Genomic DNA, 57,671 nt, shown 5'->3' with positions numbered 1-57,671 from the left:
CGGAGAATATCGTCCTCAGAGATTCTCTCCAGATGTTCCAGAGGAGTTCCCGGAATCGGCATCAGGGCGTTTAACGGAATGGAATCGATTCCAAGCTCCGCAAGGCTCACTGCCATATCGAGACGGTCCTCCCATGTCTCACCCATCCCGATGATGCCGCCGGAACATGCGCACATACCCTCTGCCTTGATCATCTTTAGGGTGTTGATCTTCATGTCGTATGTATGAGTCGTGCAGATGTTCGGGAAGTTTCTTCTGGATGTCTCGATGTTGTGGTGGTAGCTTGTGACACCTGCTTCATGGAGACGGTGAAGCTGTTCCGCGGTCACAAAGCCCATGGACGCGCAGAGGTCGATCTTGCATTCCTTTTTCATAGTCTCGTAGGCGTGGATCGCTTTATCGAACTCCTCCCCCGTCAATGCTCTTCCTGATGTAACGATGGAGAAACGGTCAACGCCCTCTTCCTCATGGACGTGACACATCTTTACGATCTCTTCTTCCGGAAGGAAATCATAGATCTCGCAGCTTGTGTGGTGGTGTGCAGACTGCGCGCAGTACTTGCAGTCCTCTGGACATCGTCCACTCCGTCCGTTGATGATGGAACAGAGATCAACCTTATCTCCCACACATGCCTTGCGGATCCGGTCTGCGCCCTCGCAGAGTTCCTTCAGATCGCATGTCAGAAAGAAATTTAAGTCATCCTCTCTTGTAATTCTTCTTCCGTCGATAATTTCCTGTGCCAGTGTCAGTGCGTCCATAGTATTCTCCTTATTTTTCTGATTTTTATGTGCAATCGCCGTTTTCGTCATCCGGGCTTTGATCTCTGGTCCTGGTCCGTCTTCCGGATTTTTTCTCTGAATTCTCATGTTACGATTGTAAACTTTTGCTCTACGTTATAGTTCACAATTATATAAAAAAACGCCGTGAAAGTCAACCATTTTCCGTTTATCAGTTAACTTTCAAGGTTTTATAATTTTAATACCACTACCAAAAAAGGTCCTTCGATACCGGAATTTATATTCCAGTGCCGAAGAACCTTTTTCATCAACTATTTTCCTGATCGTTCAATAAGCTTCCAATCTTATTTTAACTCGTCCGGGATCCACCATAATCCGTCGTTGTTCTCTTCCATGTACTGCATGAACTCGTCAGAATGATAAGCGTCCACAATTGCCTTTGCCCACTCTGCGTCCTTGTTCTCTTCCTTCACAACGACCTGAAGTACCAGGTGATCCTGGATATCCTCTGTTGCGAGGGCTGTGGACGGGTCGATGCCTGCGTTGTATACAACGCTGCCGGTAATTGCCACATAGTCAAAGTCCTGGATCGCTGCCGGGATCGTTAAGCTCTTCATCTCTGTGAACTCGATGTTATGCGGATTTTCAACAATGTCATCCTGGGTAACTGCGGACGGATCCACATCATCGGCAAGCTTGATCCAGCCGATCTTCTGAAGCATCAGATAGCATCTTGCGGTGTTGGAGGCATCGTTCGGAACTGCAACCTTCGCACCGTCCGGGATCTCATCAACAGATGTGTATTTTGCAGAATATACGCCAGCCGGTACAGTCGGGATCGGGCTGATCGGCACAAGATCCGCATTGTAGTTTGCGTTGAAGTTCTCAGCGTATGCGGTGTGCTGCTCCACGTTGACATCAACATCGCCGTCGTTTAATCCGATGTCAGCTGTCTGAAGATCAGAGAAGTCCACGCCCTTTACGGTGTATCCCTCTTTTTCAAGAATCGGAACGATGGCAGCCTCAAAGAGCTCTGTGTACGGCCCCTGGGATTTTCCGTAAACGATCTCTTTCTTGTCCTCCGTATCAACCGCTGCCGCTGTGCTGTCTGCACTCTCTGCAGCCTGTGCCGCTGTTGTATGCGCGGTGTCGCTCTTTCCGCATGCCGCAAGGCTTAACACTGCTGCTCCCATAAGTACTCCCGCAATTGCTTTTCTCATAATTTTTTCTCTCCTCTTATTTAAAATTTATTTATGCTGTCTTAATTTACCAGAAATCGTATTTCCGAGAATCTGTAAAAGCTGTACCAGAACCACCAGGATCACAACTGTGAGGATCATGAGTGGTGTGTTCATCTTTTCATAACCGTATGTCAATGCCAGATCTCCGACTCCGCCGCCACCGACATATCCGGCCATTGCAGACGCTCCAAGAAGTCCGATGGTTCCCGTTGTCAGTGCAAGCACCATGGAACCTAATGTCTCTGGAACCAGGAAATATCGGATGACCTGCCATGTTGTCGCGCCCATGGCCTCTGCCGCCTCCAGGATTCCCGGATCGATCTCAAGCAGGCTGTTCTCCATCAGCCTCGCAAGGTACGGACTTATATAAACTACTAACGGCACCAACGCTGCCGTACTTCCGATGGTCGTTCCGACAATAGCGCGGGTGATCGGCATGATCGTTACAAGAAGAATAACAAAGGGGATACTGCGCACCACGTTGATGTAGACGCTGACGATCATATATAACGGTCGGTTCTCCACCAATCCGCCTTTTCTGCAAAGCACCAGGATCAGTGCCAGGATCATTCCGATGATCGTTCCGATGAGAAGTGACCATCCAACCATGTAAAGAGTCTGTCCGCCGTTCAACAGCAGACGCTCCACCGTGACCTTAAAGATCTTTGTTTTCATGAGTTCTTCCATCTTACTCCACCTCCAGTCGTTCTCTTAAGACGCCGTTCTTGTCGATCTCCGCTTCCGCCTTATCGATGCTCTCATCATCGCCGATGAGCTGTAAGATGAAGACGCACATGACGCTGTCCTCCAGCTCCTGTACCGCCGCGCCGAGGATGTTGACCACGACACCCTTTGTCTTGCAGATATCGGAGATTACCGGGCGCTTCACGCTGGAACCGATAAATTTCAGACGGTCCACACGGAAGTTTTCTTTCTGTTCCTTCACGAGGCTTATGATGCTGTCCGGGATCTGGTCCCGGATAACCGTCTGGACGAACCGCTTTGTCACCGGCATCTTCGGGGATCCAAAGACCTCCAGAACGCTGCCGGATTCCACGATCTTTCCGCTCTCCATGACCGCTACCTTGTTGCAGATCATCTGGACGACCTGCATCTGATGGGTGATGAGAAGGATCGTGACACCCATTTTACGGTTGATCTTCTTTAAAAGCTTTAAAATCGATTCCGTTGTCTGCGGGTCCAGGGCGCTTGTAGCCTCGTCGCAGAGAAGAAGTTCCGGGTCGGTGGTCAGCGCTCTCGCGATTCCCACACGCTGTTTCTGTCCTCCGGAGAGCTGACTGATGTAGGTGTCTTTCTTGTCCTCCAGCTCAACGATCTTTAATACTTCCTTAACCTTCTTGTCGATCTCCACCTTCGGAGTCTTTGCAAGGATCAGCGGAAGCGCAATATTGTGGTACACCGTCTTGGATTCCAGCAGGTTGAACTGCTGGAATACCATTCCGATCTTTCTTCTCAGCGCCCGAAGTTCCGGCTTCTTCAATGTGGAAAGCTCCTTTCCACAGACAGTGACTTTTCCGCTGTCCGCCGTCTCAAGACCGTTTACCAGGCGGATCAGTGTGGACTTTCCGGCTCCGGAAAACCCTATGATACCGCAGATATCACCCTTTTCCACATGGATACTCACGTCGTCCAACGCGTGGACGGTTCCGTATTTTCCTGAAAAGGTTTTGCTTACATGTTCGATCTGGATCAATGTTTCTTCCTCCCCATCTGAGAAGCGCGATTTTAGGACTTCTCAAGTTTTCGCGGTCTCTATGATTCGCCGCGTAAATAAAAAGCCCGGAAGTGTAAACACTTCCGGGCGCATTTTCTGGCATTAACAGGAAACTATTTTCTGTATACAGGTACATGACCGCACAGCAAAGCTCCTGGCCGTAAAAAACGCCCGGAAATACACATACAACAGCAACAACACATATTGTTCATGTTATTTCTTCCCGCATTTCCCATACCTGTATCTCCTTTCCAACCGCCTGCTATCCTGCAGTCCAATGTTTCCTCATCGTCTGAACTCCCTGTTCGAATCCGATGGCGCTATAATAACCCCTATTTCCTAGTTTGTCAATATGATTTTATTTATTTTAAATCATATATTTAATTTTTTTAAATTTCTTGCATGATCGTTTTAAAATTTTCATATCACTGCTATTCCGAATCAACACGCTTCTCCCATGCCTATATATTTTCCCCGCGCTGCAAAATTCCTCATAGTTTCGAAAATTTTTATAATTTTATATACCAGACTACCTTGCTATCCCGCATATCCTGTGATACGATATCCACACAAAATCGTAAACTATTCAGTACCTTCATAGTTACGCGCAAAATTTATTCCAGATCAGCTTCGCTGACGGGATTTTGCCTTCCAGCCTATGTTTTCTTATGGTCAGCGCAGCAAGTGCGCAGACCTGCTGAACAGTTACACATAATCCTATAAAAGCATATTCTCTAAGTTTCTATCCGGACTACGATCCGTCTTTTCACATTTCGGAACTTCATTGCTTTTATATCCTTTACCTATTTTCAATCAATTTAAAAGCAGGAGAATCCGAGATGCATTGGAAAATGGCTGATCATGTTGTCCACTTTGCATGTTCTGACTCCTGCGCAAAGGAGGTATGAACTTGAGCACAATTCCAAGTGCGGACATCAGTGACAAAAAGTTCTTTTCCGGCGATGAGCGCTACGCTGACCTGATCAATGGACTCATCTGCCAGGGCAGACCGGTTGTCCGAAAAGAAGACCTGCAGGATCTGGACACCCAGACCGGGATCTGGAACGATCCGGCAATCCACAAATCAAAGAACCGACGACGTGTAAAGCTTCGTGATCTGGTTAAAAAAGCATCCTTTGGCGTAAATTTTCTTGTCATCGGTATTGAAAACCAGCAGACCATCGATTACTCACTGCCGCTTCGCTGTATGACCTATGAAGCCGGTGAATATGAGCGCCAGGCCGCAATGATACGCCGCGCAGTTCGAAATGCCGACATCAAACAGAATCCTGGAGAATATCTTTACAGTTTTTCCAAAGAGAGTCATCTCCATCCTTCAATCATCATCGTTCTCTACTATGGCGAGCTTCCCTGGGATGGATCCGTCGACCTTCACGGAATAATCGATTTTTCCGGGATTCCGGAAGAATTTCATCCTTTGATTCAGAATTACCGGATTCATCTTGTGGATGTCCGGCATTTACAGAATACCGATGTTTTTAAGACGGATATCAGGCAGGTATTTGATTTTATCCGGTATTCTGATGATAAGACGTATCTAAAAAAGTTGTTGAATACATCAGAATATCAAATGTTAGATAAAGATGCATATGAAATGATTGCCACTCATACGAGTATGTCGACTTTACTAGAACCCCGTATGATGCAGACAAGAGGAGGAAAGATAAATATGTGCAAAGCGATAGATATTTGGTTAGCAGAAAGGGAAGCAAAGGGTATATCCCAGGGTCTCTCCCAGGGCCTCTCTCAGGGCCTCTCTCAGGGCCTCTCTCAGGGTATATCCCAAGGCAATGATGAAACTAGCTATAAAATGCTCATGAAAATCATTGTCTCGCGCTTCGGCAAAAAGGCAGGAGAACTCGCCTCACCCACAATTAGATACCTCACCTCTGACGAGCGCATAGATCTCGTAGAAACGGCTGCCACCACAGATACCTTCGCCCATTTTCAAGACGCCCTGCGCCGCGCTACCACCGAAACACAACGATCCCCGCAATCGCCAGCGCCGCACCAATAAGCTTCCGCCACTCAAATGCTGCTTTCTCGACGCCGAAAAGCCCAAATACCTCAGCAATATAGGAGACTAATATCTGGGTCACAACAATGAGCAGCGTCGCCTTAGCCGGTCCCAGACCGTCCATGCTTTTTATCACGGTCCAGGTGATGAACGCGCCCATGACACCGCCGAGAAGCATATATTTCCGGTCGATGGAGAACATCCCCCAGATCTCCCCACGCCCGGTAAAAAAATAGAGAACCACACATGTCAGAAACGCCGTCAGCTGCACCCATCCTGCCGCCGCCCAGATACTGCTCTGCTTCGTCACCTCCGTATTAAAGATCCCCTGCAGGCTCATAAGCGCCCCAGAAAGCAATGCCACCAAAATTCCCCACATAAAAAACCTCCTGAAACCATGTTTCCCTTAGGATTCCATAGTCAGGAGGTTTTTATACGGCCTGACTATTCCATATTTTCTTCTGAATACGAACATATTTTTAATTTCTTTTTTATCTCCCAAAGGTAATATTGCGGCATCATTGACAGCACCGCACGCCTTGTAAGAATCATGCTTAATGCATAATTAGAGGTGGCTAACTTCATCAAATAAAATGATAACTCTGCCTTCTTTATCTGTCTAAATAAGAATGTGCTTTGGCACATTCTCGCACCTCGCGCGGTCGCTTGCGACTATCTACATCTTCGCGCGAGTGTGCAGCTTTGGCACGTCAGTGCCTTTTTATGTAACGGGGAATTCCTCGGAATTTCCTGTTACATAAAAATCCCCGGCTATACCCGCCGGGGACCCTGTTCGAAAAATCCTTTATTTATGCTCTTTCCCGAAAAATTCAGAAAATTTACCGATTCACCTTTCTCTCCGCCGCCATCGCCAGATGCTTCGCCAGTACAGCCGTCGTCACAGCTCCGACGCCGCCCGGGACCGGGGTCGCCGCGGAGGCTTTTTCTTCCAGACCTTCCCAGAGGACGTCGCCGCAGAGCTTTCCGTTCTCATCCACGTTGATTCCAACGTCGATCAGCACAGCTCCTTCCTTTAAGAAGGACGCGTCTAACATCTTCGCCTTACCTGCCGCCGCGACGAGAATGTCCGCTTCCCGGCAGACTGCCTTTAAGTCCTTCGTCTTTGTATGGCACACAGTCACCGTCGCGTTTTCCTTCAACATCAACATGGACAGCGGACGTCCAACGACCATGCTGCGTCCGACGATCACCGCGCGCTTTCCTTCCATTGGAATATCAAATGCCTTTAACACCTCAATGACCGCCTCAGCCGTACACGGAGCAAAACCGTCCTTCTCTCCTGCAAACACCTTCGCCGTATTCACTGCACAGATTCCGTCGAGGTCCTTCTCCGGCCGGATCATCTGCTCCGCATGTTTTTCATTGATATACTTCGGCAGCGGGCGAAATAACAGAATTCCGTCGATGGCCTCGTCATCATTGATCTTCTGGAACTCCGCAAAGAACTCCTCCTCTGTGATATCCGCCGGATACACATATGACTTTGTCTCCATTCCATATGCCGCAATACGTTTCATGACATTTCTCTCGTAGGAGAGATCATCCGGCCGCTCGCCAATGCGGACGATAGCCGCTGTCGGCACATATCCTCCTAATTTCCCGTTCATCGCGAGAACCTGTTCCTTGATTTTCGCAGAAACCTCTGCACCTTTTAATGTGATCATCCTCTTACCGCCTTTAATACAATCCCATAGATCCGGTCTGCCTGTTCCGTTCCCTTCCTTATAAGAAGCTCCGCCTGGCTGTTCATCTCCTCGGCATACTCTCGGTCCTTCATCATCTTCGTATTGATATACACGCTCATGACCGCTCCGAGAAGTGCTGACCGGATCCCCTGAATCCCGACACCCGCGTCACTCACCGCAAGCCGGCTTCCGTGGAGCGCCAGAAACTCGATATCGTCCATCACGCTGACCGCCCGCTCCATGACTTCCATCGGGACCTTCGCCGCAGCCTTCAGGCATTCTTCCATCCGCTCTTCCTTTTCCGTCTTCTCTTCCTTCGTCTCCGCCTTCATGCGGTAAACCTCCGAGAGTGGCTGAAACGCCTGCTCGTCCGCCTTCTCAAGCCGGATAAAATCCATTCTCGCCCCGCCAAGTCTCGCAAGGATCTTCTGGACATCTTCCTCATATATCGCAAACTTCTTCTTTCCCGAAGTCAGGTTCCCCACCATCTCACCGAGAGCCGTTCCGATGGCGCCGTAAACTGCCGCCGCACTTCCGCCCCCCGGAGTCGGTGCCTTGGATGCCAGGGCTTCCAGGTATTCGTTCCACTGTTCCATGAACACGTTTCCTTCCATATTTACTCTCTGCGCAGCTATCCCGGTCTTCTGATACTGCCATATCCTTCCATACAATATGGCAGGCGGCTGGCGCAGTCTTGAAACCTATTATCCATGATTTCACAGTGCTTGTCAATCCTGACTCTATATTTCCTACCATCTCTATATGATTTTCATTCTGACATCCGCCCTGATTTCATTTCTTGTCCGCCACTCTCTCCCTCTGCTTTTCCACCACCAGATCCTTTTTATTTTCCCCGCCGGGTAACTATTCAGTACCTTCATAGTTACGTGCAAAAATCCATTCCAGATCAGCTTCGCTGAGGGGATTTTTGCCTTCCAGCCTATGTTTTCTTACGGTCAGCGCAGCAAGTGCGCAGACCTACTGAACAGTTACCCCGCCTGCACATATCTTTCTCCTCCCGCCTCTCCCAATTTATGCATTGCTTATGTATAATATGCACTTTATTTCATAAAAATGCATTTTACGCTTGACATTATGCATATTCGGATGTATATTTATGAAGCATAAAGAAAACAACGTCTGAAACAGATCGGAGGATAACAATTATGAAAGAGAAAGTTATTTTAGCATATTCCGGCGGACTCGACACAACAGTTCTGATTCCGTGGTTAAAAGAAAATTATGATTACGATGTAGTCTGCGTCTGCATCGACGTAGGACAGGGAAATGAGTTAGATGGTCTGGAAGAGAGAGCAAAATACTGCGGAGCTTCCAAATTATATATCGAGCATGTTGTCGATGAATTCTGCGACGAGTACATCGCTCCGTGCGTAAAAGCAAACGCTACCTACGAGAACAAGTATCTCCTCGGTACCGCAATGGCCCGCCCGCTGATCGCGAAGATTCTTGTTGATATCGCGAAGAAGGAAGGCGCTGTTGCGATCTGCCACGGTGCTACCGGTAAAGGAAACGATCAGGTTCGTTTCGAGCTTGGCATCAAGGCCCTTGCCCCGGATATGAAGATCATCGCTCCGTGGAGAACCTGGAATATCCAGTCCCGTGAGGAAGAATTAGAGTACTGCGCAAAACATAACATCGATCTTCCATTCAAGAAGAACGACAGCTACAGCCGTGACCGCAACATCTGGCACATCAGCCATGAAGGTCTTGAGCTGGAAGATCCGGCACAGGCTCCGAACTACGATCATATGCTCGTACTCGGCGTAACACCGGAGAAGGCACCGGATGAAGAGACTGAGATCTCCATCTCCTTCGAGAAAGGATTCCCGGTTGCATTAAACGGCGAGAAGATGAAATTCTCCAAGATCCTCACAAAATTAAATGAGCTCGGCGGAAAGAACGGAATCGGCATCACCGATATCGTTGAGAACCGTATGGTCGGCATGAAGTCCCGTGGTGTTTATGAAACTCCTGGCGGAACGATCCTTCTCGAAGCTCACAAGCAGTTAGAGGAACTGATCTTAGACAAAGAGACATTAAAATATAAGAAGAACATCGACAACGAGTACGCTGATGTCGTTTACTCCGCAAAGTGGTTCAGCCCGTTACGGGAGGCATTACAGGCATTCGTTGAGTCCACTCAGGAATATGTGACCGGTGAGTGCAAGATGAAGCTCTACAAGGGCAACATCATCAAGCAGGGCACAACTTCCCCGTATTCCTTATACAACGAGAGCATCGCTTCCTTTACAACCGGTGATCTCTATGACCACCATGACGCTACCGGCTTCATCAATCTCTATGGACTCTCCACAAAGGTTCGCGCAATGAAGAAGGCAGAGGTCGAGAAGAACCAGAAATAATAACTCTCTTTCATAAAAAACTTAGGCTTGATCCCGGCAGGACATGTTCCCGCCGGGATCTTTTCTTCAGCTGTTCAGATTCTTTACATTTCTGTCATTTTTCTTTCATTCTCTTTACAAAGCCTCTTATATCTGACCGTATTCCTTCATTTTTTTTTGACAATTTGGTCACACTTTTTTGATTTAATATGGATCATAAAGAAAGAGAGAGATCCTTTGAAGCACCTGGATCTTTCGTTTTTTCTCTTATATTTTCGATATTAGAAAGGAAGACTTAAATTATTATGAAAAAGAAATTACTTCTTACCACTTGCATCGCAGGTATCATCGCACTGGCAACCGCATGCTCTTCCCAGAGCACAACTGCTGCAACAACCGCTGCTTCTACAACGGCTGAGACAACAGCGGCTGCTGTGAAGGAGAATACAACTGCTGCTGAAAAGGAGACAACTGCCGCTGAAAAAGCAGAAGGCAAGAAAGAGGCTGATTCCAAAGCTTCCGAAAACAGCAGTGAAAAAAGCGACGAATCAAAAGAGTCTACAATGACTGGTACCATCAGTGACATAAAAGATTTCATGTTCACGGTAAGTGCTGATGGAAAGGATTACGCGTTCACCTTCGAAGCCGATAAAAAACCGGAAGGTCTCTCCGAAGTCAAGGACGGCGATAAAGTTACTGTAACTTACACCGGAACGGTCAATGAAGTAGACGCTTTTGATGGAACCATTCTTTCCGTGGCAAAGGCTAAATAATATACACACGGGTGTGAAATGCGGCACCGCCAGGTCCCAAAAAAGGACCGGCGGTGCCGCGGCTAAAAGGCTGAAGGTAGTCAGCAGTTAGAATATTGACACACCACGATCTGGATCTTATCAAGCAATCGCTTAAGATTCTCATTTTCTTTCTGAAGTCTGGTGCAGCGCTCCCGGTACAGGTCCCGCTGCCTTTCAATGATACGGAAGTTATCGCAGATCTCTTTCATATCCTCGCTCTCTTCCCACGGCAGGTCAGAAAATTCTTTCCCTGCCGCTGGTTTCAGATTCTGCAGTATCTCCCCTGAACATATTTTCTTATTTGCTTCATCTGTTAATTTTTCTGCTGTTTTCATAATCTATCTCCACTGACGATCATCCACATTTTCTATCCTGTTTATTTCTGTTGTCCAGCCCTGCCCTTTTCATCCAAAACTGGAAAAGTTAAAATTTATCAAACAGCCTTCCTGGCTCTCACAATAAGATGCCAGATTGGAAGCAGATACAGGAACACCGCCGCCCCTATCGACACAAGCGGCGCCGACACAGACGCCAGCGGAACCGCACCCGCGATGGACCACGGAATGAGCGGAGCCGTAACGATTACCGAGTTTTCCATATCTATCGCAAACTTCTGCTGATCCGGCTCCAGATCCTTGCAGACCTGGTCCACCAGCATCGTTGCCAGTGTCTGGTTGCAGGCCACCATCCCCGCCACCATGGACGTCATAAGGATCGTACCAAATACGGTGATTTTTCTGCTCACCGAGCCCATCTTCGATTTTAAACCATTTAAAAGTCCGGTTTCCTCAAAGATACCCGAATAGGAGGACGAAATCGTGATGATCAGTGCCACCCGCACCATGGACATGATTCCGCCGCCGTCGATCATGGACGAGATTGATGGATCCGGAGATTGATAACCGTTGACCAGAATTTCAACGATCAGGAACAGGTCCGTGTGCTGCCAGAAAAGGCACACGCCGAGTGCCGTCATGATACTTGCCAGCATCGCCATCCGCACCTGTACCCGGAAAAGTGATAATACCATGATCACCACCGCGGGAAGAATTGGGATCAGTCCCAGATGGAATACGCCAGAAAAGCTCTCCGTCAGCGACAAATTTCCGGCTTCCGCCGCCGGAAATGCGATTCCGCAGACACCGTAAAAGGCACAGGTCAAAATTAGCGGCACGATGGCCGTCCTCACCATCAGACGGATATTGTCAAAAATATTTGTGTGGGTCAGCTCCGAGACCAGCAGCGCGCTGGTGGATACCGGCGAACACCTGTCCCCGAAGAACACGCCGGAGAGGATCGCGCCGCCTGCAAGGATCTCGTTACACCCCATTGCCTTTGCCATCGTCATACAGATCACACCCATGGTCGCTGCTGTACCAAATGCCGTTCCAGTCAGGACAGAAACCAGAGCATTTAAAAGAAATGCCATCAAAATCATTACCGACGGATTCATAAGCCCTGCGCAGTAGGAGACGATCGCCGGGATCGTTCCTGCCGCCCGCCAGAGCGCCGTCAGCATCCCGATGAGTAAAAACGTAATTAAAATATTTTTCGCCGTCTTGATTCCCTTCCAGGACATCCCGAAAATATCTCTGACCGTATAACCACGGTTCAAAGTGTACGCGAAAAAGATCAGATATCCAAGTGCCAACGCTGCCAGGATCGGGATTCCCGCAAGGATGCACCCGATCAGCGTCACCGCGAACACGACCAGAACAGCCGTCTCACTGGTTTGTACCTTCATAATGTTTACCTCTTCCCTGTTTTCTTTCGTGAACCATTCCCTCAGCCAGCCGTTCCCTGTTCAGATATCCTGATCCACCTTTATGATTCTAGTATACGCCTGGATTTTCCACTTGTCTAACTGTATTTTCCGATATATAATACAGCTAAAAAACTGTATATAAGTTACAGATTTCATTCTTTTACACGATTTTCCCAGTTCATTCTGGCTGTCCCGTATCCTTTATGATCAGCACAGCTGATTCGAGACTCTGCACGACACTTACAAGTCAAGCGGATATTCGCAATCCGCTTCGCTACTTGCTCATAACCCAATAACTGCTCCGCAGTTTATCAGAAGGAGCTTGCACTCCTCCTGATACAAGCAAGTCCCCACTGCTTATTGCTTTTCGCAATTGAAGCAGGGGACTTACTTGATTCGGTTAAACTTTCTTTTTATATTCCGGAGGTTTTATATGAACTTTCTTTCCATGGACTACTTTCTCATGACCGCCGAGAAGCGCAGCTTCACAAAAGCCGCCGATGCTCTCCATATCACCCAGCAGACCCTGAGCACCCACATCGCCAATCTGGAACAGGAGCTGGACTGCAAGCTCTTCGTCCGCCATGTTCCCCTGGAACTCACCTACGCCGGAGAGATCTTTTGCCAGTACGCCGCAGACTTCCAGAAAAAATACCGGGCAATGCAGCACGAATTTGCCGACCTGACTAAAAATGAGCAGGGCATCCTGCGTATCGGCATCTCTTTTACCCGCTGCCACGCGATCATGCCTGCGATCATCATGGAATACCAGCGCCGCTACCCGCATATGGAGATCCAGGTCATCGAAAATGCGAACACTGGACTACAAAAAGACCTGATAGAACATAAGATCGATCTCGCCATCGCGAAGTTCCCGGATTTTCTGCCAGGGATCACTCTGAGCGATTTCTATGAGGAGGAGGTCGTTCTTCTGCTTGCTGATTCTCTGTTTCATGAGGTCATTTCCGATGCCGCCCCAGCAGATGCCCTATTTTTACATCTTTCAAAGACTATCTGCTGCTCCGGCTCTGATTTCACTCATGGCACCGCTGGCACTGTCTCCTTTTCTGTTCAGGATCTCCCTGTACTGACAGATTCACAGCCAGAACCGTTAATGTTAAAAAGCCTGGAAGACTTCTCGATCTTCGAACACTGCCCATTCCTTCTAAACTACGCCACAGACATCGCCGGTCAGCTCGGAAGACACTTCATCACCATGGGCAACTTCAAACCGATCGTAAAGACCCAGTCCGACAATATGGGAATGCTTCTGGAGCTCTGCGCCGCCGGAAAAGGCGCCTGCATCTCCCCACTGAACCTTGCCATGAGCTCCCTCTCCCCTGAGCAGCGCAAAAAAATGCGGATCATCCATCTCGGACGATCCGCAAAATATAAGATCCGCTTCGGTTCTCTGGAACAGCCTTACCAATGGAAGGCGATCCGGAACTTTATGGATGCCGCGAACGCTGCACTCACAAGAACCGGCACAACCACCTAGCTTTCCGTTCTCTATCGCATGCGGTGTACCGTTTTTCAAATGAATAAAAATTTCTATCGCTTCTCCCAACTGAACACGATCAACCTGCCCGGGGCCTCTCACCCTGCCAGATAACACCAGACTGGCAGGGTCAGCATGGACATTAGCGTCGTCACAACCACGCATCTCGTTGCAAACAAGGCGTCACTGTCATATCTTGCCGCAAAAATCGCCGCCGTAGCTCCGGCAGGCATGCCGGTCATCAGAACGCTGATTCCCAGTGATGTGGCATCAAGTCCAAGTCCAACGACCAGTGCTGCTGCCGGGAGAATGATCAGACGGAATACAGAAAACATGGCTGTATCTTTATTAAAGATCGTTGTAATTTTTACATCCGCCAAAATCGTTCCCACGATCAGCATCGTGAGGGCGCTGTTGCAATCCCCAAGATACTTCACTGTCGCCGTGATGACGGCTGGAAGCTTCACCTGCGTCACCATGCAGATCAAGCCCAGATAAATTGCGACCAGACATGGATGTGTCAGCACGTTCTTCGCGACTTTCTTCTTATCCACCTTCTCATCCGCCACAAAATAAGATTTCAAAAAAGTCCCCCAATCGTCGGTCTTTATTACAGCCAACAACCGGGGAACTTCCAGGACTCTATTTTTCTTTACTATACAGCGCCTCTTATAAAAAGCGATTCCAAAACACAGCACCTCATCTTCGATCTTCTGGCTGATATAACCTCCAGACATCAGTATCTCCAGATGAGGAAAAGGTACTTTACTTTGCCCGTAAGAAAAAAGGACATGAAGGCGTAAAGGGAACTGTAACAGAAGATATGGAGCCTGATTTGTGCATCAGACTTCCTTATTTTAATTGACCAAATATCTTGTGATGGTTTTCCAATGCAAAAAGAACACCTGTAAAACAGACGTCGGCACTTTCTTCCGACTATATAGACGCAAAAATCCCCGCCCGGAAACCCGGACGGGGATCATCACCTGTTATAACACTACCGGCAAAATCACTCTGCCTACTTTAATATATTCATGTTTTTGGCGGGTGCTAAGGTCAAAACTCCTCCTGCAAGCAAGCTTGCATCGGACTTTAGACCTTTTCACCCTGGTATATACAATTCACGTAAATTATTTAGCTGCTGCAGCCTTTGCTTCTTTGATCTTCTCTGTCAGCATCGGAACGATCTTGTTTAAGTCGCCTACGATACCGTAGTCAGCTACATCGAAGATCGGAGCGGACTCATCTTTGTTGATCGCAATGATGATGTCAGACTCTTCCATACCAGCTACGTGCTGGATAGCACCGGAAATACCGATTGCGAAGTATACGTGCGGACGAACAGTCTTACCAGTCTGTCCTACCTGAAGATCTTTCGGCTTCCAGCCGGAATCTACAACTGCACGAGAGCAGCTTACTGTACCGCCAATAGCCTCAGCGAGGTCATCAAGCAGTTTGAAGTTCTCTGCGCTGCCAACTCCACGGCCACCGGAAACAAGGATCTTTGCATCCATGATATCAGCTACGTCGGATACTGCCTTAACGATCTCGAGAATCTCAACGTACTTGTTGTCCGGAGTGAAGCCCGGGTTGAATTCGATAATTTCAGCTTTTCTGCCAGCCTCACGGTCAAGCTTCTGCATAACGCCTGGACGTACTGTAGCCATCTGCGGACGGAATTCCGGGCAAGCGATTGTAGCGATCGTGTTGCCGCCGAATGCCGGACGGGTCATAAGGAGCTGACCATGTTTCTGCTCTTTACCCGGCATAGCTACGAGCGGGAAATCTCCGATATCGAGCTGTGTGCAGTCTGCTGTAAGACCTGTATGGATACGTGCGCAAACACGCGGGCCAAGGTCACGACCGATTGCTGTAGCACCGATTAAGAAGATGTCCGGCTTGAACTCGTTGATAACAGCTGTGATCGCATGAGTATACGGCTCAGTTCTGTAATCCTTTAATTCCGGATCGTCAACAACGATAACTTTGTCTGCACCGTACTCACCGAGTTCGTCTGCAAGACCTTTTACGTTGGAACCAACTAAAACTGCTGTTACAGTTGTTCCTAAATCTTTTGCCAGGTCTTTACCTTTACCGATCAGCTCCAGAGCGATGCTGCTGATCTGATTGTCTACCTGCTGTGCAAAGACATATACACCCTTATATTCTGCTAAATTCATCACTTTTCACCACACTTTTCTTTTTTTGAATTAAAGTACATGTTTCTCAGTAAGTTTCTCAACAATGTAATTTGCAGCTGCGGACGGATCAAGGTTTGTCTCCTTAACGCCTGCACCCTTTCTTACTTTGTCGGAAGCCTTAGCGATCTGAGTCGGGGATCCCTTAAGACCAAGGTTGGAATCAAGGACATCTTTCAGATCTTTTCTGCCCCAAACGGTGATCTCTTTCTTGTATGCATCGAAGATTCCGCCCGGAGTCATGTAACGCGGCTCATTTAATTCAGAAAGTGCTGTAATTAAGCACGGCATTTTAGCCTTTAACATCATGTATCTATCATCGAACTGACGCTTAACGATTACAGAATCGCCATCGATCTCGATGCCCTCAGCATAGCTGATTACCGGAAGACCAAGGTGCTCGGAGATCTGCGGACCTACCTGAGCTGTATCACCATCGATAGCCTGACGGCCTGTGATGATGAGGTCATAGTCAAGGTTTCTTAAAGCACCAGCGATTGTCTGGGATGTAGCCCATGTATCAGCACCGCCGAGAACACGGTCTGTAACAAGGATACCGTTATCAGCGCCCATAGCCATAGCCTCACGAAGAACTTCCTCAGCCTTCGGAAGACCCATTGTAACTACTGTAACTTCTGCACCATACTGATCTTTTAAGCGAAGAGCTGCCTCCAGACCAGCTTTATCATCCGGGTTCATGATTGTGAGCATAGCTGCTCTGTCAAGTGTTCCATCCGGTTTGAACTTTACGCCGCCCTTAGTATCCGGCACCTGTTTTACACAAACAACGATTTTCACTGTATTTCACTCCTTATTTTCATTTATAGTTATGATCTTCCAGCTGTTAAATTATTATTTTAACAGTGCGCCGGAGATAACCATTCTCTGAACTTCACTTGTTCCTTCGTAGATCTCGGTGATCTTAGCATCACGCATCATACGCTCTACGTCGTACTCTCTGATGTAACCATAACCACCATGGAGCTGAACAGCCTTTGTTGTTACTTCCATAGCAACCTCTGCTGCATACAGTTTAGCCATTGCTGCCTCTACGCCGTAGGACTTCTGAGTAGCCTTAGCCATTGCTGCACGGTAAACCATCATCTGAGCAGCTTTTACCTTTGTTGCCATATCAGCAAGCTGGAACTGTGTGTTCTGGAACTGACCGATTGTGCGGCCGAACTGCTTTCTCTCTTTTACGTAAGCAACTGTTCTGTCAAGGGCGCCCTCTGCAAGACCAAGAGCCTGAGCAGCGATACCGATACGTCCGCCGTCAAGAGTATGCATAGCAATCTTGAAGCCCTCACCCTTCTTACCTAAGAGGTTGTCCTTCGGGATGCGGCAGTCTGTGAAAATAAGTTCATATGTTGCAGATCCGCGGATACCCATCTTCTTCTCTTTTGTACCAAAAGTGAAGCCCGGTGTACCTTTCTCTACGATAAATGCGGAGATCTCTTTCTGCATTTTGCCACGTTTCTCAACTGTGCCTGTAACAGCGATAACGATGTATGTATCAGCATACTTACCGTTCGTGATGAAGCACTTGGAACCGTTTAATACCCACTCGTCGCCGTCTAAAACTGCTTTTGTCTGCTGACCCTGAGCGTCTGTACCAGCGCCCGGCTCAGTTAAACCGAATGCACCTAACTTCTCGCCTTTTGCAAGCGGAACAAGGAATTTCTGCTTCTGCTCTTCTGTTCCGAATGTCATGATCGGATCCATGCAAAGGGATGTATGTGCGGAAACGATAACGCCTGTAGTACCGCAAACTTTGGAAAGCTCCTCAACGCACATAGCGTATGTAAGCGGATCACAGCCCTGTCCACCATACTCCTTCGGTACCGGAATACCGAGGAAACCGTTTTTAGCCATCTTCTCTACGGTTTCAACCGGGAATCTCTCTTCCTCGTCAACCTCCTGAGCAAGGGGTTTGACTTCCTTCTCGGCGAAATCGTGGAACAGTGTTCTCGCCATCTCATGCTCTTTACCTAATGTAAAATCCATGTTTTTAGTTCCTCCTTGTGAATTGTATCATGTATAACATAGGGAAATGTGGATGCTTCATTTCTCCGATGTACCTATCCATTGGACAAACGTGGTTTCCGCCCGCGTTTATCCTGTCCCGCATTTTGCGGATTCAAAATTCCCGGCATATAACCCAACATATATGCCCAGAATTCCGATTGTGAAAAAAAACACAATCTTAGTTAAAAAATAAATTTAGCGTTTTCTTTACCTCATAAACCTGCTTTCGCTGATATTTAGTGGAAAAAGTAAACGCTATCGGGTTATCTGCCTGACGGGATCAGATCCCCGTCAGGCATTTCCCATACCGGTAACTATCTCCGGATTATTTTGTGTAATCGTAGAAACCCTTGCCGGTCTTTCTTCCAAGAAGGCCGCCGCGAACCATCTTCTTAAGAAGCGGATGCGGACGATACTTCGGATCGCCTGTCTCTGTCTCAAGAACATTCATGATTGCAAGAACAACATCAAGACCAATCAGATCACCGAGAGCTAACGGTCCCATCGGATGGTTAGCGCCAAGCTTCATGGCAGTATCGATACCCTCTACGGAAGCAACGCCCTCAGCATAAATGCCGACTGCTTCGTTGACCATCGGAATAAGGATTCTGTTTACAACGAAACCTGCAGCCTCTTCTACCTGTACCGGAGTCTTGCCGATCTCTTCAGAGATCTTCTTAACAGCTTCAACATCTTCCGGCTTTGTGTTTAAGCCAGCGATAACCTCAACCAGCTTCATAACCGGTGCCGGGTTGAAGAAATGCATACCGATTACATGTCTCTCAACAGCGCTGCCGATCTCTGTAATGGAAAGAGAGGAAGTGTTTGTTGCAAAGATGCAGCTCGGTTTGCAGATCGCGTCGAGCTCTTTAAATGTCTGCTTTTTGATCTCCATGTTCTCGATCGCAGCCTCTACAACGAGGTCACAATCGCCGCAGATATCTTTCACACCAGTTGTGATCTTGTTAAGGATCTTGTCAGCCTCTTCCTGAGTCATTTTGCCTTTTGCGATTCTCTTCTCGAATCCAGCGGCAATCTTCTTCTTTCCGTTCGCTGCAAATGTTTCATTGATGTCGCAGAGCATTACCTCATAGCCTTCAGTCTGTGCGAATGCCTGTGCAATACCGGAACCCATGGTTCCTGCGCCGATAATACCAACTTTCATGATTTTATCTCCTTATATATGCAACAATGTTATGTAATCTTATCGATTTTTGAAGCCGTCCACTTTTCTCTTCTCGAGGAACGCCTTCATTCCTTCCTTCTGATCCTCAGTCTCAAAGCACTCGGAGAAATATTTCTCTTCGATAGAGATTGCGTGGTCAAGGTCGGAAAGGTAACCGTCTGTCAGGGACTCCTTGGAATTTCTGACAGCGATCGGTGCGTTGGAGGCGATCTTCTTTGCCAGCTTCATAACTGTCGGAATAAGCTCTTCCTTCGCACATACACCGTTTACAAGGCCGATCCGGTATGCCTCGTCAGCTTTGATATTGACAGCGGCATATACCATTTCCTTTGCCTTTCCGGTTCCGATCAGTCTTGCGAGACGCTGGGTTCCGCCGAATCCCGGAGTAATACCAAGACCAACCTCCGGCTGTCCGAATATAGCGTTTTCGGAGCAGTAACGGATATCGCAGCTCATTGCAAGCTCATTTCCACCGCCAAGTGCAAAGCCGTTGACAGCAGCGATCGACGGGATCGGAAGTGTCTCCAGCTTACGGAAAACATCGTTTCCAGCTTTACTGAATTCACGTGCTTCCTGTACAGTCATCGTGCTCATTGCAGCAATGTCCGCACCGGCAACAAAGGATTTCTCACCTGCGCCGGTCACAACCAGCACTCTTGTTGTACCAAGATCAATGCTGTCAAGAACAGCATCAAGGTCCTGAATAACCTCTGTATTTAACGCATTTAAAGCCTCCGGACGGTTGATGGTGATAACACCAACAAAACCGTCCTGCTCATATTTTACAAAACCCATATCGTTGTTCTCCTCAGATTTTGTCTATGCCCCAGATCAGATTAGTCTCTCTCTACGATTGTAGCACAGCCCATTCCGCCGCCGATGCAAAGAGTTGCAAGACCCTTCTTAGCATCTGCCTTCTCCATCTCATGAAGAAGTGTAACGAGAATACGGCATCCGGAAGCTCCTACCGGGTGTCCGAGAGCGATCGCGCCGCCGTTCGGGTTTAACTTGTTAAGGTCAAAGCCAAGCTCTTTGCCTACTGCTACAGACTGTGCAGCGAATGCCTCGTTAGCCTCGATGATATCGAAGTCTTTGATCTCCATGCCTGTTCTCTTGAGAACTTTTCTTGTAGCTGCAACCGGTCCGATACCCATGATCTTCGGATCTACGCCGCCGAGAGCACCGGCAACCCATGTAGCCATCGGCTTAACACCGAGCTCTTTAGCTTTCTCTTCGCTCATAACAACAACTGCTGCTGCACCGTCGTTGATTCCTGAAGAGTTACCAGCTGTAACTAAGCCGCCGTCTTTCTTGAATGCCGGTTTTAACTTGCCGAGTGTCTCAACCGTTGTTCCGTGACGCGGGCCTTCATCTGTATCTACGATAACTGTCTCTTTTTTCTTCTTAACTTCTACCGGAACGATCTCGTCCTTGAATGCGCCGGACTTCTGAGCAGCCTCTGCCTTCTGCTGGCTTACTGCAGCGAACTTGTCCAGTTCTTCTCTTGTAAGACCCCACTGATCGCAGATGTTCTCAGCTGTGATACCCATGTGGTAGTTGTTGAATGCATCCCAGAGAGCATCGTTAACCATTGTATCAACTAAGGTAGCATTGCCCATACGGTATCCGTAACGGCCTTTCATCATAGCATACGGAGCCATGGACATGTTCTCCATACCACCTGCAACAACGATATCAGCGTCACCGGAAAGGATCATCTCAGCTGCCATGTTAACAGCCTCAAGACCGGAACCGCAAACTACGTTGATCGTAACTGCCGGAACTTCGATCGGGAGACCAGCTTTTAATGTAGCCTGACGAGCTACGTTCTGTCCCTGACCAGCCTGGATTACACAACCCATGTAAACCTGATCAACAGCTTCCGGAGCTACACCAGCTCTCTTTAAAGCCTCTTTAATTACGATTGCGCCAAGTTCCGGAGCCGGGATTGTACTTAATTCGCCACCCATTGTTCCGATTGCGGTACGGCATGCACCTGCCAGTACAATTTTCTTTGCCATTTTCTTTTCCTCCTCATTATACCGCTGCCATGCTCTACACCATATAATTTTTCACAAGCAAGGCAGTATATTATGTATAACTAATAATATCACCAAACCGTTTTTGTGTCAAATAATTCTCAAAAGCTTTTTATATAATTTTTCTAAACAAATTAGAAAGTTTCCTTATCCTTTCGTACAAAAGTTACTTTTTTGCTTTGATGCGGTGTTTTGGCGCTTCGTCATGTTTTGCGAACATTTACGAAGCTTTTTCCCGGAATTATTGACCTTACACCCGGAAAATGTTAAAATAATCTCATAGTCTGTCCGTGCGGCGGTCTATATGGAAACAAGTGCTGCGGATCCGTTTGCATAAGCCTTTCCATATGTGCCGGCATAGGGCGAGCGCCCTGTGCTTCCTGCTTTCGTGTCAACGAAAACAGAAAACTCGCGCGATATATTGCTACTATATTTTTATGGTTACAAAGAGAGGGTATTGAAAATGGATTTCAAACAGATGTATCAGGAAAAGCTGGTTTCCGCAGAGAAGGCAGCTTCTGTAATCAAGTCCGGTGACTGGGTCGATTATGGCTGGACAACAGCGACACCGGTTGCTGTCGACAAGGCGATTGCGAAAAGACTTCCGGAATTAACAGACGTAAACTTCCGCGGCGGTATCTTAATGTGGGTGCCGGAGATCTTCAAGATTGAGAATCCGGCAGAACATATGACCTGGAACTCCTGGCATATGGGCGGTATCGAGAGAAAAGCGATCGCGCAGGGCTTCAGCTACTATGCTCCGATCCGTTACTCTGAGCTTCCAAGATATTACAGAGAATCCCAGACTAAGCCGGACGTAGCTGTATTCCAGGTTTCCCCGATGGACGAGCACGGTTTCTTCAATTTCGGACCGAACGCTTCCCATATGGCGGCTGTCTGCGAGACTTCCAAGGTCGTTATCGTGGAAGTGAACGAGAATATGCCGGTATGCTTCGGCGGCACTGAAGAGGGCGTTCATATCTCTCACGTTGACATGATCGTGGAAGGTGACAACCCGGCGATCGCTGAGATGGGCGGCGCTGCTGCTGCAAGCGATGTCGATGAGGCTGTCGCAAAGCTGATCCTTGAGGAGATCCCGGACGGCGCATGCTTACAGCTTGGTATCGGTGGAATGCCGAACGCGGTCGGCGCTCTGATCGCGAAATCTGACTTAAAGGATCTCGGCGTTCATACTGAGATGTATGTTGACGCATTCGTGGATATCGCAAACGCCGGAAAGATCACTGGCGCAAGAAAGAATATCGACAAAGGCCGTCAGGTATACGCATTCGGCGCAGGTACAAAGAAATTATATGACTATTTAAATAAGAACCCGGAGTGTATGTCCGCACCGGTAGACTACACGAACGATGTCCGCACGATCTCTGCTCTTGACAACTTCATGTCCATCAATAACGCTGTTGACCTTGACCTCTTCGGTCAGGTAAACGCAGAGTCCGCAGGAATCAAGCACATCAGCGGAGCCGGCGGACAGCTCGACTTCGTTCTGGGCGCTTACCTTTCCAGGGGCGGAAAGAGCTTCATCTGCTGCTCCTCCACTTTCAAGAAGAAGGACGGCACCTTAGAGTCCAGAATCGTTCCGACTCTGGCTCCTGGCTCCATCGTAACCGATACCCGTGCGAATATCCACTATCTCGTTACTGAGTACGGTAAAGTAAACTTAAAAGGTCTCTCCACATGGCAGAAGACCGAAGCGATCATCTCCGTAGCGCACCCGCAGTTCCGCGACCAGCTGATCGCAGAGGCTGAGAAGATGCATATCTGGAGAGCAAGCAACAAGCGCTGATCATAAATAAAATGCACAACAGGGGCTGTCAATGGCAGCCCCTGTTGTTGTATAATATGATCATGCATTCAGGATCGGATCCATCAATGTGATCCCCTTTTCATTTGCAAGCTTCCGTCTGCATATTTCCAGAAGAGGCTTCTGATATGGGGACTGGTCCTCCGTCCGGTACAGATAGTAGAGCGTTCTGCTTGGCGGCTCCACATCGAGTTCATGGATCGATACCGGCGTCGTCTTTAAGATGCTTTTTGCGACAGAGATCGGAAGAAACGCCCAGTTATCACCGTTCTGGGTGAAATACTGTAAAAATCCCATCTCATCCAGATAAACCTGTGGAACTGCCGCGCTGTTGAAATAATAGTTATGCCAGGTGTCAAAATTCTGATCCCACTGTGTCCGGATTTCCCGGCGCGGATCCAGCTCTGAGACTTTGATGTTGTGGGGAAGATTCAGATCTTTTCCCACTATCAGGCACAGTTTTTCCTTAAATAATACCTCCGTCTTTACCTGTGACGAATACATCGGATCCGTGATAAAGGCGATGTCCACCGTCTTGTTGTTTACATAGCTGTAAGCTTCACTCGAATGAAGTGTCGTCACATGGAGGCTGCATTCCGGCGTATTCCTTATAAATTCCTGAAACACCGTTGGCAGCATGAATGCAAGGAGGCTTCCGACACTGGCCACATAAAAACTCTTCTCATTGCTCAGCAATGCTTCCTCCTGAGTCTCATTCCAAAGTGCCTGCCAGCGGTGTGCAATTCCAACAAAGGCTCTCCCCTGTCTTGTCAGCTCCACATGACGGACTCCTTTATTCCGGATAAACAGGGAATAGCCCAGTTCTTCCTCCAGTGCGCGGATCCGACGGCCGAGAGCCGGCTGTGTGATATATAATTTTTCTGCCGCCGCAGAAAAGCTTCCGCACTGGGCGATCTTCAAAAACGCTTCAATTTCAAGAAACGTCATGTTCTATTCTCCTTTCTGTGCCGCAACACCAACATGTTCGATATCTTTTTTGCGTGAGCATCTTCATTTCATGCTGTTTCGTTCCAAAATGTTAATATTTATATTTATTATATCAAAACAGGGACGCTTTTACAATTCTATCAAACCATCTTACGATTTTGGGCACAAACGGTATTTTGCGCCCTATATGCCTGGACGTTCCAAAATATTAAGTTTTATTAATATTTAATATTATAATTTGTCACTTTTTATTTACTCATAACCATTTTACTTTCCTGACAAACCATGTTATAATACTCTAATGGAAGGAAGAGCCGCACCAACTCTTCCCGAAACTTTCTTCTCATTATATTATAACGCGATATTTAAAACGCACAGCCGCCTTGGAACGATATTTGGGGTATCGTCCTTGGCGGCTGTGTTCGTTATTCTGATTTGTTGACATTGTTCTCTTCTTGCCGGATGCTGCGCATCCGACAAGAAGCGTCGGGCGTCGCCCTTATAGAAAAAGGCTCTCAAACCACTGAGAAAATGTAAACATTTTTCAGTGGTCCGAAAGCCTTTTTCTGCAATGTCAACTTTAAGCGTTCAGTTCTTTCTTATAAACCTCAATGACTTTCTTCATCGCCTCCGCACCCGGAGCGCCGATGGTCACGCGTTTCTCCACGCATGTCTTCATGGAGATCGCATCGTAAATATCTTCCTCGAATACCGGGCTGATGGACTTGAACTGCTCCAGAGTCAGGTCATCCAATGCCTTGTTCTCGTTGATGCAGAGAAGCACCAGCTGTCCGATGATCCCGTGGGCATCACGGAACGGAACGCCGTGGTTTACAAGGTAGTCCGCAGCATCTGTGGCATTCGTAAAGCCGTTCTTTGCGCTGGCTTCCATCACATCTTTGCGGAATGTCATCGTAGATACCATACCTGTGAAGAGCAAGAGGCAGCCTTTCACGGTGTCGATGGCATCAAAAGTCAGCTCTTTGTCTTCCTGAAGGTCCTTATCGTATGCCAGCGGGATTCCCTTCATGACTGTCAGCATGGACATCAGGGCACCATAGACACGGCCGGCCTTTCCACGAATCAGCTCCGCGATATCCGGATTCTTTTTCTGCGGCATAATGCTGCTTCCTGTGCTGTAAGAATCATCCATCTCAACAAAACGGTACTCGTTACTGTTCCAGATGATGATCTCCTCGGAGAAACGGCTTAAATGCATGGCGATCGTGGAGAGTGCTGCCAGAAGCTCAATGAGGTAATCCCGGTCGGATACGGAATCCATGCTGTTTAAGGTTGGTCCGTCAAAGCCTAAAAGCTCTGCTGTGTACTCGCGGTCTAACGGGTATGTGGTTCCGGCAAGGGCACCGGATCCTAATGGGCAGTAATTCATGCGCTTTCTGATATCTGCAAGACGTCCCCTGTCACGGCGGAACATCTCGTAGTAAGCACCTACATGGTGAGCCAGAGTTACCGGCTGTGCTTTCTGAAGATGGGTAAATCCCGGCATGTAGGTGTGGAGATTTTCCTCCATAAGTTTTAAGAGAACCTTAAGAAGTCCCTTTAACAGGACATCTGTCTCATCGATCTCATCTCTTGTGTAGAGCTTCATATCGAGAGCGACCTGATCATTTCTGCTTCGCCCGGTGTGGAGTCTCTTTCCGGCATCTCCGATCCGTTCGATCAGGTTCGCCTCAACGAAGGAATGGATATCCTCGGATTCCGTTGTGATTTTTAAGGTTCCGTTGTCGATATCTTCACGAATACTCTTTAAGCCGGCAATGATCGCGTCACGGTCTTCCTCTGTGAGGATCCCCTGTTTCGCGAGCATCGTCACATGGGCGATGCTGCCTGCGATATCCTGTCTGTAAAATTTCTGATCGAAGGAGATGGATTCATTAAAATTGTGTACTAACTGGTTCTCTTCCTTCGTAAATCTTCCGCCCCAAAGTTTCATGTCTGTTCCTCCGTTGTCTGTTTTTTATGATCTATATGTTTCTCCGATTCCGGCATGTCGGGAATTTCGGAATCCGGTTTCTCCATTTCATTTAAGTTCTCTTCCGGTTCTTCATCAATCTCCGGAATCTCTTCAAATCCTTCTTCATCCACACGTTCTTCTGATTCCCGCTGCATTCTCCGGATCCTGAGCATCCGTGCTCGATCTCTCCGCCTCTCCATCTCTCTGCGCAAAAACCATAAAAAGATCAGGATCACGATCGATCCGCCTGTGATCAGGACGCCGGGCTTTAATCCCTCCGGGAAATAAGAAAAATCGATCACATGGTCCCCTGCGCCCACATCGATGGCGAGGAATGCGCCGAACGCTTTCCTCGTCTCCACCTTCTGCCCGTCTACCTTCACAGTCCAGCCCTTATCGAAGGGGATCGATGTGAAGAGCATTCCAGCCCGGTCAGCAGTTACAGTTCCGGAAAGCTTCGTATCCTTCCAGCTCGTCAGATGCATCGGCATCCGGTTCAGACGGTCATAGACCTGAATCATGGCATCCTCGGAGAACCGATAGGCAATGGCATTCAACTGCTCCCCCGCCTCATCTGCCGTGAGCTTCACTTCATATCCCGGAGACAGGGTTCCGAGTTCCAGAAGATATCCGCGGTCTACATTGCCAAATGACTTTGAACCCGACGGCAGATCCGCTTTCACGTTCTTCACCTTCTTATTCAGAACGAACACATAGTATTCCCCGGTCATATCCGGTGTGAAGGTGAACGTATTTTTATTCACTGTTCCGCCTGTATCTACAAGAACTTCGTCTGCCCCTGTGACCAGACACAGATCATTCTGTACTTCCGCGGGATTATCCATCTCATACTGCCAGTTCTCCTCAATATCCGAAGGAAGAACAAAGCCTAGCGGCAGTGTATACAGGTTCTCATAGAGATATGTCCCGCCGCTCTCCCTCAAATACATCATAAGCTCCGTGTTGGACACTGCATCGGAATAGAGCGCATATTTTACGGAAAAGATGCTGTCCACAAGCGGTGTGCTGCCCGTGATGCTGTAGGCGTTCGTGGAGGACTCGCATCCAAGCTTCTTAAAGATCTTCGAAAGATCCGCGTTTGCCGTTGAGGAGAACAGGGATACCGACGGGAAATTCATCCATGCGCCGTCGTTTTTCGTCTTCCTCGTCTTTTTCTCCACCCGGTAGAAATCCGATGCCGGTTCCAGAGAATCCTTCAAGATCCGGGCCTCTTCGTTATCCGCAGTGTAGGATTCACGGCTCGTGGTCGTGACACTCGTCACGGTTGTATTGATGGCTGCCTCCATGGAGACCAGCGCCAGTGCCAGAAAGCCGGCTAAGGCCCGCCTTCCTCCTTTATAAATGTAGATCAGTCCCGCGTAAGCCGCAAGGAAGATGATAGACACATAGTAGACAATAAAGTGGAAATGTTCCTGTGTCACCAGCTTTTCTGCCAGAAGTACAAAACAGATGCTTCCCCAGAACGCGACAGCAACATACTTTTTCGGTGTCTCATCCAGATGCGCATAAGCCCGGAAGCAGATAAACAGCATCAGGAAGATATAGATGAAGGACTGTCGGCATGGAAGGCTGTTCGGATAGTGGAATCCATGCCAGATAAAATTCAGCACATTCATGGAAAAGCTTGCAAAAAAGAGCAGCAGCAGTCCGCAGTACACAGCCTTTTCCTTCACGGAGATCTTCTTACATGCCAGATACAGCAAAAAGAAGAGAAATACCGCGACGCCGCAGTAAATATTCGGCCAATGGTCCAGACCGATCTCCGTCTCCACATTTCCGATATGGCGGGCGATCATGTCGAAGATCGGGAAATAGGAAGTCCACGCCTTTGGGAAATCAAAGTTGCCGGATGCCGTGCTCTGGAGCGCACAGATCTCCGGCAGCAGAACTCCCGCCGCGAGTCCGCCGGAAAGCAGGGAGTAGATTCCAAATCTCACGCAGCTCTCCACGTATTTTCTCACCGGACCCGGCTCTTCTAAAATAAGAAGCGCGATGAAATAAAGCACCAGAAACAGGCAGGTCATGATGGAGATATAGTAGTTGGACAGGATGGAAAGCCCAAGGGTCACGCAGTAAAGCATTCCCTTCTGCTCCCTCACAAGACGCTCCAGTCCGTAAACGATCAGCGGGAAGAGGAGAATGCAGTCCAGCCACATGATGTTCCAGCTGTACGCCGCCATATATCCGGACAACGCATAAAAAATCCCGAAAAATCCGACACCCAGAATACAGTTTTTACTGTGCTGCTTTAAATACCAGGCAAAGCTGAGTCCCGAAAGTCCGATCTTTATGACGATCATGATCGTCATGAATTCGATGATGAATTTTTTCGGGCAGAGCAGGATCAGCCAGTTTAAAGGGCTTGCGAGATAATATGCGTAAAGCGCCGCAAAATTAACACCCATTCCCACATCCCAGCTGTACAGAAGACTTCCGCCTGTCCGCAGCTTATGCTGGAATTCTGAGAAGAACGGGGCGTACTGATGATACATGTCCGTCCTCAGAAAGCACCTCTCGCCGAACGGGAAGATCCCTCTCTGGGCAAATATGCAGATCATAACGAGTACCGGGACAAAAAACGCGATCATAAGACCGTCTCTCGACTTTAACACCGGCACCGTTCGTCGTTTCTTCTTACGCGCTTCCGGGATTCTTTCTGGTATTTCTTCCCGGACTGCATCATCAATTTCTTTTATTTCTGTCATACCGTAAAACTCCTCCGTCTACGCAAAAGGTATTTCGCACTCCAAGATCTGATCCGGTCATTTGTTTTTGTCATTCGTAAAAATCAGGATCTTGCTAAACACATAATTCAGTATCACGACCACGACTGAGATCAGAAGCTTGCAGAGAAAGAACTCCATCTTCATGAGATCCACCATAACAAACAGTGCCGCGAGATTAAACAGGAAGGTCGCTACCCGGCAGAGAACAAATGGAACAAATTCTCTCCATACCTTCCCCGGATTCAGCGTATGGCTCTCAAACACCCACCACTTATTCGTCACAAAAGCGAACAGCACCGCAGCCACCCACGCAATGGTCTGAGCAGGAACCGGATCCATCTTCCATATATAATATAGAAGATTTGAGATCGCATAGTCGATCACTGTTGTCAGGACACCGAAGATCAGGTAAGCGATCCCCTCGCGGGCCAGACCGGACTTTCTCTTTCCTGTCTCCTGCTCCGCCGGATCATCCGGTTTCTTTTTCTGATTTATATCTTTTTCTTCCATAAATAATTCCATCCCTCTATCTTTCTCGATAGTCTTTTTCATTTTAGTATACCAACGCAAAAAAGTAAAGGACTGACAGCCGGTAATTCGGCTGTCAGTCCCTCTTTTTTTACGATCATTTCAGTTTTTATTTCTCCGGCAGCCTGTCTGCCGTTTTTCCCACTTTATTCAGCAAGAAGCTTGTCGATACTTACAAGTTTTACGCATACACAGAAAATCTCAGCTGCAAGCTTCAGATCTTCCAGTGTCGGGAAGGACGGAGCAATACGGATATTGGAGTCATGCGGATCCTTGCCGTATGGGTAGGTTGCACCTGCGCCTGTCATAACAACACCGGCATCCTTACACTTTGCAACGATCGCCTTCGCGCATCCATCAAGAGAATCGAAAGAAACGAAATATCCTCCGTTCGGTTTTGTCCACTTACCGATCTCAAGTCCGGCGAGCTCCTTATTTAAGATCTCGTCAACCGCCTCGAATTTCGGGCAGAGGATCGCGGCATGTTTTGCCATCTGAGCCTTGATTCCATCAAGGTTCTTGAAGAAGCGCACATGACGGAGCTGGTTGATCTTATCATGGCTGATAAACTGTACGTTCATCTGTTTCTTCATATCTTCGATATTCGCCTTGGATGTAGCGATTGCGGAGATAGCGGAGCCCGGGAATGTGATCTTCGCTGTGGAACCGATCTTATATACCATATCCGGATTTCCGGCTTTTGCACACTCGGAGAGGATATCAAGGATATGATCCGGATGATCCGGGTGTAAATGATGTACGCAGTAAGCGTTATCCCAGATGATTCTGAAGTCTTTTGCTGCCGGCTTTAAGTTTGCGAATCTCTTTACTGTTTCGTCGGAATAAGACTGTCCGGACGGGTTCGAATAAAGCGGAACGCACCAGATGCCTTTTACGGTCTCATCGTTATTTACATATTTTTCAACAAGATCCATATCCGGACCATCAGCTGTCATCGGAATATTGATCATTTCGATACCGAAGTACTGGGTGATCGCAAAGTGTCTGTCATATCCCGGAACCGGGCAGAGGAATTTTACTTTGTCGAGTTTGCACCACGGAGTGCTTCCGCAAACACCATGTGTCCAGGCACGGCTTACCGTATCAAACATCAATGTCAGGCTGGCATTTCCGTACATAACGATATTTTCAGCCGGAGCATCCATCATAGCTCCCATCAGCTCTTTTGCTTCCTGAATACCGGTCAGGATTCCATAGTTTCTTACATCGCCGTCAGCGGAGATATAGTCGCTGGAGCTGTTTAAGACATCCATCATCGGAAGGGAAAGGTCGAGCTGCTCCTTACATGGCTTGCCACGTGCCATATTCAGGCTTAAATTTTTTCCCTGATACTCTTTGTACACAGCCTCAAGCTGCTCCTTTAAAGATGCAAGTTCTTCCTTTGACATTTCGCGGTATGGTTTCATGTCAGTATCCTCCTCATTTTTTCGTTTTTTACAGCACCGAAAACCCCTTACGGTGTCTGTCCCCTATGACTATATTATAATCGAATACCGAAAATCTTACAACACAAAAAATAAAGTTTCGCCCTATTTTTCTCACAATTTTGAGCCTTCTTACAAAAATATCTTAACCCTCGCTCCGTTGACTTTTTTTTAACAATAACGTATCATTATATTATTGATTTTTATCGAACAGCCACAGAGGGGGATACCGAATGATAAATGAAAATAAGAGCGTCAGGGATCTGAAACGCATGGTTCTGATCGGAGCGATCGTCGCCCTCGTATCCCAGCTCTACTGGAATCTTTTTGTATATAATTTCCGTATCTCTTCTTCCGTTATCGTGCTCCCGGTCCTCTTAATGACGCTGGGAAAAAATCTTTCCACGACGATGACCTGTTCGGTAACTGCAGTGATCGTTTTTCTGTTCCGACTGATTGCAGCGGTAAACGGCGGTGCTGATCTCATAACATCCGCGGAAAATTTATTTCCAAACGCGGTCTTCTATTTCTGCTACGGGATCATCTTTAACGCCATGATCCCCGGAAAACATACCGTGTCCTTCAGCCGGTTATTTCCGGCGGTCTTTTTTGCAGATTTTGGATCGAATCTGGTGGAACTCTGTATCTCAGAGAGCTCACTCCACACTATGACACCGGAAAAGGCCGGATACCTTCTCCTGATCGCCCTGTTCCGGACTTTCCTCACAAGCCTGATCTTAATGGCGGAAAGTCACTACCGGACTCTTTTAAAAAACGAAGAGCACGAGAACCGTTACCGCCGCCTGTTCTTAATGACTACAGGCTTAAAGAATGAGATCTACTTCATGCGGAAGAATTCCGAGGAGATCGAATCCGTCATGGCGAACGCCTATAAGCTCTACGAGAAGTTAAACGAGATGGACGTGCCGGATGATATGAAGCACATGTCACTCTCCATCGCGCGGGATGTCCACGAGATCAAGAAAGACTATATCCGGATCATTCAGGGAATTGAGGAGGAGATCTCCGAGGAATACGATGAGAAACGGATGAGCTTTCAGGATATCTTAAAGATCCTTGAAGACACCACCTACCATATGCTGGAGGCGAAAAATGTCCATATCCAGCTGGAGTTCCGATGCTCGGACAACTTTATGACCGAGGAGCACTACGAACTCATGGCCGTGTTAAAAAATCTTGTCAACAATGCCATTGAGGCCATCGAATCCGACCGGAAGATCGGCACGATCTGCATCGAAGAGCACCTTCGTAACGGGAACTACATCTTCTGTGTCACAGATGACGGACCGGGAATCTCACCGCGCCATCTGCCGAACATTTTTAAAATGGGATATTCAACGAAATTTGACCATAAGACCGGAAATATCTTCCGCGGTGTCGGCCTTTATGGGGTAAAAATGACCGTGGAGGAACAGTTTAAGGGAACCATCGAAGTGAGATCGGAGCAGGGCAGCGGAACTGCCTTTACCGTTGTGATTCCGGCGGCTTCCCTTGTGGAGGAAGAATTATGAGAATCTATATAGTAGAAGACGACCTGTCCGTCATCAACATTTTAGAAGACATCATCGAGACACAGGGACTCGGAGAAATCTGCGGCGATTGCGGCGGAGAGCCAGCAAACCTGTCCGACGTGCTGCGGGCAAAGCCTGATGTTGTCCTCGTCGACTTTTTCATGCCGGTAAAGGACGGCGTTGAATTTGTAAAGGAGCTGCGGGCTGTGAACACCACGGTCAAATGTATTATGATCTCCCAGGTGTCCGCCAAGGAGCTGATCAGCAAGGCCTACAGCGCCGGGATCGACTTCTTTATCAGCAAGCCGATCAACCTGATCGAGGTCCGTTCCGTATTAAAAAATGTGGAACAGCAGATCACAAATGAACACACTCTGGCGAATATCCGCCGGATGTTCATGAACGAGATCGACCATATGCCAAAGGGAACGAAGCCGGAATCAGATGACTACGGCAGGAAATTAAAATACATCTTAAACCGCGTCGGCATGTCCGGAGAAAAAGGATGTCCGGATATCATAAAGATCTGCGAATATCTTCACGAGAATCATATTCCTGTATCCAATTTAAGTGTGTCGCAGATGTGCGAGGCGGTCAGTGATTCCCCGAAAAATATGGAGCAGCGGATCCGCCGTACCATCGCAGCCGGAATGTCCAATATCGCCCATATGGGAATCGAGGATTTCATGAACGAGACCTACACCCTGTACTCCGGAACCCTGTTCTCCTTTGAGGATGTGAAGGCGGAGATGGACTATCTCAGAGGAAAGCGCTCCTCAGGAGGGAAGGTCAGCATCAAAAAGTTTATTGACGGACTGATGCTGGAAGCAGAGCGCTAAAACATATTAATTTCTATACGCCGGAATATCTTTTTTCGGCGTATTTTTTGTGGGTTCAGAACTTTTCACATGTTTTCAACTATTACATGTAGAAATCTTGTTAAGAATTTACAATTTTTTGTTAAGTAATTTTTGTAACTTTTTGTAACTTTATGATTTTTTTTGAAGGAACATTCTTATACTCTGACCATAAAAGGTATGGAGGTATAAAAAACTATGTTACAAATTGAACTTAACATGTATCAGGCAGTCGCAGTTGCTGCTCTCGTTCTGCTTCTTGGACGTTTCCTTGTAAGCAAGATCCCATTCTTAACAAAATACTGTATTCCTGAGCCGGTTGTCGGCGGCGTTGTTTACGCAGTTGTTCACCTGATTTTAAGATCCGCAGGAATCCTCGAAATCTCTTTCGACAACACTTTACAGTCCTTCTTCATGACTGTATTCTTCTGTAGTGTTGGTTACACCGCATGTTTCCGTCTCTTAAAGAAGGGCGGCGTTCAGGTACTCTTATTCCTGTTAGTTTCCATTATCATGGTTGCTCTTCAGAATGGCCTTGGCGCTGTACTTGCCGGTGCTTTCCATCTCGACCCGAGACTTGGTCTTGCGGTTGGTTCCATCCCGATGGTCGGCGGACATGGTACCGCAGGTGCATTCGGACCGGTTCTTGAGGAAGCTGGTGTTGCAGGCGCTAACGCGGTTGCGATCGCATCCGCAACCTTCGGTCTTGTTGCCGGCTGTATGATCGGCGGACCGCTCGCTTACCGTCGTATCCATTCCCTGAACTTAAAGTCCACAGAGACTGCTACCGGCAGTGATGAGGTTACAGTTGATAAGAACGAAGTTACCGGCGCGATCGATTCCAGAAGATTCCTGGACAGCGCATTATACCTTGCAATCGCAATCGGTGCCGGCACGATCGTTTCTTTATTCCTTAACAAGTTAATGACATTCCCGAGCTACATCGGAGCAATGGTTGTTGCTGCTATCATCCGTAACATTGTTGACGCAACCCACAAAGATATGCCGATGGAAGAGATCAGCACGATCGGAAGCTTCTCTCTTTCCTTATTCCTTGGTCTCGCAATGATGGGATTAAAGTTATGGCAGCTTGCAGAGCTTGCACTTCCGATGATCGTAATGCTTGCGGCACAGACAGTTCTCATGGCAATCTTCGCTTACTTCGTAGTATTCAACCTTCTCGGAAAGAACTACGACGCAGCCGTTATGACATCCGGCTTCTGTGGATTTGGTATGGGTGCTACACCGAACGCTATGGCAAACATGCAGGCGATCACCGCAAAGTATGGTCCGGCTCCGACCGCATACTTCGTAGTGCCGTTAGTAGGAAGTCTGTTCATCGATTTCTTCAATGCACTTATTATTACGACATTTATGAACTTCCTGTAAGATCCAATTTGGGATCATAGATTGTAACTCTTGAAAAAGGGCCCGCACCGGAATCCTGGGGTATGTTCCGGTGGCCGGGCTCTTTTTCCTGTCTGAAATTTAATTGTAAATTTTTCTGAACGACCAGAATCTCTCTTTATCTTCCTGAAAACAGTTCTATCCCATCGATCATCTGCAGTTCTTCTCTCACACACTGAAAAAATCTTCGGATCTGATCATCCATCCGGTTCTCTTTTGTGAGTCCATAGATCGTCATGTCCTCCGGTCCGCCTTCCATCGGACAGATCCACACGTCTTGTCTCTTGAATCGCCTTGCAACAAGAAGCGGGATCACCGCCCATTTTTTTCCATTCAGAAAGTATTCCAGAAATTCCATCTTATCCGCTGTGAGACTCGGATTTGCATCCAGCGGAAACCATCGGCTGTGCCAGATATCATATTCCGGATTCCACGGCAGCCGGATCTGTTCTTCCGGATCCAGCATATCCGGAGTCACTCGCCCCGTTTCTCTCCAGCTCTCACCACCGGCAAACACGAACGGCTCCCTGAACACCGGGAACGGAACTATTCTTCTGGAATTTAAAAGATCCGAGACCAGAGCCACATCAACACTTCCATTTTCCACATACCCATAAATATCAGAAGAACGCCCCGTCTTAAATTCAATGCTGCAGGTGTCCCGAGCGGACATCATTTCTTTCAATACAGCCGGCATCAGATAAAAAGCAATGCTGTTCACTGTGCTGACCCGCAGAAGCGGACTTTTCTTTCTTCTCGGTATCTCCTCCGCCTCCCTGTAAAGTGTCAACAGGCGTTCCGCGACCGGAACGAATTCTTTTCCATTCTCTGTAAGTTCCACGCTTCTCTGACCGCGTCCACGATCCTGTCACAGTTTTTCTCCGCAATCTGCTGTTTTCTGTATCTGCGGGATACTTATCCGGGACTGCTCTGCCGCAGAGAAGATATTGGTGCTCATAAGGATCTTATGATCCACACTCTGCGCTACGGTCTCATCTCGGCGCTTCAGGCCTCCAGCCTGTATATCGGAAAGATTCTTGTTCAGGGCAGTGTCAATACACTCGGAACACCGGGAATCGCTGCCTATACGGCAGCGACCCGCATTGAGGGATTCGCGAATTCCTTCGGTGACAGCGGAGGAAATGCGGTCTCCGTCATGGTCTCCCAGAATCTTGGGGCTGGAAATCATGACCGGGTGAAAAAAAGTCTATTTTGGGGGCTGATGTTAAACTGGACGGTCTGTGTGGTGATCTCCCTTTTCATGTTCTTTGGTTCCAATCCTGCACTCCGGCTGTTTTTGAGTTCTTCAGACGAGCTGGCTCTCTATTACGGAAACAGTTATATAAGACTGATCTCTGTTTTCTATATATTCTGCTTTACAGGAAGTGCTTACATGGGATACTTTAAAGGACAGGGTTACATGGTCATCGCCTTCTGCGGAACAACCCTACACATTATTTTCCGTGCGATCTGTTCCGCCATCATGATCGGAAAGATGGGGCTCACCGCGGTTGCTCTCTTTTCCGGTCTCGGCTGGATACTCTGTGTGACATTCCTGACGATCAATTTTATCCGAATCGCAGGGAAAAACGCAAACATTCCATTCTCCCATGATCCGAACTGACGCCGGGTCCTTGTTCCCGTGCAGGGAGGCGGGCAAATTCTGAACTGAAAGGGTTGTATAATACAGTGGCCGTGGCAGAATCGTATCATTTCCCCTTGCATTCTCCCTCCTACAGTGCTATAATGTTCAATATCTTGATAAATATTTAATTTTTGAACATCGTAGGAGGTTTCAAATTATGAGTTCCAAAAATTCCGAAACACCATTAAAAGACCGGATCGACTGGGTCACTGTGATCGTACCGTTTCTTGCAATCCTGGCGCTCTGTGTCTGCTTCATCCTGATGCCGGATGCATCAAAGAGCGTTCTCGACACGATCCGTTTTATCCTTGGCGATACCTTCGGCCTGTTCTATCTTGCCGTCGGTCTCTTTGTCTTCCTGCTATCCCTGTATCTGGCATTTTCCAGATTCGGTACGATCCGCCTCGGGAAACCGGATGAAAAGCCAAAATATCCCCTCTTCGTCTGGGCGAGCATGATGTTCACCTCCGGACTCGCAGCCGATATCCTGTTTTACTCCTTCTGTGAATGGATCCTTTACGCGAACGATCCGCATATCGCAGAGCTCGGTTCCATGCAGACCTGGTCCAGCACCTACCCGCTGTTCCACTGGGGTCCGATCCCGTGGGCATTCTATCTGGTACTCGCCGTCTCCTTCGGCTTTATGCTTCATGTGAGAGGCTGTCATAAGCAGAAATATTCAGAAGCCTGCCGCGCGCTGCTCGGAAACAAGGTAGATGGGATTTCCGGAAAGCTCATCGACCTTCTGGCGCTCTTTGCGCTCCTCGCAGGAACCACAACGACATTTGCACTGGCGACTCCGTTGATGTCCCAGGTACTGACGACCCTGTTCCACCTTCCATCCTCCAAATGGATAACGATCGCGATCTTAGGCGTCACCTGCGTCTTCTACACATATGCCCTGCTCCACGGCATGAAGGGGATCTCCCTTCTTGCAAAGTCCTGCATGTATCTGTTCTTTGCCCTGCTCGCATATGTGCTGTTCCTCGGCGGTGAGACACGGTATATTCTGGAGACAGGCTTTGCGGCTGTCGGAAATCTTGCTCAGAATTTCCTCGGCCTCGCAACCTTCACAGACCCGCAGCGGACCACTTCCTTCCCGCAGACATGGACGATCTTCTACTGGGCCTACTGGATGGTGTGGTGCGTGGCATCTCCGTTCTTTATCGGATCCATCTCCCGCGGAAGAACGGTGCGGCAGACGATCCTCGGCGGATATGCCTGCTGCGTCAGCGCCACCTGCCTGAGCTTCATTATTTTAGGAAACTACAGCCTCGGACTCCAGGTGAGCGGAAAACTTGACGTGATGGCGATCTACGCCGCCGGAAATGATCTCTACACAACGATCATCTCCATCATCCAGACACTGCCGCTTGCGCCACTTGTCCTTGTGCTTCTGATCGTTGCCATGGTAGCCTTCTACGCCACCAGCTTCGACTCCATCGCCCTTGTGGCTTCCTCCTACACCTACCGCCAGATCACAGGCGATGAGGAGCCCCACAACGCCGTAAAGGCCTTCTGGGCGATCATGCTGATCCTGCTGCCAATGGCGCTTGTATTTTCCGACAGCTCCATGGCGAACCTGCAGAGCGTGTCCATCATCGCGGCGTTCCCGGTAGCGTTCGTGATCCTGCTGATCATCGCCAGCTTCTTAAAGGACGCGTCGGATTACCTGAAATCATAAAATAGGAGCTACGAAACGTACGGATCGATCACTTTCATCATAAAGTTTGATCCGTACGTTTTTCTTAAACAATTTGTAATTCCCCTGCCACACATTTACCACAAGTTGAAGGGAAAATACCATTGTCATAAATCGGAATTCTGGTATAATAGAATATGTAAACAATTTGAGAATTTTCAGCAGCCGTGAAAACAACGATCTGGCTGCTGTTACAATTTCTATGAGGAGGAAAATTAAATGAGAAAGAAAAATTTCTGCCTGGCAGTACTTTCCGCATCCGCAGTTCTCGCTCTGGGTGCTTCATTCAGTTCTTTTGCTGCTTGGAAGTCCGTAAACAGCGAATGGGTCTACACTGACAATAATGGCAACAACGTGACAAGCGCGTGGAGATCTGACAACGGCGAGTCTTACTATCTCGGCTCTGACGGATATATGGTCCGCAACACACTTCTTGAGGACAACGGAAACTACTACTACTTAAGAAACGGCGGCCAGATGTTAAAGAACGGCTGGCGTTTCCTTGAAAACCCGAGTTGGCAGGGTGACGATAAAGTCGGCGACGCAAGCTGGTACTACTTCGACAATAATGGACGTGCGCTCCGCACAACAGGCGATACTGTAAAGATCGCTGATATCGGCGGAAAGAAGTTCGCGTTTGATATGTATGGAAGAATGCTCACAGGCTGGATCACAGCTGCCGGTGAGAATATCTCCGATGATTCCGACTGGGCAACAGCTACATACTACGGTGACTCGGAAGGCGACGGAAGTCTCGTTACAAACGCCTGGGTATACATCAGCGTTAAGGACGATGACAACGAGGACGATAACGAGCCGACTTACCACTTCTACTTCGCTTCCAACGGTAAGAAGACCGTCAGCACAGAGAAGACCATCGGCAATGTAAAATACACCTTCGATGACAGAGGTGTTGCTCAGGATTCCTGGGTACACAACAGCGACAAGGGTACTTGGAAATATTACGGTGATGAAGAGGAACCGAAGCTTCATACCGGTTGGTTCCAGGCTGTTCCGTCTAAAGAGTTAAACAGCAATGACCATGAAAATGGTACGACTCATTGGTATTATGCAAACTCCAAGGGCGAGATCACTATTCCTACTGCCGACGGCGAAGTTGGAGTTGCTAAAACAATCGATGGAAAATCCTACTTATTCAACGAGGACGGAGAGATGCTCACGGGATTAAGAATTCTTACATACGATGGTTCTAAAATCACCAAGATTTCTTCTGAAGTTGATTCCATCGATACCATCAAAAATATGGATTCCGACACCAAAAAATTATTATACCTTTCCGACAGTGGCGCTGCAAAAACAGGTACAACTACCATCAGCCTTGATGGTTCCACATATACCTTCAGCTTTAAGTCTAATGGTTCTCCAAGAGGTGTCGGCGAAACCGGTATCTCAGACGGATATATCTATATGAACGGTTTACGTCTGACAGCTGATGAGGATACAAAGTACCAAGCCGTTACATACAAGGATCAGGAATACCTTATCAACGAAAACGGTACGATCCAGAAAAATAAAAAGAACATAAAAGACGCTGACGATTACTATTATTGCACAGATAGTAAGGGTGTTTTACGCCATGAGCGGAGCACTGAGAAGTGTACGATTAAGCATTAACCTTCCACCTAAATACACCGCAGATGTTGACAATATGTTTTTAGTATTTACTATAAGCTTCTACAATCTGCAATTGAGGGCATCTTCACTGACTTGGCGAAGGTGCCTTTTCTTTTTCTACATATTGCAATTTCCTGTCAACAAAATTTTCTCTTCCTGCACCTTTACCATTTCACCTCTCCCTGCCTGATTTTCCTCTTCTTCCTGACACACCTCCGCCACAGATTCCTCAAGGTTTCACCACAAAGTATTCACAGCTTAATCACATTTCTCTGATATACTTAGATCATCAAAAGGAAATCATAACCAACCAAAAAATTCAGGAGGTTTCACTATGAAAAAGAAATTTATGACTCTCGCGCTTACCGCAGCAATGGCTGCTTCTATGGGAATGACTGCTTTCGCAGGACAATGGGTACAGAACACCACAGGCTGGTGGTGGCAGGAAGACAACGGCTCCTACCCGGTATCCCAGTGGAAATGGCTGGATGGAAATAAAGATGGCATCTACGAATGCTACGCATTTGATTCAAACGGATATATGTACGCGGATACAACAACCCCGGACGGCTATACAGTAAACAAAGAAGGCGCCTGGACCATCGGCAATTCCGTACAGTTAAGATTTGCGAAAGATATGCAGAATGAATCCGGTTCCAACGACAATACCGCTGCTGATAACAGCACATCTGACAATACTGTTTACACAAACGAGGATATGGTCGGAACCTTCCGGATCAACGACGAGAACAGAGAAGATTACTTTGAGTTTATGCTCGGTGCCGGCGATTCTATTGCGGCATTCTACTATGATACCGACGGAGATACCCATATATACAACTTCTCTAAAGTCAGCAATACAAAATACCGCGATTCCTCCAATTCACGTAATCTGACGATCGTAGATTATGATACGATTATTGTAAACGACAGAACCTATATCAGGGACTAATCGCTAATAGCGAGCTGACCACTCCATTCCTTGAAGACATGAAGCTTTCTTCCTGTCGACTATAATTTCTATACCCGTTCCCAGCCCTCGGCATGAAATATTCCTGCCGGGGGCATCTATGATACAGAAGCATATAGAAAAAGCGTATCAACCGATGTATTATCACATCTTTTGATACGCTTTTTTCATGATAACAGTTCCGCCTCACGGCATTCCCGTCTCTTTCTATTCTACGTCCTGTCCGCCCTTCACCTGCGGCCGTCCAAGGCTCTCCCACTTCAGGTAGGCACTGATAAAGCCGTCGAGTCCGCCGTCGAGCACCGCATTTACGTTTCCGCTCTCGAAGCCGGTCCGGTGGTCTTTTACCATCGTGTACGGCTGGAGTACATAGGAACGGATCTGGCTTCCCCATCCGATATCTTTGATATCGCCGCGGATGTCGGAGAGCTTCTCCGCGTTTGCCTGCTGCTTTAACATATACAGCTTTGCCTTTAACATCTGCATCGCCTTGTCCTTGTTCTGGAACTGGGAACGCTCATTCTGGCACTGTACAACAACGCCAGTCGGGATATGGGTGATACGGACCGCGGAGGATGTCTTGTTGATGTGCTGTCCACCGGCACCGCTGGAACGGTAGGTATCAATCCTTAAATCATCCGGATTGATCTCGATATCAAGGTCTTCCTCGATATCCGGCATTACATCGCAGGATACGAAGGATGTCTGTCTCTTTCCGTTGGCGTTGAACGGAGAGATCCTTACAAGGCGGTGTACACCTCTCTCGGACTTTAAGTAACCGAACGCATTCTCTCCGTTGATCTGGATCGTAACCGACTTGATTCCGGCTTCCTCGCCGTCCAGGAAGTCGAGTACCTCCACCTGGTACCCTTTTCTCTCTGCCCAGCGGCAGTACATACGGTATAACATGCTGCACCAGTCACAGGACTCTGTTCCGCCCGCTCCAGCATTCAGTCTTAAGATCGCGTTGTTGTTATCGTACTCCCCTGTGAGAAGTGTGCGGAGACGGAGTGCGTCGAGCTCAGATGTGAACTCGTCGAGCATCTCCTGGATCTCCGGAACGATCTCCGGATCATTTTCCTCATACCCCATCTCGATCATCAGACCGATCTCTTCGTACTGATTCTGGAGCTTGTTGTACTCTGCGACCGTATCTTTCAGGTTTTTCGCTTCCTTCACGAGTCTCGTGGATTTCTCCGCATCCTCCCAGAAGCTCGGCTCCTCCATGGTCTTGTCCAACTCGTCGATCCTTCTGATCTTCGCTTCCAGATTCAGGGAGTCCCTGACCTCCTTCAGTGGAGTTTCATATGTGGATAATGTATATTTAAACTGGTCTAACTCAACCATAGAATCTGTCCTTTCTAATAACATTTCACCAAGGCCGCCTGTTCCCTGTGCGGACCATACGGAATGTTACCTTTCTTATAATGATTTAACAAGGTCAGCGCAGAGGTTCCGCGCTGACCATCATTTCATAAAACAATTGGTATTGATCCTATGCTAACGGTTTTCTTCCGCAGCACTGTTTATATTTCTTGCCGGATCCGCACGGACACGGATCATTCGGGTAGATTTTCTGTGTCTGACGTCTCTGCGGAGCTCTCGCCGCGGAATCGTCACGGTTTGTACCTGTAACCTTGGCAGCCGGCTCTCTCTCCACCTTCTCCTCTACACGGATATGGCAGAGAATACGGATCGTATCTTCACGGATCGCCGCTGTCATATCGTCGAACATCTCGTAAGCGTTCATCTTGTACTCAACCAGTGGATCACGGTTGCCGTATGCCTGTAAACCGATACCTTCGCGGAGCTGATCCATATCGTCGATATGGGACATCCACTTATTGTCGATCACCTTTAAGAGTACGACACGCTCGATCTCACGCACCTGCTCTGCATCCGGGAATTCTGCCTCCTTGGATTCGTAGAACTTCGTTGCCAGTTCTTTTAACATGTGCTTGAATTCGTCCTTGCTCATCTTGCTGATCTCGTCAGTCAGCTCGATCGGCTTTAACGGGATGATCGGAAGAAGAAGATCATTTAATTCCTTGAAGCCCCAGTTCTCCGGAGTCTGCTCGTCACTGACGGACATATCCACAGCGCCCTCAACGATATCGTTGAGCATCTTCATGATCAGCTCACGCATGTTCTCACCGTCAAGTACCTGACGGCGCTCAGCATATACGACCTCACGCTGCTCGTTGTTGACCTCGTCGTACTTTAAGAGGTTCTCACGGATACCATAGTTGTTCGTCTCGATCTTCTGCTGTGCTTTTTCGATCGCGGAAGATAACATCTTGTGCTCGATCTGCTCGTTCTCCGGAACGCCGAGGGCATTGAACATGCTCATTAACTTGTCGGAACCGAAGAGGCGCATCAGATCGTCCTCAAGGGAGATATAGAAGCGGGACTCACCCGGATCGCCCTGACGTCCTGCACGTCCGCGGAGCTGATTATCGATACGTCTGGACTCATGACGCTCTGTACCAATGATCTTTAAGCCGCCGAGAGCCTTTGACTCGTCGTCAAGCTTGATATCGGTACCACGGCCTGCCATGTTCGTCGCGATAGTCACCGCGCCGTGAATACCGGCCTGAGCTACGATCTCAGCCTCCAGCTCATGGTACTTTGCGTTTAAGACTTTATGCGGAACCCCGCGCTTCTTTAACATCTGGCTTAACATCTCAGATGTCTCGATGGTGATCGTACCGACGAGGACCGGCTGTCCTTTCTCGTGGGCCTCTACGATCTCCTCAACAACTGCATGGAATTTCTCTTTCTTTGTCTTATATACCGCGTCATTTAAGTCTTTACGGATAACCGGACGGTTTGTCGGGATCACGATAACGTCCATACCGTAGATATTACGGAACTCTTTCTCCTCCGTCTGGGCTGTACCGGTCATACCGCCTTTTTTCGCATACTTATTAAAGAAGTTCTGGAATGTGATCGTCGCGAGGGTTCTGGACTCTCTCTTAACGTTTACATGCTCCTTCGCCTCAATGGCCTGATGGAGACCATCGGAGTAACGGCGGCCCGGCATGATACGTCCTGTGAACTCATCAACGATCAGGACCTCGTCGTCCTTGACCACATAGTCCTTATCGCGGAACATGAGGTTGTGGGCGCGGAGTGCAAGGATAATGTTGTGCTGGATCTCCAGGTTCTCCGCATCCGCGAGGTTGTCGATATGGAAGAATGCCTCGACCTTCTTAACACCCTGTTCTGTCAGGTTTACGACTTTCTCTTTCTCATTTACGATGAAATCACCGGTCTCGGTGATCTCCTCGCCCATGATGGCGTTGAGCTTGTTAAACTCGCCGGATTCCTCACCGCGGACTAACTGCTTTGCGAGAACATCACAAACCTCATAGAGCTTTGTGGATTTTCCACTCTGTCCGGAAATGATAAGCGGGGTTCTCGCCTCATCGATCAATACGGAGTCCACCTCATCGATGATACAGTAGTCGAGATCACGGAGTACCATCTGCTCTTTGTAGATCGCCATATTGTCACGAAGGTAATCGAAACCGAGCTCGTTGTTTGTCACATAAGTGATGTCACACTGGTAAGCGGCTTTTCTCTCCTCGGAGGTCATGGAGTTTAATACCACACCGACCTTTAAGCCGAGAAACTCATGAACCTGTCCCATCCACTCGGCATCACGTTTTGCCAGATAGTCGTTGACTGTTACGATCTGAACGCCTTTTCCGGCGAGGGCATTTAAGTATGCCGGACAGGTAGAAACAAGAGTTTTACCTTCACCTGTCTTCATCTCAGCGATACGTCCCTGGTGAAGGACGATACCACCGATGAGCTGTACCGGATAGTGCTCCATCTTTAAAACTCTCTTGGCTGCCTCCCTGACGGTTGCGAATGCCTCCGGCAGAAGATCATCCAGAGTCTCCCCCTGTGCGAGGCGCTCTTTGAATTTTCTTGTCTGATCCTTTAATTCTTCATCAGACATCGCCTGCATGGTCGGACGCATTTTTTCGATCTTATCGACGATCGGGTAAATATACTTTAATTCCCGGTCACTGTGCGTACCAAATACTTTTTCAACAAAATTCATTCTGCTTGTTCTCCTACATAAATAAATATACACATGCAGCGATACCCTTTTATCCATCTCGCGGGAGTTATCCACGGATACACGGTCTTTCAAACGCCGGAGCCGGATTTTATCCACATGACGCATGGTTCATCTCACATCAGGCCACTGCATACAAGTTTCTATATCTGAATCGTTTTTGATGTCCGCTGCTCCGTCCTGCGGGATTTTACCGCATAACCGCATACGTCTGCATCGTACAATCCTTAATATTTTAACACCTTCCGGGTTTTTATTCAATGACTTCATGTAATTTTAACATTTCGTACATAAATCCTTATCTCTGCCTGCGCAATTCCCGATAAAACTCCCTGCTACATCTTCTCGCAGCCGCATCGTCCATCTGCGCCGCATCCCTGCTGTTTTTTCTAAAACCGTTTTGACAATTTTTCGACAATTCAATTTTTTCCTCTTCGACATCTCCCTGACTCCTTCCCCCGGCTTCTCCCTCACTTCTGTCTATTTTTCTCTCTTCCTGCCGCTTTTCCCCTTTAAATGTACAACTTGCACAAACCATACATTCGATTGTCTGGTTATCCACTTTATCCACACTCATCCACCGAAATTATGTGGAAAGTTGTCCACCTCGAGAAATGCCGATTTCACGCCATTTCGCAGTTATACACCAAGTTATCCACATTATCCACAAGTTTTTTCCTCCCCATCGGTGGATTTTACGGTTCCTTAATATTTGTTTTATTTTTGTGAACATCTTATAAAATTTACATTTCCGACAACTTTTTTGCCCAATCCCATTGACAAACCGGGAAGGCTTCATATAGTTTTTGAGCTTTTATACACCTTTTTTTACCTTTTTAAATTTTCTCATTTTTTATGTATTTTGGTTGTCTTTTACAGAATTTTGTGCTATACTTAAGTCATCCCAAACAAAGGAGTTGATTTTATGCGTTACACGATCAGCGGAAAAAATATCAACATTACACCAGGCTTAAAAGATGCCGTGGAAAGTAAATTAGGAAAACTGGAGCGCTATTTTTCTCCTGATACTGAAGTACAGGTTACATTGAGCGTAGAGAAAGGACGTCAGAAAATAGAGGTTACGATTCCTGTTAAAGGCAGCATTATCCGAGCTGAGCAGGATTCCAGCGATATGTATGTATCTGTTGATCTCGTTGAAGAAATTATCGAGCGTCAGATCAAGAAATATAAGACAAAGATCGTTGACAAAAAGCAGAACGCCTTAGCATTTAACGAAGCCTTCCTTCAGGAAGAATCCGAGCCGGAGGAGACCGTTAATATCGTAAAGACAAAACGTTTCGCAATGAAACCGATGGATGCCGAGGAGGCTTGCGTACAGATGGAACTCTTAGGACACAACTTCTTTATGTTCCTCAACGCTGATACAAACGAAGTCAATGTAGTTTATAAGAGAAAAGGAAACTCTTACGGACTCATTGAACCGGAGTTCTAAAGAATCCTGAAACTTAATAAGAATGAATAGCCGGGCGGCAGCGTTGATGTGGGAAACCGCACAGTGACTGAAATGCCAGGCAGCAAAAATACAGGCGGTACTTGATTTTAGATTAAGTACCGCCTGTTTATTATGTTTAGATGCCCTTTATCAGTTGCCAACTATTCTTTTCTTCATTTTTGAGTTTCCTTTGCACATGCCGCGCAAGCCTCACATGCGCTCTTCGCGACCGCCATACCGCCCATGGAAGTCTCCCTGAGTTCTGACGGAATCGACCGTCCCACCGCATACATGACACCGATGGTCTCGTCAATCGGGGTGATGCTCTTGATTCCCGCCATAGAAAGTTCCGCGGAGATCAGGGCATTTGACGCCCCCATGGCATTCCGGTTCTGACATGGATTTTCCACAAGTCCGCCGATGGGATCACAAACAAGTCCCAGAATATTCACGATCGCGAAGGATGCCGCGTCGAGACACTGCGCCGGTGTTCCGCCGAAAAGCTCCACAGCCGCTGACGCTGCCATGGCACTGGCCGCTCCCACCTCCGCCTGACATCCGCCCTCTGCTCCGGCTGTCGTGGCATTTCTCGTAATGAGGTATCCCACTGCCGCCGCGTTAAATAACGCCTGGCAGATCTCCTCATCCGTAAATCCGTAGTTTTCCTGCAGGGAACAGCAGACTCCCGGAATTACACCAGAAGAGCCAGCCGTCGGTGCCGCAACGATGAGTCCCATGGACGCGTTGACCTCGAGAACGCCCACCGCATAGGCGATCGCCTTTGAAACCACATCCCCACAGAGATTCTTCTTATTTTCCCTCAGCGTGTGGAGCTTTCTGCTCTCCCCGCCGATCATGCCGCCCATGCTGACGATATTTTCCTTTAACGGCTTCTTCGCCGACGCCTGCATGATGGACCATGCTTTCTTCATTTTCGCCCTTGTCTTCTCCGGATCCTGCTCCAGAAACGTGGTTTCCCGCTCGAACATGGCCTCAGAGATCTTTTTATTTTCCTTTTCGCAGTACTCTAAAAGTTCTGCACCATTTATAAAATTCATCGTTTCTCCCCCCATCAGTCCAGATTGATCGCCGGAACCAAAAGAACGTTTTTCACAGCCTCAAACCCCCGCAGCGCGTTAATCACCTGGCTGGAGACCATAGTATCCACCTCGATGATCGCGTAGGCCATCTTGCCCTTGCTCTCGCGGTAAAGGCGCAGGGAACCGATATTTAAGTCGTAAGCGCTCAAAACGGCCGTCACGAACGCCAGCGTACCCTTTTTGTCGATGTGCTGGACAACGATGGTGCTGTAATTTCCGGTAAGATCAACATCGACGCCGTTTAACCGCGTGATGACCGCATTTCCGCCGCCAATGGACTTTCCGCGCAGGGACATCTCATTTCCATTTTCGTCCTTTACATAGATGTCCACCGTATTCGGATAGATCTCCTTATCTGTGAAGTTTTCCTCGAAGGTAAAGTCAAGTCCTGCCTCTTTCGCGTGCTCAAAGGAATCGCGGATCCTTTCATCATCCGGGTGATATCCAAGGATTCCGCCGACTAATGCACGGTCTGTTCCGTGTCCATGGTAGGTACGGGCGAAGGATCCGTAGAGCACAAAGCGCACCGCCGCCGGCTTCTCCACCATTTTTCCGGCAATAAAAGCGATCCTCAGTGCCCCAGCCGTGTGGGAGCTTGATGGTCCGATCATGTTCGGCCCCAGAATGTCGAACGTTCCGATCTCATTCATACGTGTTTCCTCACTTTTACATATTGTATTTTGTTGTTCCGCAGGTCTGCGCACCTGCCGCGCTGACCATAAAAACATAAGCTGAATGGCAAAAATTCCTATCTAAAATAAATTTTTACATACCACTTTAAAGGCTCTGAGAAGTTATATCTTCTGCCTTCATATTTTGGATTTGTATCCGGCATTTTCCCGGAACCCGCATAAATGCTTGCGAAGCCATTTTTCGCATATGCAGTAACTTCTCATATCGTGGCATAAAGTGGCATATTTTGAAAAATTTTGTCGTAAATCTGTCGTAAAAAATCCATCATTTCTGACTATGAAAGTCTCAGTTTTCCTTCCAGATTTGCAAAAGAATTTTTCTATGCCGTTGCTTCCGCATAGATATTCATCGTGGTCGAGATATCCGAATGCCCCATGATTTCCTGAATGACTTTCAGATTGGTTTCATTTTCGCAGAAGCGGGTACAGAACGTGTGCCTCAGATTGTGAACTGAAAAATCCCGAATCAGCAGTGGCTCCCGTTTTTCCTTTTCAGCCAGTTTCACTTCATCCCGATTGTGATCTCTTATAATCCGTTTAATTGCACGATCTATAGTCATCAGGTTATGAAGATTCTGCTCCCTGTTCAGAAAAACAAAATTGGAATATCCATCTATCGTCGGAGATTTCAGCTTGAACCGTTTCTGATTCTCACGTTCCTGAAGCAACGCTTCCCTCACCTCTGACAGCATCGGAACTACACGATTGCCAGCGTTCGTTTTGGGCGTTGTAAGACGGAACCGCCAACCATCGTAGTCACGGAAACGGTAAATAACATTATGGTTGATGAAAATCTCATTATTCTCAAAATCACAATCATTCCATCGAAGACCAATCGTTTCACCAATCCTACATCCCGTTCCAAGCAGAAATGTAAACAGTGGCATCCAGTGGCTATAAATCGGCGAGGTTGAAACAAACTGAACAAATGCTGCCTGTTCTGCCTCTGTCAGTGCATGCCTTTGTGGCTTCTCCCAACAATGGCTTTTCTTGATATCACCCTTAAGCCCGTCTGATGGATTACAGCGAATATAACCATCTCTCACCGCCAGTGTAAATGTCGGATGCAGCAATGAATGGATAATCTCCAGGCTGTTCGGTTTAAAACTCAGGTCATTGATCAAGTAATTATAAAATTCCCGAATATCAGAATACTTAATCAAGCTGATTTTCCGCATTCCAAATTTCATACGTACGAACTTATCGTACATATACTTATAATTCGATCTGGTGGATTCTTTCAGTTCCGTCTTGCCACTGAAATAGATATCAAAAACATCATTTAAAAGGATGTTCTGATTTACAAAAAGGATTCCATCCTCCACGTTTTTCTCGGCCTGTTTCCGCTTCTCCCGAAGTTCCTTTAATGTTCCAGCATACACACTATGCCTGCGGTCATCTGCACCTTTATATTCGTAGCTGCCATCTTTTCTCTGGCTCTCACCGTCTTTTAAAACGCGTCCCTTTGAATCTTTTCTTGAATCTTTCATAAGTTCTCCTTCCATTTCCATGGAAAGAGCTTTGCTTAAGATATATTTTTGTTTAGCAGAGTTTGGATCCAACCGGAATCTTATCATCCAGCATTAACAGGTTCACAATCTCATCTTCCCCTTCTTGCATTCAGCAGAAAGAAACATGCCATGGGATACAATTCCCATCATAGCTCTCGGCGGGATGTTGACAATCGCAACTAAGGTCTTGCCAACCAGTTCCTCCGGTTCGTAATATGAATGCATTCCGGAAAGAATGGTACGATCTGTTCCACTACCATCATCTAATGTAAACTGCAGCAGCTTTTTGGATTTTTTCACTGCAACACAGTCTTTTACTTTTACCACTCTCATATCTGATTTGCAGAATGTATCAAAATCGATATCTGCTGCATCATAAGGCTCTACTACAACCTTTTCTGCATCTTCTGTGGAAGTCTCAGCGGTTACTTCCTCTTTCTCTGCCATTTTATCCATTTCCGTTGGCTTTGTCTCCTTTTCTCGTCTTCTCAAACAATATTTTACACTAAGGCGGTATGATCGTAAACAAGTTCGATTGATCCTGTGAATTTTGAATTTTTCGTTACAACAATAAACATACTATGATTCATCGTGTAGCAACCATGTACCCTTTTTGGAAGGACCTACATGTTCCACCAAACCATCTTTCTTCATTTTATTGATATGATACCTGACTCCGGCCACTGATAATCGCATCTGATCTGCGATTTTCTTCACAGTAATCGTTGGCTGTTCTCGCATGATTTCCAGAATCCTGGTTGCGGTTTCCGCATTAGCTTTTTGTTTTTTAATGTAAGTATTGGTTTTTGTGTTAGTGTTAGTGACTTTTTCTGTGTTAGTTTTTATGTTAGTGTTAGTGACTTTTTTTGTGTTAGTCTTTATGTCCGTATCTCTTTTCCGATACATGTTTACCCTAAAATCCCCATCAAAATCAATCAGTTCTGGTTCAGGCAAACCATATTCCGCACAGGCCTCAAACAATCTCGGTATTCCGGTTCCCCATTTCTCAATAATTTTCATATAGGCAAAGGCTCTTGCAATTGCAGGATTTCTCGGTTTTGAATACCCCACCATCATTTTAGAAATGGTGACATTATTTAGGAGCATCCCAGGCGAAGTTACTTCCAGTCTATCATCAAACAATGCCACCTGAATACTCCCCTGTTCGAGATAGCTACGATGTGCTACAGCATTTGCAATAATCTCGCGAATGCTGTCTGTTGGCAATTCATACACATCCTGTCTGTACATACCCTTTATCGTCATTCCCATATTGATTTTTTCAAGGACATACCGATATGCAGCTTCCATCTGTTCCTGAATGGGACCCTCAAATTCTCTCCTGTCAACAAAATACGCACGGTTTGTTCCTTTAAACACACCACACTGGATAGTAGGCTGCTGTGGCATTCTTCCAGTTAAAAGACATATGCATTTGTGGGATATATACCACCTTCAGACTCCTTCAGTACACCCCAGGAAATCAATGTGTTCTTGGTTACCTCTTTTATCTTCGCCTTCTCACTATCCTGCCATGTGTTGGCAAGAGCAGTTTCTTTCATACTTTTGCAAAGTTCATTGATGTCACTATCTGAAACCGTCATGTTCTGGCATATTTCACTATCAAAGTGGCGATTCTGCCCTTCTAAAATCAGTTCCTTTAGCATATACCCTTCCACATGTCTGGTTGTGCCAGATACTCTTACATAAGTACCATCAATCATCCCCTGTGATTTTATATAATATGGACGCTGTGCACCTGGTAAAATTTCTACAACAATCACCGTTTTATCTTTAACTGTCTGTAAAGCCACATCCGGTCTGATGGCTGGTTCACACGCATCAGAAATTGCGTTGGTAATGGCATCCATGGTTTTATAAATATTTTCCGTATTCATTCCCACAATTTCTAATGTCTTATCGTCTACTCCGAAAACAATCTTGCCACCTTTACCATTGGCAAAAGCCACCACTGTTTTCATATATTTTTCGCTCTTATCAGGTACCGTCACCTTATACTCGATATTCTTTGATTCGCCAGAAAACAGCATGTTTTCTTTCATAGCAATTACCTCTTAGAGTTCTATGTTTACAATGCTTCTCATCAATTCTATCCTTAATCAGTTTATTTATTCTTTATCATCTTTTCTGCATCTTCTCTTCTAATACAATAATATATATAATATACAGGGGGTGGTAATCATACCTTAGCCAAGCGCTTCCCAGGTTTTTCAATATCCTTTTTTATACTTTTGTCGTAAATCTGTCGTAAATGACCAATTTTTCATCATCGAAACACCCTGCAAAGTCTTATTTTAAGCTATTCTAACTTATCAACAGACTTCATTGTCGGGATTTTTACACACTGCACTATTTCTTATTATACACAATAAGGAGCTGTTTTTCCACAGCTCCTTATTTTTTCTTTATGATCTTTTCTTTTATCTTTTGCCCAGTTATCCTGAAGATCAATGGACATCTGCTGCTGGAACAGATTGCTGCATAATAAATTCCTGCAGCTCTTAATCTAAGAAGGTAACCGCTTTCGCCGGAGTACGGTAGTACGCCGTAGAAATAATAATGCCGGTCTTTGATGTGCTGGCGTGGATGATCTTTCCGTCGCCGATGTAGAGGGCAACGTGGTTGATCGTCTTTCCGCTTGCGTAGAATAACAGGTCGCCCGGCTGGATCTGGTCGAGGGAGATTTCCTTGCCGTTTGCCGCCTGGTCTCTTGAGGTACGTCCGGTCGTCACACCGAAATGCTCAAAGATACGCATCGTAAATCCGGAGCAGTCAGCTCCGTTCGTTAAGCTTGTCCCACCGTATACATACGGATTGCCAAGGAACTGTTTCGCATATGCAACGATCGCGGTGCGGACTGCGGAATTGTAGACTGCGCTTCCCGGACCGTTCTGGGTACTCTGATATGAGCCGGAGGTTCCTGTGCTGCTGCCGGTGGAAGTTCCGCTTCCGCCGGGTCCTGCGGTACTGCCGGTATCCTGATTTCCGGTATTCTGGCTTGTGCCGGTCTGGGTGCTCTGGCTGCCCTGACTATTCTGTTCTTTCGTCGTTCCGTTATCCGCGTTCGGATTCTGGGCAATCATTCCGATCGTGGAGGACGGGGTGTCCTTATTTGCAGACGCAGTCTCCTGTCCTGCTTCTTTCTTTAACGCTTCGACCTTCGCGATAGCGTCCTCCGCCTCTTTCCTGATCCTTGCGTCCTCTTCCGCTTTATGGCGCTCTTCCTCGACGCTCACGGCCTGCTTGAACTCCACGCGCTGGGTGACATAATCTTTATGTACATATCCGCTCAGGGATTCATCGACCTGGATCTCGATGAAGTCTCCCTCTTCCTTCACTTCCAGGTACTCAGCGTCCTTGGAAAGTGTGGTGAGGATCGCGCTGTCGGTACTCGGCTGCTCGCGGAGTCTTAAGCTGTCAGCGCTTACCGTCACATAAACCGTACCTATATCTTTCGCGATCCTCTCCGCATCAGCGCCGGTAATAAAGTATTCGGATTTTATGTAACCGGTCACGGTACCGGACTTGATCTGATACCAGGTTCCGCCTTCTCCGTCCACTGTAGCTAAGATCGTTGCTGCGCAGTTGTTGTAGATCTTACCTACAATGCTGCTGGAGATATTCGCCTCGGAGCGGATATTTACGTAATTGCTCACGTGGGAGATCGCCACATTGTCGTATGCCGACTGTTTATTTCCGACGGTGGTAAGTCCCGTTCTCTCACTCACCTGCACCGAAAGGGTTTCCGCCGCATAAGCGATCTGCGGCATCATGAGCGCCACGCTCAGACCGCAGACCGCGATAATTCTTCCTGCTCTGTTCATAGATCGTTTTTTCTCCTGTCTATCTGCTGCCGCTGCCGTATCATACGGAATTTTCAGTTCAGAAAATTCCTACTCTATACCATACAGGTACTGTTCTACAGACGCAACGCAATTTGCCCCGTCTGCCACTGCCGTAACGACCTGGCGGAGCGCCTTTGTACGGACGTCTCCTGCCGCAAAGATTCCCGGAACATTCGTCTTTCCGTCCTCCCCGGCCGCAATATATCCTGCCGGATCCATATCCACGGATCCTTTAAATGCTTCACTGTTCGGGGTGATTCCCACTGCGACGAACACGCCGTCCACAGCCAGATCTCTCTTTTCCCCGGTCTTTTTATTGAGAAGCTTCAGTGTCTCCACTTTTTCCGTTCCACAGATCTCCTCCGGCACAGTATCCCAGAGAATTCCCACGTTTGGAAGCTCCATCAGGCGCTTCTGCAGGCTTTTCGCTCCACGGAATTCGTCTCTCCTGTGGATCACATAGACCTTCTCACAGAGTCTCGCAAGGAAGATCGCGTCCTCAAGGGCAACATCCCCGCCTCCGACCACCGCCGTTATCTTTTTCCGGAAGAACGCGCCGTCGCAGGTCGCACAGTAGGAAACGCCTTTTCCCGTAAGCTCTGCCTCCCCCGGGATGCCAAGCTTTCTGTGGTGGGCACCGGAAGCGATAATGACCGCTTTCGCGAGTCTCGTCTCCTTTTTTCCCACTACCTGACGGATCACAGGCGGGTGTCCCGCTCCCGCTTCTGCCGCCTCTAAGACTTCGTTCTCATCCGCAAGGTCCGCGGTCTCAATTTTTAAGACCGTATCCTTCGCAAACTCCACGCCCAGCTTATCGGCATGCTCCCGGAATTTCATTCCCAGATCGAAGCCGCCGATCCCCGGAAGTCCCGCATAGTTGTCTACCTCATATGTTGTAAGCACCTGTCCGCCGCTCATCATCTCTCTTTCAATCACGAGGGTCTTTAACTCCGCACGTTTTGCGTAGATCGCAGCCCCGAGTCCCGCCGGACCGGAACCGATAATGATCAAGTCATAGATCTGTTCCATGATGCCTCCAATCTCAGTATTTACACCTGTTTCCTATCGTCTTCTGTCCGCACCACGCGGTCAGTCAGCACACAATGCGGCTTCTATAGTATAGCACCATACATATCTATTATACAATCAATTTTCCCGGAATTTAAGTGGCATTCCTGTGGCAAAATTTACCATTAATATGATGTGAGAAAACGCAGACATGCAAGTGAGTATGACCGCATTTTCCTTAAGGGCGTTACCGATAAATTTCAGGAATTGACCTTCATAATATTTTGGCATAGTGAATTGTCCTGAATTTATAAAACTATTGATGTCTTTCTGTTATAATTAAGATACTGTCAGCAAATCAAATGATAGCTGCATGGGAAGAGCCCCATTCGTTTCCTGCAATTTTTTTGAAAAGAGAATCGCAGCTGCACATATATATCAGGCTGCGGTACACATTATGATTTTCAACAAAGAAGAAAGAACCTACTGGATCGAAAGCTACAAGAACTTCCCAACCTCAAACATCTCCGACGCAATGGATAACCTCGGTCTCCGCTCCGGAGTCGTCCTTGGACTCCACCCGTTAGATGTTTACCAGCCGCGTACCGCAGGCTTCGCGAAGACACTCCGCCAGATGCGCAGAAAAACCGCTTTCGACGGGAAATCTCTGACAAAACAGGCTTCCATTATCGACAGCCAGGCGGAGTACGGTGACCTTCTCGTCATTGAGGCCAATATCCGCGGCGGAATGAGCTTAAATGAGGCAAGACTGCAGAAATAACCATATCGAAGCCGAAAGCCATGACTGCATTGATCCTGATGCGATCATGGCTCTCTTATTTACGCGAACAACGAGCCAAAGTCCATGCGCTGCCCGGACTGCAGTGGATTTTTCCGGAATCCTATTGTAATTCCGGTGTTATTCCCTTAAAATATGCATATCTGCCGTTTTCATCAATCCTCGGAATTCTTATAGTCCGATCATTTCCGGCAGCTGTGATCTCATCAAAAAGCAACGTAACTATTCAGTACCTTCATAGTTACGTGCAAAAATCCATTCCAGATCAGCTTCGCTGATGGGATTTTCGCCTTCCAGCCTATGTTTTCTTACGGTCAGCGCAGCAAGTGCGCAGACCTACTGAACAGTTACAAAGCAACAAAGTTTTATACGCAAATAGGAGTTCATTATGAAAAAAACAGTTCTCGTCACCGGCTCCTCCCGCGGGATCGGGCGGGCCGTGGCTTTAAAATTTGCTTCCTGCGGATACCATGTCGTGATCAACTGTGCCCGAAGCACAGAACGGATGGAAGAAGTAAAAAAAGAAGTGGAGGTCTTGGGTGCGGAGTGTCTTGCGGTACAGGCGGACGTCGGAGATCCAGATGACTGTAAACGTCTATTTAAAGAGATCGAATCCCGCTTCGGTCATGTGGATGTCCTCGTAAACAACGCCGGGATCTCCATCATCGGCCTCTTACAGGACTTAAGCTTTGAGGACTGGAACCGGATCGTCTCCGCGAATCTCTCCTCCGTCTTCCACTGCGCCAAACTTGCGATCCCCGGGATGATCCACAACCATAGCGGAAAGATCATCAATATCTCCTCCGTCTGGGGCGTCTGCGGTGCCTCCTGCGAAGCGGCCTACTCTGCCACAAAAGGCGGCGTCAACGGTCTCACCATGGCCCTCGCCAAGGAACTCGCCCCCTCCGGCATCCAGGTGAACGCTATCGCCTGCGGGGCCATTGATACGGAGATGAACGGATTTTTATCTGAGGAGGAGCATGAGATGCTCTTAGACGAGATTCCCGCCGGCCGCATGGGAAAGCCGGAGGAAGTCGCAGACCTCGTCATGAAACTCGTAGAAGCACCGGATTACCTGACCGGTCAGATCATAAAAATGGATGGTGGCTGGATCTGATCCAGCCACCATCCATTTCTGCTTTAAAAACGCAGACAATCCTGCAGATAACGCGCATGCGCCTGAAGCGCAGCAATAATCTCCTGTCTTCTCTTCTTTATCATCGGACTCATTCCCGTCAGGCTCACACTTCCAAACAATTCATTATGATATCGGTTAAAGATCGGCACTGACAGCGCTGATACTCCGGTAAAAAGAGCGTCGTATTCTTCTGAATATCCATTTTTACGGATCCGGTATAACTCCACGTCAAAATTCTTCTGCTTATCCTCGAAAGACTTCTGGAACGGTGTCATCGGCATCCTTTCCAGATATTCCGCTCTTTCTTTTTCCGATAAATATGCCAACAGAATCTTTCCGCTTGCAGAATCATACAGAGATATCTGTGGTGACACACGCTGGACAATAAAAGGGCAGTTTGTCGGTTCAGTTGTGTCAATCACTCTCAATTGCTTTTCTTCCATTGCAAACATGGTTCCGTTTAACTGGAACTGATTACTTAACGCCAGCAGTCTGTCATGACCCCGGTCAATGCACATGCTCTGGCGCGTCCCGGCAGCGAGACAGGCTTTGTTAAACAGCGCCGCCCCCAGCATGTACTGCCCATTTCCATTCTGGCTGATATATCCATTCTGGTAAAGCGTACTCAGGATTCCATGGACTGTGCCTTTGTTCAAATTGAGCTGATTGCTGATCTGTCCCAGCGTCAGGGCAGAATTCGTCATCGTAAAGCAGTTCAGTATGTTGATCGCACGCTGAACCGATTGGATCTGACGTTCCGTAGCCTTTGTATTCTTTTCCGTAACATTTTTCGATTCATCCAATGGCAAAATACCTCCTCCTGTCAAACAGAGTTTGATATTATCAAAAGCAAGTTGACAATTATTGTCATTTTATCATTCCTATGCTATATTGTCAACACAGTTACAAAAGTTCAATTTTTTCGGCCGAATAACTAGAACATTCATATCGATCAACTAAAAAAGGAGAAAAAAGCATGGTGAATTCCAATAATGTCACTCGTAAATTTACTATGAAAGAAAAACTTGCTTCCCTTGGACCCGGCTTCGTGATCGTGGGATCATTCATCGGTCCCGGAACCGTAACAAGCTGTACACTGGCAGGTGCAACTTACGGTTTCACACTTTTCTGGTGTGTTGTCTTTTCCGTTATCGCAGTTATCGTCATGCAGGGTATGGCGGCAAGGATCGGTATCATCACTCAGGAAGGTCTCGCAGAAAACATGAAGCATGACTTTGCAGACCGTCCGCTTCTTCGAAACATTTTATGTGGCCTTGTCATCATCGCGATCACCATCGGCGGACTCGCATATATGGGCGGTGACCTTACCGGAACGGCAATGGGAGCCAGCGCACTGACCGGTGTTCCGACAAGAATCATGGCTCCGATCTTAGGAGTTATCGTTCTGATCGTTCTCCTCTTTGTCGGTGATGCCGTTAAATATCTGGAAAAGCTTTTAAGTGTATGTGTCAC

General features: G+C 47.5%; 50 protein-coding genes (2 of these 50 running past the window's edge). 16 read left to right on the top strand and 34 right to left on the bottom strand.

The window, feature by feature from the left end; all coding sequences use genetic code 11:
• The 4 genes from bioB to DWY93_RS09575 all read right to left on the bottom strand — a co-directional run.
• Positions 1 to 758: the 5' portion of a biotin synthase BioB gene (gene bioB, locus DWY93_RS09590; protein WP_117470227.1), read on the bottom strand. Its footprint begins 226 nt before the window's first position; 758 of the gene's 984 nt are visible here — the first part of the coding sequence; it begins with the start codon at positions 756 to 758; its stop codon lies off the left edge, out of view.
• 323 nt (positions 759 to 1,081) lie between these two features.
• Positions 1,082 to 1,957 carry a MetQ/NlpA family ABC transporter substrate-binding protein gene (locus tag DWY93_RS09585; RefSeq protein WP_117470199.1) on the bottom strand — a complete coding sequence of 292 codons (876 nt, stop codon included), beginning with the start codon at positions 1,955 to 1,957 and terminating at the stop codon, positions 1,082 to 1,084.
• A 27-nt stretch (positions 1,958 to 1,984) separates the two neighbouring features.
• Entirely contained in the window at positions 1,985 to 2,665 is a 681-nt protein-coding gene (locus DWY93_RS09580; protein WP_015553767.1) for a methionine ABC transporter permease, read from the bottom strand.
• Position 2,666: 1 nt separating this feature from the next.
• Entirely contained in the window at positions 2,667 to 3,692 is a 1,026-nt protein-coding gene (locus DWY93_RS09575) for an ATP-binding cassette domain-containing protein (protein ID WP_021905458.1), read from the bottom strand.
• Between the two features lie 931 nt (positions 3,693 to 4,623).
• On the opposite strand from DWY93_RS09575, the gene DWY93_RS09570 reads away from it, so the two are divergent.
• Positions 4,624 to 5,751 carry a hypothetical protein gene (locus DWY93_RS09570; protein ID WP_117470198.1) on the top strand — a complete coding sequence of 376 codons (1,128 nt, stop codon included), beginning with the start codon at positions 4,624 to 4,626 and terminating at the stop codon, positions 5,749 to 5,751.
• On the opposite strand, the gene DWY93_RS09565 is transcribed toward DWY93_RS09570, so the two are convergent.
• From DWY93_RS09565 to DWY93_RS09555, 3 genes are all read right to left on the bottom strand, one after another.
• On the bottom strand, positions 5,702 to 6,130 hold the full coding sequence (locus DWY93_RS09565; RefSeq protein ID WP_015553770.1) for a DMT family transporter: 429 nt from the start codon (positions 6,128 to 6,130) through the stop codon (positions 5,702 to 5,704). The genes DWY93_RS09570 and DWY93_RS09565 overlap by 50 nt on opposite strands.
• Positions 6,131 to 6,590: 460 nt before the next feature.
• Positions 6,591 to 7,436, bottom strand: a complete 846-nt coding sequence (locus DWY93_RS09560) for a bifunctional 5,10-methylenetetrahydrofolate dehydrogenase/5,10-methenyltetrahydrofolate cyclohydrolase (RefSeq protein WP_117470197.1) — start codon at positions 7,434 to 7,436, stop codon at positions 6,591 to 6,593.
• Positions 7,433 to 8,053, bottom strand: coding sequence for a cyclodeaminase/cyclohydrolase family protein (locus DWY93_RS09555; RefSeq protein WP_117470225.1), 621 nt, complete (start codon positions 8,051 to 8,053; stop codon positions 7,433 to 7,435). The genes DWY93_RS09560 and DWY93_RS09555 overlap by 4 nt, the downstream gene beginning before the upstream one ends.
• Before the next feature lie 570 nt (positions 8,054 to 8,623).
• Here DWY93_RS09555 and DWY93_RS09550 point away from each other — a divergent pair.
• Together DWY93_RS09550 and DWY93_RS09545 are read left to right on the top strand one after the other, a co-directional pair.
• On the top strand, positions 8,624 to 9,841 hold the full coding sequence (locus DWY93_RS09550) for an argininosuccinate synthase (protein WP_117470196.1): 1,218 nt from the start codon (positions 8,624 to 8,626) through the stop codon (positions 9,839 to 9,841).
• Positions 9,842 to 10,125: 284 nt separating this feature from the next.
• Positions 10,126 to 10,593 carry a hypothetical protein gene (locus DWY93_RS09545; protein WP_117470195.1) on the top strand — a complete coding sequence of 156 codons (468 nt, stop codon included), beginning with the start codon at positions 10,126 to 10,128 and terminating at the stop codon, positions 10,591 to 10,593.
• 80 nt (positions 10,594 to 10,673) lie between these two features.
• Here the strand turns inward: DWY93_RS09545 and DWY93_RS09540 are convergent, their stop codons facing one another.
• Positions 10,674 to 10,949, bottom strand: a complete 276-nt coding sequence (locus DWY93_RS09540) for a hypothetical protein (protein ID WP_117470194.1) — start codon at positions 10,947 to 10,949, stop codon at positions 10,674 to 10,676.
• Between the two features lie 98 nt (positions 10,950 to 11,047).
• Positions 11,048 to 12,358 (bottom strand): Na+/H+ antiporter NhaC family protein, encoded by a 1,311-nt coding sequence (locus DWY93_RS09535; protein ID WP_117470193.1) that lies wholly within the window; start codon positions 12,356 to 12,358, stop codon positions 11,048 to 11,050.
• Between the two features lie 454 nt (positions 12,359 to 12,812).
• On the opposite strand from DWY93_RS09535, the gene DWY93_RS09530 reads away from it, so the two are divergent.
• On the top strand, positions 12,813 to 13,877 hold the full coding sequence (locus tag DWY93_RS09530; protein ID WP_117470192.1) for a LysR family transcriptional regulator: 1,065 nt from the start codon (positions 12,813 to 12,815) through the stop codon (positions 13,875 to 13,877).
• Between the two features lie 98 nt (positions 13,878 to 13,975).
• Here DWY93_RS09530 and DWY93_RS09525 read toward each other — a convergent pair whose 3' ends face one another.
• From DWY93_RS09525 to DWY93_RS09495, 7 genes are all read right to left on the bottom strand, one after another.
• Positions 13,976 to 14,614: an AEC family transporter gene (locus DWY93_RS09525; protein WP_117470191.1), complete on the bottom strand. Its 639-nt coding sequence runs from the start codon at positions 14,612 to 14,614 to the stop codon at positions 13,976 to 13,978.
• Positions 14,615 to 15,007: 393 nt separating this feature from the next.
• Positions 15,008 to 16,057, bottom strand: a complete 1,050-nt coding sequence (locus DWY93_RS09520) for an electron transfer flavoprotein subunit alpha/FixB family protein (RefSeq protein ID WP_117470190.1) — start codon at positions 16,055 to 16,057, stop codon at positions 15,008 to 15,010.
• Positions 16,058 to 16,087: 30 nt separating this feature from the next.
• On the bottom strand, positions 16,088 to 16,873 hold the full coding sequence (locus tag DWY93_RS09515; protein ID WP_117470189.1) for an electron transfer flavoprotein subunit beta/FixA family protein: 786 nt from the start codon (positions 16,871 to 16,873) through the stop codon (positions 16,088 to 16,090).
• A gap of 54 nt (positions 16,874 to 16,927) precedes the next feature.
• Positions 16,928 to 18,079 (bottom strand): acyl-CoA dehydrogenase, encoded by a 1,152-nt coding sequence (locus DWY93_RS09510; RefSeq protein WP_117470188.1) that lies wholly within the window; start codon positions 18,077 to 18,079, stop codon positions 16,928 to 16,930.
• 346 nt (positions 18,080 to 18,425) lie between these two features.
• Positions 18,426 to 19,265, bottom strand: coding sequence for a 3-hydroxyacyl-CoA dehydrogenase NAD-binding domain-containing protein (locus tag DWY93_RS09505; protein ID WP_021905470.1), 840 nt, complete (start codon positions 19,263 to 19,265; stop codon positions 18,426 to 18,428).
• A 39-nt stretch (positions 19,266 to 19,304) separates the two neighbouring features.
• Positions 19,305 to 20,081 carry an enoyl-CoA hydratase-related protein gene (locus tag DWY93_RS09500; protein WP_117470187.1) on the bottom strand — a complete coding sequence of 259 codons (777 nt, stop codon included), beginning with the start codon at positions 20,079 to 20,081 and terminating at the stop codon, positions 19,305 to 19,307.
• 41 nt (positions 20,082 to 20,122) lie between these two features.
• Positions 20,123 to 21,307, bottom strand: coding sequence for an acetyl-CoA C-acetyltransferase (locus tag DWY93_RS09495; protein WP_117470186.1), 1,185 nt, complete (start codon positions 21,305 to 21,307; stop codon positions 20,123 to 20,125).
• A gap of 481 nt (positions 21,308 to 21,788) precedes the next feature.
• Here DWY93_RS09495 and DWY93_RS09490 point away from each other — a divergent pair, with 481 nt between their 5' ends.
• Positions 21,789 to 23,132, top strand: a complete 1,344-nt coding sequence (locus DWY93_RS09490; RefSeq protein WP_117470185.1) for a butyryl-CoA:acetate CoA-transferase — start codon at positions 21,789 to 21,791, stop codon at positions 23,130 to 23,132.
• 60 nt (positions 23,133 to 23,192) lie between these two features.
• Here the strand turns inward: DWY93_RS09490 and DWY93_RS09485 are convergent, their stop codons facing one another.
• From DWY93_RS09485 to DWY93_RS09465, 5 genes are all read right to left on the bottom strand, one after another.
• Positions 23,193 to 24,098: a LysR family transcriptional regulator gene (locus DWY93_RS09485; protein WP_117470184.1), complete on the bottom strand. Its 906-nt coding sequence runs from the start codon at positions 24,096 to 24,098 to the stop codon at positions 23,193 to 23,195.
• 580 nt (positions 24,099 to 24,678) lie between these two features.
• On the bottom strand, positions 24,679 to 26,052 hold the full coding sequence (gene argH, locus DWY93_RS09480) for an argininosuccinate lyase (RefSeq protein WP_117470183.1): 1,374 nt from the start codon (positions 26,050 to 26,052) through the stop codon (positions 24,679 to 24,681).
• Positions 26,049 to 28,799 (bottom strand): YfhO family protein, encoded by a 2,751-nt coding sequence (locus DWY93_RS09475; protein WP_117470182.1) that lies wholly within the window; start codon positions 28,797 to 28,799, stop codon positions 26,049 to 26,051. The genes argH and DWY93_RS09475 overlap by 4 nt, the downstream gene beginning before the upstream one ends.
• 57 nt (positions 28,800 to 28,856) lie before the next feature.
• The gene (locus DWY93_RS09470; protein WP_181968524.1) at positions 28,857 to 29,330 is read right to left on the bottom strand and encodes a GtrA family protein; all 474 of its coding nucleotides are present in this window, start codon (positions 29,328 to 29,330) and stop codon (positions 28,857 to 28,859) included.
• A 164-nt stretch (positions 29,331 to 29,494) separates the two neighbouring features.
• Positions 29,495 to 30,775 carry an aminotransferase class I/II-fold pyridoxal phosphate-dependent enzyme gene (locus DWY93_RS09465; RefSeq protein WP_015553791.1) on the bottom strand — a complete coding sequence of 427 codons (1,281 nt, stop codon included), beginning with the start codon at positions 30,773 to 30,775 and terminating at the stop codon, positions 29,495 to 29,497.
• A 251-nt stretch (positions 30,776 to 31,026) separates the two neighbouring features.
• Between DWY93_RS09465 and DWY93_RS09460 the strand changes: the two genes are divergently transcribed.
• The 3 genes from DWY93_RS09460 (at position 31,027) to gltS (ending at position 34,571) form a co-directional block, all read left to right on the top strand.
• Positions 31,027 to 32,325 carry an ATP-binding protein gene (locus DWY93_RS09460; RefSeq protein ID WP_015553792.1) on the top strand — a complete coding sequence of 433 codons (1,299 nt, stop codon included), beginning with the start codon at positions 31,027 to 31,029 and terminating at the stop codon, positions 32,323 to 32,325.
• On the top strand, positions 32,322 to 33,164 hold the full coding sequence (locus tag DWY93_RS09455; protein ID WP_117470180.1) for a response regulator: 843 nt from the start codon (positions 32,322 to 32,324) through the stop codon (positions 33,162 to 33,164). Before DWY93_RS09460 ends, DWY93_RS09455 begins: the two co-directional genes overlap by 4 nt.
• A 216-nt stretch (positions 33,165 to 33,380) precedes the next feature.
• Positions 33,381 to 34,571: a sodium/glutamate symporter gene (gltS, locus tag DWY93_RS09450; RefSeq protein ID WP_015553794.1), complete on the top strand. Its 1,191-nt coding sequence runs from the start codon at positions 33,381 to 33,383 to the stop codon at positions 34,569 to 34,571.
• A 136-nt stretch (positions 34,572 to 34,707) separates the two neighbouring features.
• Here gltS and DWY93_RS09445 read toward each other — a convergent pair whose 3' ends face one another.
• Entirely contained in the window at positions 34,708 to 35,430 is a 723-nt protein-coding gene (locus DWY93_RS09445) for a LysR family transcriptional regulator (RefSeq protein WP_117470179.1), read from the bottom strand.
• Between the two features lie 126 nt (positions 35,431 to 35,556).
• Here DWY93_RS09445 and DWY93_RS09440 point away from each other — a divergent pair, with 126 nt between their 5' ends.
• The 4 genes from DWY93_RS09440 to DWY93_RS09425 all read left to right on the top strand — a co-directional run bounded on the left by DWY93_RS09440 (position 35,557) and on the right by DWY93_RS09425 (position 40,523).
• Positions 35,557 to 36,213, top strand: a complete 657-nt coding sequence (locus tag DWY93_RS09440; RefSeq protein WP_117470178.1) for an MATE family efflux transporter — start codon at positions 35,557 to 35,559, stop codon at positions 36,211 to 36,213.
• A 178-nt stretch (positions 36,214 to 36,391) separates the two neighbouring features.
• Positions 36,392 to 37,918 (top strand): BCCT family transporter, encoded by a 1,527-nt coding sequence (locus tag DWY93_RS09435; protein ID WP_117470177.1) that lies wholly within the window; start codon positions 36,392 to 36,394, stop codon positions 37,916 to 37,918.
• Between the two features lie 237 nt (positions 37,919 to 38,155).
• Complete coding sequence (locus DWY93_RS09430) at positions 38,156 to 39,571, top strand: cell wall-binding protein (RefSeq protein WP_117470176.1); 1,416 nt, start codon at positions 38,156 to 38,158, stop codon at positions 39,569 to 39,571.
• 334 nt (positions 39,572 to 39,905) lie between these two features.
• The gene (locus tag DWY93_RS09425) at positions 39,906 to 40,523 is read left to right on the top strand and encodes a hypothetical protein (RefSeq protein ID WP_117470175.1); all 618 of its coding nucleotides are present in this window, start codon (positions 39,906 to 39,908) and stop codon (positions 40,521 to 40,523) included.
• A gap of 225 nt (positions 40,524 to 40,748) precedes the next feature.
• On the opposite strand, the gene prfB is transcribed toward DWY93_RS09425, so the two are convergent.
• From prfB to DWY93_RS09410, 3 genes are all read right to left on the bottom strand, one after another.
• Positions 40,749 to 41,888, bottom strand: coding sequence for a peptide chain release factor 2 (gene prfB / locus DWY93_RS09420; protein ID WP_117470224.1), 1,140 nt, complete (start codon positions 41,886 to 41,888; stop codon positions 40,749 to 40,751).
• Positions 41,889 to 42,036: 148 nt separating this feature from the next.
• Complete coding sequence (secA, locus tag DWY93_RS09415) at positions 42,037 to 44,613, bottom strand: preprotein translocase subunit SecA (protein ID WP_117470174.1); 2,577 nt, start codon at positions 44,611 to 44,613, stop codon at positions 42,037 to 42,039.
• Positions 44,614 to 44,929: 316 nt separating this feature from the next.
• On the bottom strand, positions 44,930 to 45,202 hold the full coding sequence (locus DWY93_RS09410) for a hypothetical protein (RefSeq protein ID WP_133304050.1): 273 nt from the start codon (positions 45,200 to 45,202) through the stop codon (positions 44,930 to 44,932).
• A gap of 354 nt (positions 45,203 to 45,556) precedes the next feature.
• On the opposite strand from DWY93_RS09410, the gene raiA reads away from it, so the two are divergent.
• Positions 45,557 to 46,084 (top strand): ribosome-associated translation inhibitor RaiA, encoded by a 528-nt coding sequence (gene raiA, locus DWY93_RS09405; protein ID WP_015553800.1) that lies wholly within the window; start codon positions 45,557 to 45,559, stop codon positions 46,082 to 46,084.
• A 173-nt stretch (positions 46,085 to 46,257) separates the two neighbouring features.
• On the opposite strand, the gene sdaAA is transcribed toward raiA, so the two are convergent.
• From sdaAA to trxB, 8 genes are all read right to left on the bottom strand, one after another.
• The gene (gene sdaAA / locus DWY93_RS09400; RefSeq protein WP_117470172.1) at positions 46,258 to 47,142 is read right to left on the bottom strand and encodes an L-serine ammonia-lyase, iron-sulfur-dependent, subunit alpha; all 885 of its coding nucleotides are present in this window, start codon (positions 47,140 to 47,142) and stop codon (positions 46,258 to 46,260) included.
• 14 nt (positions 47,143 to 47,156) lie between these two features.
• Entirely contained in the window at positions 47,157 to 47,834 is a 678-nt protein-coding gene (gene sdaAB, locus DWY93_RS09395) for an L-serine ammonia-lyase, iron-sulfur-dependent subunit beta (RefSeq protein WP_015553802.1), read from the bottom strand.
• Positions 47,835 to 48,196: 362 nt separating this feature from the next.
• The gene (locus DWY93_RS09390; protein WP_347465951.1) at positions 48,197 to 49,438 is read right to left on the bottom strand and encodes a tyrosine-type recombinase/integrase; all 1,242 of its coding nucleotides are present in this window, start codon (positions 49,436 to 49,438) and stop codon (positions 48,197 to 48,199) included.
• Positions 49,439 to 49,468: 30 nt separating this feature from the next.
• The gene (locus DWY93_RS09385; RefSeq protein ID WP_242990578.1) at positions 49,469 to 49,834 is read right to left on the bottom strand and encodes a methionine--tRNA ligase subunit beta; all 366 of its coding nucleotides are present in this window, start codon (positions 49,832 to 49,834) and stop codon (positions 49,469 to 49,471) included.
• Positions 49,835 to 49,966: 132 nt separating this feature from the next.
• A complete protein-coding gene (locus DWY93_RS17480) occupies positions 49,967 to 50,797 on the bottom strand; it encodes an ATP-binding protein (protein WP_242990577.1) in 831 nt (276 codons plus the stop codon).
• Positions 50,798 to 50,805: 8 nt separating this feature from the next.
• A complete protein-coding gene (locus DWY93_RS17475; protein WP_242990576.1) occupies positions 50,806 to 51,450 on the bottom strand; it encodes an ATP-binding protein in 645 nt (214 codons plus the stop codon).
• 459 nt (positions 51,451 to 51,909) lie between these two features.
• The gene (locus DWY93_RS09375) at positions 51,910 to 53,232 is read right to left on the bottom strand and encodes a C40 family peptidase (RefSeq protein WP_117470170.1); all 1,323 of its coding nucleotides are present in this window, start codon (positions 53,230 to 53,232) and stop codon (positions 51,910 to 51,912) included.
• A gap of 69 nt (positions 53,233 to 53,301) precedes the next feature.
• On the bottom strand, positions 53,302 to 54,282 hold the full coding sequence (gene trxB, locus DWY93_RS09370; RefSeq protein ID WP_117470169.1) for a thioredoxin-disulfide reductase: 981 nt from the start codon (positions 54,280 to 54,282) through the stop codon (positions 53,302 to 53,304).
• A gap of 436 nt (positions 54,283 to 54,718) precedes the next feature.
• On the opposite strand from trxB, the gene DWY93_RS09365 reads away from it, so the two are divergent.
• Together DWY93_RS09365 and DWY93_RS09360 are read left to right on the top strand one after the other, a co-directional pair.
• Positions 54,719 to 55,042 (top strand): hypothetical protein, encoded by a 324-nt coding sequence (locus DWY93_RS09365; protein ID WP_147324201.1) that lies wholly within the window; start codon positions 54,719 to 54,721, stop codon positions 55,040 to 55,042.
• Positions 55,043 to 55,445: 403 nt separating this feature from the next.
• Positions 55,446 to 56,177 (top strand): SDR family oxidoreductase, encoded by a 732-nt coding sequence (locus tag DWY93_RS09360; RefSeq protein ID WP_117470167.1) that lies wholly within the window; start codon positions 55,446 to 55,448, stop codon positions 56,175 to 56,177.
• Positions 56,178 to 56,200: 23 nt separating this feature from the next.
• Here the strand turns inward: DWY93_RS09360 and DWY93_RS09355 are convergent, their stop codons facing one another.
• Entirely contained in the window at positions 56,201 to 57,001 is an 801-nt protein-coding gene (locus DWY93_RS09355; RefSeq protein WP_117470166.1) for an IclR family transcriptional regulator, read from the bottom strand.
• A gap of 173 nt (positions 57,002 to 57,174) precedes the next feature.
• Between DWY93_RS09355 and DWY93_RS09350 the strand changes: the two genes are divergently transcribed.
• Positions 57,175 to 57,671: the beginning of an Nramp family divalent metal transporter gene (locus DWY93_RS09350; protein WP_015553811.1), read on the top strand. 745 nt of this gene lie beyond the right edge of the window; only the first 497 of its 1,242 coding nucleotides appear in the window; its start codon is at positions 57,175 to 57,177; its stop codon lies off the right edge, out of view.

Source organism: Clostridium sp. AF28-12, assembly GCF_003435225.1.
GTDB classification, from domain to species: domain Bacteria; phylum Bacillota; class Clostridia; order Lachnospirales; family Lachnospiraceae; genus Pilosibacter; species Pilosibacter fragilis.
The sequence above is the reverse complement of the archived record's forward strand: the minus strand, read 5'-3'. Positions and strand labels throughout refer to the sequence as shown.

Excerpts from the sequence above, each read along its gene's own strand:
- DWY93_RS09585 (WP_117470199.1), bottom strand. The coding sequence starts at position 1,957 with ATGAGAAAAGCAATTGCGGGAGTACTTATGGGAGCAGCAGTGTTAAGC.
- DWY93_RS09580 (WP_015553767.1), bottom strand. The coding sequence starts at position 2,665 with ATGGAAGAACTCATGAAAACAAAGATCTTTAAGGTCACGGTGGAGCGT.
- DWY93_RS09565 (WP_015553770.1), bottom strand. The coding sequence starts at position 6,130 with ATGTGGGGAATTTTGGTGGCATTGCTTTCTGGGGCGCTTATGAGCCTG.
- DWY93_RS09560 (WP_117470197.1), bottom strand. The coding sequence starts at position 7,436 with ATGATCACATTAAAAGGTGCAGAGGTTTCTGCGAAAATCAAGGAACAG.
- DWY93_RS09555 (WP_117470225.1), bottom strand. The coding sequence starts at position 8,053 with ATGGAACAGTGGAACGAATACCTGGAAGCCCTGGCATCCAAGGCACCG.
- DWY93_RS09550 (WP_117470196.1), top strand. The coding sequence starts at position 8,624 with ATGAAAGAGAAAGTTATTTTAGCATATTCCGGCGGACTCGACACAACA.
- DWY93_RS09545 (WP_117470195.1), top strand. The coding sequence starts at position 10,126 with ATGAAAAAGAAATTACTTCTTACCACTTGCATCGCAGGTATCATCGCA.
- DWY93_RS09540 (WP_117470194.1), bottom strand. The coding sequence starts at position 10,949 with ATGAAAACAGCAGAAAAATTAACAGATGAAGCAAATAAGAAAATATGT.
- DWY93_RS09535 (WP_117470193.1), bottom strand. The coding sequence starts at position 12,358 with ATGAAGGTACAAACCAGTGAGACGGCTGTTCTGGTCGTGTTCGCGGTG.
- DWY93_RS09530 (WP_117470192.1), top strand. The coding sequence starts at position 12,813 with ATGAACTTTCTTTCCATGGACTACTTTCTCATGACCGCCGAGAAGCGC.
- DWY93_RS09525 (WP_117470191.1), bottom strand. The coding sequence starts at position 14,614 with ATGTCTGGAGGTTATATCAGCCAGAAGATCGAAGATGAGGTGCTGTGT.
- DWY93_RS09520 (WP_117470190.1), bottom strand. The coding sequence starts at position 16,057 with ATGAATTTAGCAGAATATAAGGGTGTATATGTCTTTGCACAGCAGGTA.
- DWY93_RS09510 (WP_117470188.1), bottom strand. The coding sequence starts at position 18,079 with ATGGATTTTACATTAGGTAAAGAGCATGAGATGGCGAGAACACTGTTC.
- DWY93_RS09505 (WP_021905470.1), bottom strand. The coding sequence starts at position 19,265 with ATGAAAGTTGGTATTATCGGCGCAGGAACCATGGGTTCCGGTATTGCA.
- DWY93_RS09500 (WP_117470187.1), bottom strand. The coding sequence starts at position 20,081 with ATGGGTTTTGTAAAATATGAGCAGGACGGTTTTGTTGGTGTTATCACC.
- DWY93_RS09495 (WP_117470186.1), bottom strand. The coding sequence starts at position 21,307 with ATGGCAAAGAAAATTGTACTGGCAGGTGCATGCCGTACCGCAATCGGA.
- DWY93_RS09490 (WP_117470185.1), top strand. The coding sequence starts at position 21,789 with ATGGATTTCAAACAGATGTATCAGGAAAAGCTGGTTTCCGCAGAGAAG.
- DWY93_RS09485 (WP_117470184.1), bottom strand. The coding sequence starts at position 24,098 with ATGACGTTTCTTGAAATTGAAGCGTTTTTGAAGATCGCCCAGTGCGGA.
- argH (WP_117470183.1), bottom strand. The coding sequence starts at position 26,052 with ATGAAACTTTGGGGCGGAAGATTTACGAAGGAAGAGAACCAGTTAGTA.
- DWY93_RS09475 (WP_117470182.1), bottom strand. The coding sequence starts at position 28,799 with ATGACAGAAATAAAAGAAATTGATGATGCAGTCCGGGAAGAAATACCA.
- DWY93_RS09470 (WP_181968524.1), bottom strand. The coding sequence starts at position 29,330 with ATGGAAGAAAAAGATATAAATCAGAAAAAGAAACCGGATGATCCGGCG.
- DWY93_RS09465 (WP_015553791.1), bottom strand. The coding sequence starts at position 30,775 with ATGAAACCATACCGCGAAATGTCAAAGGAAGAACTTGCATCTTTAAAG.
- DWY93_RS09460 (WP_015553792.1), top strand. The coding sequence starts at position 31,027 with ATGATAAATGAAAATAAGAGCGTCAGGGATCTGAAACGCATGGTTCTG.
- DWY93_RS09455 (WP_117470180.1), top strand. The coding sequence starts at position 32,322 with ATGAGAATCTATATAGTAGAAGACGACCTGTCCGTCATCAACATTTTA.
- gltS (WP_015553794.1), top strand. The coding sequence starts at position 33,381 with ATGTTACAAATTGAACTTAACATGTATCAGGCAGTCGCAGTTGCTGCT.
- DWY93_RS09440 (WP_117470178.1), top strand. The coding sequence starts at position 35,557 with ATGATCCACACTCTGCGCTACGGTCTCATCTCGGCGCTTCAGGCCTCC.
- DWY93_RS09435 (WP_117470177.1), top strand. The coding sequence starts at position 36,392 with ATGAGTTCCAAAAATTCCGAAACACCATTAAAAGACCGGATCGACTGG.
- DWY93_RS09430 (WP_117470176.1), top strand. The coding sequence starts at position 38,156 with ATGAGAAAGAAAAATTTCTGCCTGGCAGTACTTTCCGCATCCGCAGTT.
- DWY93_RS09425 (WP_117470175.1), top strand. The coding sequence starts at position 39,906 with ATGAAAAAGAAATTTATGACTCTCGCGCTTACCGCAGCAATGGCTGCT.
- prfB (WP_117470224.1), bottom strand. The coding sequence starts at position 41,888 with ATGGTTGAGTTAGACCAGTTTAAATATACATTATCCACATATGAAACT.
- secA (WP_117470174.1), bottom strand. The coding sequence starts at position 44,613 with ATGAATTTTGTTGAAAAAGTATTTGGTACGCACAGTGACCGGGAATTA.
- raiA (WP_015553800.1), top strand. The coding sequence starts at position 45,557 with ATGCGTTACACGATCAGCGGAAAAAATATCAACATTACACCAGGCTTA.
- sdaAA (WP_117470172.1), bottom strand. The coding sequence starts at position 47,142 with ATGAATTTTATAAATGGTGCAGAACTTTTAGAGTACTGCGAAAAGGAA.
- sdaAB (WP_015553802.1), bottom strand. The coding sequence starts at position 47,834 with ATGAATGAGATCGGAACGTTCGACATTCTGGGGCCGAACATGATCGGA.
- DWY93_RS09385 (WP_242990578.1), bottom strand. The coding sequence starts at position 49,834 with ATGGCAGAGAAAGAGGAAGTAACCGCTGAGACTTCCACAGAAGATGCA.
- DWY93_RS17480 (WP_242990577.1), bottom strand. The coding sequence starts at position 50,797 with ATGCCACAGCAGCCTACTATCCAGTGTGGTGTGTTTAAAGGAACAAAC.
- DWY93_RS17475 (WP_242990576.1), bottom strand. The coding sequence starts at position 51,450 with ATGAAAGAAAACATGCTGTTTTCTGGCGAATCAAAGAATATCGAGTAT.
- DWY93_RS09375 (WP_117470170.1), bottom strand. The coding sequence starts at position 53,232 with ATGAACAGAGCAGGAAGAATTATCGCGGTCTGCGGTCTGAGCGTGGCG.
- trxB (WP_117470169.1), bottom strand. The coding sequence starts at position 54,282 with ATGGAACAGATCTATGACTTGATCATTATCGGTTCCGGTCCGGCGGGA.
- DWY93_RS09365 (WP_147324201.1), top strand. The coding sequence starts at position 54,719 with ATGATTTTCAACAAAGAAGAAAGAACCTACTGGATCGAAAGCTACAAG.